Genomic DNA, 55,178 nt, shown 5'->3' on the forward strand with positions numbered 1-55,178 from the left:
CCCACCGGTCCTGGTGGGTGGCGCGCGAGGCCGTACAGTCGGCTGAACGCGGTGACGGGCGAGCGAAACTGGTCCTGGCCGGCGCGCTGACGGCACCGGTCAGCCGGACCTACGCGCCAAAGCTGCGCGACGCCGGCTGGTACTAGCGAAACGTCTCGCGGGATATCCGCCATTCGTCGGCACTTTGCCCCCAGACATCGACAATCATGCCAAAGCCTGGAACTTCCACATCCTGGCCCAGGTCGCGCGATCCGATTTTTCGCGCGACGCCTTGGCTCGGCGCGTTGTCGGCATCTATGAGATGGACCACATCGGGCCAGCCCAGCGTGTCGAAAACGTGGTCCATGCACGCCGCCGCCGCCTCGGTTGCGTAGCCTTTGCCCCAGGTCGAACGGTTGAGTGACCAACCGATTTCCGGTTGCGGCCACCCATGGGGGTACCAGGGCCCGACCCGTCCGAGCCAACGGCCGCTGTCCTTCTCGATCACAGAGAAAAACCCGTATCCGCGCAATGCCCAGTGCCCGACGATTCCACACAGCCCGCGCCAGACAAGGGCCGGCTCCTGGATACCGCCGATGAACCGGGTGGTTTCCTCGTCCGCCATCAACTCGCAGAGCGGTTCGAAGTCGGACAAGTCCGGTTGGCGCAAAATGAGACGGTCGGTTTCAAGCTTGATCTGGGTCATGCCCCAATGCACGGACTGGCGGTCGTCGGGTCAAGTGAATTCGCCGAGACAGTATTCACGCATTCCTTATGACTGCCTGCATATCCACGCCAGTTGGCGCGACCGATAAGCTCTCCATCCGACCAGGTGCCGGCCGCGACCCGCGACTGGATCAAATCTTGCACCGTGTGCGGTCGAAGTTGTTCAGAGTGAGTAGTTTAGTCCATGGCCGAGAAACGGCACGGTCCAGGCGTCATTACGCTGCTGGTTTACCTGATCGGCGCTGCCTCGCTGGCAGGCGGCCTGTCGGGCTGGCTGCACGCGACCGGAGCGGTGGACTGGGTGGAAACCCTGGACGCTCCGAACTGGGCGCCCAGCTTTGCCATGATGAACATCATCGGCTTGTTCATTCCCATATTCATCATGATCGCGTTGTGGATCGCCCAACGCAGTGGTCGCGACGGCATGCGCCTCCTGTGTACGCTGCTGGTCGCCTTGCTCCTCGCCGGCATGGCCATGCAGATCTGCGTGTTCTTCGGGACACGTGACCCGGCGCTCGGCTTCCTGGCGGCGATGGCGATGTGGGTTTATGCGCTGTTCGCGACCGGCATTGTCGGGCGCGCCTCGACGCCTGCCGGCGTCTTGTTGTGGGTGCCATTCGCTTGGCTCACGATGCTGCTCGTCCTCGGCTTCGAGCTGATGCGCCTCAACGCACCCGGCACGTTTGCGGGTGGCCTCTGAGTCACGCAGCGAAACAGATTGCTTTCGCACCATCGCAATACGGCCGACTGCCCGGCTCCGAACATGAAAACGCCGACCCGGTCGGGTCGGCGTTTCACGTCAGTGCGACCTGGACTGATCAACCCAATGACGGCTCGAGCCCTTTGCAGGCTGCGACAAGGCCCTTCACGGAATCGACCGAGTTGTCGAACATGGTCTGTTCATCGGCGTTGAGCTCGATCTCGACGATCTTCTCGACACCGCCAGCGCCGATCACGACCGGGACGCCGACATAGAGATCGTCCTGGCCGAACTGGCCGGAGAGATAGGCGGCGCAGGGCAGGATGCGCTTCTTGTCGCGCAGGTAGGACACGGCCATGTCGATGGCGCTTTCAGCCGGTGCATAGAAAGCCGACCCGGTTCCCAGCAGCGCAACGATCTCGCCCCCGCCCTTGCGGGTACGGTCAATGATGGCGTCCATCTTTTCGTCGGTGGACCAGCCCATCTTGACCATGTCAGGGACCGGAATTCCAGCAATCGTGGAATAGCGCAGCAGCGGAACCATGGTGTCACCATGGCCGCCCATCACGAAGGCCGTGACGTCTTCGACCGAGACTTCGAACTCGTCGGCGAGGAAGTGACGGAAACGCGCGCTGTCGAGCACGCCGGCCATGCCTACGACCTTGTTGTGCGGCAGGCCGGAGAATTCGCGCAGCGCCCAGACCATGGCGTCGAGCGGGTTGGTGATGCAGATCACGAAAGCGTCCGGCGCGTGCTTGGCAATGCCTTCGCCGACCGCCTTCATGACTTTCAGGTTGATGCCCAGCAGGTCATCGCGGCTCATGCCCGGCTTGCGCGGCACACCGGCGGTGACGATGCAGACATCGGCGCCGGCGATCGCAGCGTAGTCGTCGGCACCGGCGAGCTTGGAGTCCTTGCCGAAAACCGGACTGGCCTCGGCGATGTCCAGCGCCTTGCCCTTGGCGACACCTTCGGCAATGTCGAACAGGACGACGTCGCCCAGTTCTTCACGGGCTGCGATGTGGGCCAGGGTGCCACCGATCATTCCGGATCCGATGAGCGCAATCTTGTTACGGGCCATGGGGGAGCTCCTCTTGTGGGATATTCATGCTGTTGGCCAGCGGTCTAGCGCTGCGCGGCGGGTTCGGCAAGGCGGCGATATCAACGCAAGCGCGTCGGCCAAGCCTGTTCGCAAAGAATTCACGTCGCCGAACCACCGAAAAGGCCACTCAATGCGTATAAAAGACGTCAAACGCCGCCGAATTGCGTGCGGGAACCGGGGTGGTGCCGGCGTAGCGTCGGAAATCGCGGGTCATGTGAGCCTGGTCGGCATAGCCGGCGAGGTCGGCAACCTCACTCAGCGCCGTCCCCGCCTTGATGGCCTCCCGGGCCCGATGAAAACGGAAAATGCCGACCAGATCGCCGGCCGGTAGCCCGCATGCCCGCTCGAACCGCCTTCGGATGGTGCGTTCGCCGAGGCCGGAACGGGTCGCCAATTTCCGGATTGATCCGGGTTCAGCACCACGCAATGACGAGACGAGGGCCACAACACCCTCGGGAAGATCGCATGACCGGAAACAATCAAGCAGCAGCCCGTTGGAGACGGCCAGGAACTCGGCAGGGCTCCCCGCGCTGCGCGCCATCGTCAGCAATCTGTCGGACGGCTTTGCTCCCACTATGGTGTCGAGCAGGACGGACCGATTGCGCCAGGCGGAAGGGTCGCGACCCAGCCCGCCTACCGCCCATGGATGGAGGCGGATTCCCAGCACATCCATCGGCCCTGAAAGCTGCAATGCCAGCGCACGGTTGAGGGGCCCGTAGAGAAACGCTTCCGGCTGCCGCACCCAGACGTTACCGGAGCGCTCGAGCGGTGGCACACCTCGATGCAGGATTATCTCGCAACACCCATCCGGTGCAATCATCTGGGGGGTGTCGTCACCGCTATGGCGCAAGTGCCAGACCTCAGACACAAAATCGGCGAGATAGCCCGTCACCGCTTCACTGTTGTATTCAACACCGCCCATGCCGCCCCCTGTCCGGATCATTCAAGACGCCGCGTTCCGACCCTGTCAATAATGCCGGAGCCAACCTGGAGACCCGCCATGAAGACCAGACCGCAGCCCCGCCGAATACTATCCATCCGAGCCTTGGCCCTTGCCTGCTTCGCCGGCATGGCGGGATCAGCCTGTGTCGCGGCAGATGACGATTTCGACTGGCTGGCCGGTCACTGGCAAAGTGGGGATGATGACCCGGTGGTCGAGGAAGTCTGGACCGACGGTGCGGGCGGCCTCCTGCTGGGGGTCAACCGGACTCGCATCGGAGGCGAGGCGGTCGCTTTCGAATTCCTGCGGATCGAGAGCACCGAAACCGGAACCCGCTATTGCGCGCAGCCAAGCGGCCGACCGGCAACCTGTTTTGAGTTGACGGGCCAAACTGTGAACTCCGCCCGTTTCGAAAACGCCGATAACGACTTCCCTCAGGTGATTGAATACAGCCGCGACGGCCACACCCTGACCGCCACGATCTCGGATCTGTCGGGCGAACAATCGATGAGGTTCAGCTGGGAGCGCGTCGGCGACTAATCAGCGCTTGAGCGCCATCAGGATGCCATCTCCCAATGTCGTGAACGCCATCTCGACCCGATCATCACCCCGAACCTTCGCCGCCAACGCGGCCAGGGCTTCGGCATCCGGGTCTGCGGCACGTTTGGCCGCATCGGCCACACTGCCACTCCACAGGACATTGTCGAACAGGATCAGGCCGCCCGGTCGGACCAGCTTGAGACCAGCCTCGTAGTAGTCATCATATCCGGTCTTGTCGGCATCAATGAAGACCATGTCGACCGTGCCGCCGATCTCGGTCACGAGACTCGCGAGCGTCTCCCGTGCATCGCCCAGCCGCAGATCGACCTGATCGGCAACACCCGCCTCGACCCAGTATTCACGGGCCTTGGCCGTATAGGGTTCGGAGATATCGCAGCCGAACAAGCGGGCTTGCGGCCCATGCAGGTCGCGCATCGCCAGCAGGGTCGCGAGGGCGGAGTAGCCGGTGAACACACCGACCTCCACAGCCGTCCTAGCGGACACCAGACGGGCGCACATTTGCAGGAAAGCGCCTTGTTCGGGTGATATCTGCATGCGGGCGATATCGCCCATTGCGTCTGTCTCCAACCGGCAACGCTCCAGGACGGGCGGCTCTGCCCGGTTCGCGCCTCGCACATACGCCGTCACATTGGCATCGAGTCCGATTGATCGTGACATGGTCAGTCCTTCCTGGCTCAGGCCTGTTGGCTTGCCGGCTGCTCACGCCGCTCGGCGGCGAGATATTCATGCGTTCGCATTTCCATCAGGCGTGAGGCGGTGCGTTCGAATTCGAATGCACCATCACCGGCCGGGTACAGGTCGTCCGGGTGCGCATCCGCACTCATGACCAGCTTCGCCCGTGCCTCGTAAAGGGCGTCCACCAGGGTCACAAAGCGCTTCGCCTCATTGCGCTTGTCCGGGGACAGTTGCGGCACATAGTCCACCAGCACCGTGTGGAAGCGCTCGGCAATCGCCAGATAGTCCGCAGGCCCCAATGGACGCGCGCACAGTTCAGAGAATGTGAAGCGGGCCACGCCGGCTGCCTCGCGATAGATTTCCAATGTCCGCCCGTCGACATCGAGGGCGCAATGCTGGGGCACCGCACCCGAGGTCAGACGCTCCCAGGCATTGTCCATCGCCAGCTCGGCATCCGCCGAAAGGGGCGAATAGAAAACAGGAGCCGCCTCGAGCTGTCGGAGGCGAAAATCGGTGCCGCCGTCCAGTTCCATGACTTGCAGGCTTTGCTTGAGCAGCTCGATCACCGGCAGGAAGCGCTGGCGGTTCAGGCCATTCTTGTAAAGGTCGTCGGGATGGCGATTCGAGGTCGCCACGATGACCACGCCGCGTTTGAAAAACTGTTCAAACAAGCGCCCCAGTATCGACGCATCAGCGATGTCGGTGACCTGAAACTCGTCGAAGGCCAGCAAGCGGGCGCGGTCAGCGATCGATTTGGCAACCGGCGGGATCGGATCGTCACCTGCTCCGCGAACATATTCCGGTCTTTTGCGGCGTTCCGCGTCGGACATCTTGCGCCAGGCCGTCATGCGGCGATGAACGTCCTGCATGAATTCATGAAAGTGGACCCGACGCTTGGGAGAGACCGGCGCATGTTCGACGAACAGGTCCATCAGCATGGACTTTCCGCGCCCCACACCGCCCCACAGGTACAGTCCGGTTGGTGCCGGATCCGGTTTTCCGAACAGCTTCTTGCGGTCCGGCCGCCACGCCGCCAGCCGGTCCGCTAGGTCGGTCAGGGCAGCGGCAGCCCGCTCCTGTTCGACATCCGCATTCAGGATGCCGGCTTCAACGCGCTGGCGCAGGACTGAAAGTGGCGTCGTCATGTCACCAAGGCTTCGGCGTTGCGGGGGGTGAGGTCAATGGCAGAGAGGCTGGCAAACTGCAGTTTGGCAAGGGCGCTCCCGCGCAGCGGTCGCCTTGCAGCTGGTCGATCAGTCAGCTGCCCTCAATCCCCGCCAGCGCCTTTCGCATGGCATCCGGCAGCGGGACCGGCCGGCGGGTGTCGCGATCAACATAGACGTGGACGAAGCGGCCCTGAGCCGCCGGCTCGTCCTCGCCTTGTTTGAACAGGCCGATTTCATAGCTGACCGACGAATTGCCAAGCCGGGCCACACGCACGCCGGCCTCGACCGTCTCCGGGAAAGCCAGCGGCGCGAAATAATTGCAGCCGGTTTCGACCACCAGGCCGATCACGCTGCCCTCATGGATATTCAGGCCAGCCTCTTCGATCAGGAAACAGTTCACAGCGGTATCGAAAAAGCCGTAATAAGCGGCGTTGTTGATGTGGCCATAGATGTCATTGTCGGCCCAACGGGTGGGAAGGGCACGGAAGCGGGGGTAGACGCTGCGGTTGCGCTTATCGATCACAGCACCGACTCATAGCAGGCGTGGGCGGCCTCGAGCGTCATGGGTCGCGGATTGTTCTTCAGCAGGCGCTCGACCTTCATCGCGTCCTCGGCCATTTTCGGCAGGTCATTGTGGGAGACACCGACCTGGCTCAGCCGGGTTTCGATCCCGACTACCTCGGCAATGCGCTCCATTTCGTCCACCAGGGCTTCCGTCGAGGCTCCGGCGAGGTCGAGATGCGCCGCAAGTTGGGTGTAAAGCGCCTCGGCGGCGGGCGCGTGCAAGCCCACGAGCGGTGGCAGCTGCAGGGAGTGGGAGAGCCCGTGCGGCCCATGAAATATCCCGCCGAGCGGGTAGGCCAGCGCATGGACGGCCCCGACCGGAGCATTGGCAAAGGCCTGCCCGGCAAGCAAGGCCCCCAAAAGCATGTCTTCGCGCGCCGACATATCCGACCCGTCCAGACAGGCCCGCTCGATCGAACCATGCAGCTTTTTCAGGCCGGCGAGCGCGAGGGCGTCTGACACCGGATTCTTCTCGATCGCCGACGTATAGGCCTCGATGGCATGCACCATAGCGTCGATGCCGGTCGCCGCCGTGACATGCCGCGGCAGGCCGATTGTCAAAGCGGCATCCAGCACGGCCAGGTCTGCGTACAGGGTCGGATCATTGACCCCCATTTTCGTTGTCTCGCCCACAGTCACGACAGAGATCGGTGTCACTTCAGACCCGGTTCCGGCAGTCGTCGGGATCAGGATCAGGGGTAGTCGCTGCCCCCTGACCTTGTTGACGCCGTACATCTCGGACAGGGGCTGGTCGCTGCCCAACAGCAGGGCAACAAGCTTGGCCGTATCCAGTGACGAGCCTCCACCGATACCGATCACCAATTGGGCGCCGAATTCGCGCGCCCGGGCAGTCGCCGCCAACACCATGTCTTCAGGCGGATCGGCTATCACCTCATCCAGGACGAGCACCGACAGGCCCGCGGCCTTCAGCTCATCCAATGGCGCGTTGATCAGACCGGCCTTGCGGACGCCCTGGTCCGTGACGAGGGCGACGCGCTCGACACCGGCCAAAAGCGGCGCCGCTATTCCCGACAACTCGGTCGCGGAACCACTGCCGGCATGAATATGGGGAACGGTTCGGAACTGGAATGTGGCCATTTTGGGCTCTCAACACCGGTTTACAGTTAACGGTATGTTTTCCATGTCCTACCGGCTGATTTTTGGCAAGAGGAGGAATTATCGCAGTTCGTCGCTCATTTTGTACGCATTTGAATTGATTGAGAAGCGTTGGTTAAGATGCAAAAAACTGAGCCTACGCAAGCGTTTTCGACACACGCGCTCATTTTCGAATACTGGCGAACAGCGTTCGGAAAACCTATTTTCGGCCAGCAACAAAAACAAGCGTGTGTAGGTGTAGAGTATGACGGTCAGGGTGGACCTTATCGATGGCGGATCGGTCATCGAAATCCGCGCAAGCGGGCAGGCAACGCGCCGCGAGGCCGGTTGGGCAACAGAGCGGGCTCGCGAACTCAGCCAGGATCAGGCGGTCCGCGCCATTCTGGCCGATTGTCGCGACGCTGAACGCCAGAACTCACCGAAATTGTCCGCCGAGATCATCGAGAATTTCGTGTTCGCGCTGGAGCGCCCCCTCCCGACCGCCTACATCATTCCGCAGGTCTGGGATGAGGCCTATCAGGCATCGGTCCGACACGAGATCTCCGAACTTCCCGAACAAGCCCGCTTTTTTACGGATCGAAACGAAGCCCTGTCCTGGCTGGCCGTCCGGCAGTCCGCCTGACACCTGACAGGCTTTCACCCAACAAAAAGGCCTCCAGGGAGTTCCGGGAGGCCTTTTGCATGCGTGTCGGAGTGCGTCAGTTCATGGTCGGAATGACAAAGGCCTGATCGCCGATATCACCGGTAGGCCAGCGCTGGGTGACGGTCTTGATCTTGGTGAAGAAGCGGATGCCGTCCGTTCCGTACTGATTGGTGTCTGTAAAGGCCGAACGCTTCCAGCCGCCGAAGGAGTGATAGGCGACCGGCACCGGAATCGGCACATTGATCCCGACCATGCCGACCTGGACCTTCGACGCGAATTCCCGAGCGGCGAGACCGTTTCGGGTGAAGATGGCGACGCCATTGCCGTACTGGTGCTCGGACGGCAGGTGAGCCGCCTCGTCCAGGCTGTCGGCCCGTACCACCTGCAGAACCGGCCCGAAGATCTCTTCCTGATAGGCCGTCATCGACGGTTTGACGTTGTCGAACAGCGTTGGGCCAATAAAGAAGCCCTTCTCGTGGCCCTGCAGTTCAAATCCTCGGCCGTCCAGCAGGAGGTCGGCGCCCTCGTCGATACCTGTCTGGATCCACTTCTCGATCGACGCCCGATGGGCGGCAGATACGACCGGCCCATAGTGAGCATCAGCATCAGTCGAGATACCAACACGCAGCTTGGCGGCTTCTTCCTTGATGCGTCCGACAAACTCATCGGCCGTATCCTGACCGACCGGCACAGCGACCGGGAGCGCCATGCAGCGTTCCCCGGCAGACCCGTAGGCAGCGCCCAGGAAATCCGTCACGACCTGGTCCATGTCGGCATCCGGCATGATGATGCCATGGTTCTTGGCCCCGCCCATCGCCTGGAAACGCTTGCCCTGCTGGGCACAGGTCTGGGCGATATAGTGGGCGATGTTGGACGAGCCGACGAAGGACACTGCCTTGATATCATCATTGTGCAACAAGGCGTCGACCGCAGTCTTGTCGCCATGCACGACTTGCAGGACACCCTCCGGCAGCCCCGCCTCGACCATGAGTTCGGCCAGTCGCACCGGAACCGACGGGTCCTTCTCGGACGGTTTCAGGATCATCGCATTACCGGTTGCGAGGGCCATGCCCATGAACCACATCGGGATCATGGCGGGGAAGTTGAACGGCGTAATGCCGGCCACGACACCCAGCGGCTGCCGCATCGAGTAGACATCAATGCCGGTTCCGGCGCTTTCGGTATACTCCCCCTTCAACAGGTGCGGCGCGCCGCAGGCGAACTCGATCACTTCGAGGCCGCGGATCAGATCACCCTTTGAATCGGCGACGACCTTGCCATGCTCGGACGACAGCAACTCGGCCAAACTGTCCATTTCCGCTTCGACAAGCGACTTGTAGGTCATCAACACGCGCGCACGTCGCTGCGGGTTCATGGCTGCCCACTTCACCTGGGCGGCCTTGGCATCCTCGACCGCACGGGCAACTTCATCCGTCGTCGCAAACTGGACGCGCGCCTGAACCGCCCCGGTATTCGGATTGTAGACGTCTCCGAACTGGCCGGACGTTCCGACGGTCGTCTTGCCATTGAGGAAATGGTGGATATCGCGTGTCATGAAGGCGCTCCCGAAATCTCGTGTGGATCCGCTCCTCAACGGGACCGGTTTCTGGCCGCTGACTTAGTATGCCAAACCCGGCCTGTCGAGCTGAGAGGCTGTTCCGGCGAGGGTCGATCGAACCTTCACACGAAATGCAAGGTTCCACGATTTCCAATTGAATTATCCTTGCTAAGTCGTATCGAACACGAAAAACTCGCCCCAGCTTTGCAAGCTTTATCCAGCGACTGTTCAAGCCGCCGGGAGAGCCAAGTCTTTCGGGGAAATCCATGCCGCATTCATCATCGCAATTGACACTAAAATCTCTCCTGGCCGCCAGCACGGCGCTCGTCGGAATTGCCGCGGCCACACCGGCTTTCGCACAGGAAGAAGAGCCGGCCATTGTTCCGATCGACTCGGTCACGCCGGAAGACCTGGTTGATTCCGCAACGGACGTAACCGGCATTGGCATGTTCTTCCGCAGCGACGGGTTCGTGTGTTCCGGTACGCTCATCAATCCTCGAACCGTTCTTTTTGCCGCCCATTGCGTCAATGACCGAGCCGCCACCGACTACGGGGACTCCATTGCCGCAGCATGGTCCTTCGGCAGCAACTCGCTGCCGGGTTTCGTCGACTGGATCAATAACAGCTTCGGCACCAATCCGGACCTTGCGGTCTTCAACGTTGCCCAGGTTCTCTACAATGCTGAATCCTTGGCGCGCCCGGATGGCTTCGGTTTCCTGGAAGGCGATGTGGCACTTTCCGTGCTCGATACACCCGCTGGCAACATCCCGACCTGGGCACTCCTTTTCTCGGCCCTGCCCGCGCCGACCAGCTACACCCAGGCGACCGGCTCGGGCTACCACGTCAACCTGGTTGGCTATGGCCGCACGGGTGACGGGACAACCGGCGCCTCGATCGGTATCGACTGGCGACGCCGCGCCGCCGAAAACTATATCGGCGCACTCGCCTCGATCGATGACCGAAACATCTTCCTGTTCGGCAACGCCTTCGGCGACCTGCCGCAAAACCTCTATCATATCGATTTTGACGACCCGACCCGGACCAACCCGTTCGATTTCGACCTGTTCCGCGGCGATGCAGCCCCCAATGAAGGGGCGACAGCCGGCGGCGATTCCGGAGGGCCGCTCATTCTTGATGCGGCCGGCAATGCCGGCGTTGACGAAGATCTCGTGATTGGCGTCCTGTCCGGCGGGTCCCGGTTTTTCGGACCACAAGTGTTCAGCAGTTATGGAACAAACGGCTTTTACCAGCCGCTCTACCTGTTTTGGGACTGGATCGTCGAAAACAATCCCTATCGCTATGTGTCCACATCGGGCGCCGACGGCGACTGGGAGGATCCCGATCATTGGGTCACGATGCTCGACCCCGCCTTCCGCGTGATCGACTCCAATGGCGATATCGTCAATGGATTACCAACCGATCCGGGCGAAGGCATCAATGACACCTCAGATCCATGGGGCGAGATCTGTTTTGCGCCAACCGAGTGCCTGACGCTCGAAACCGGAGTGCTCGCCCCCTATACCGGCGAAGGTGCAGCGCCCGGCGCGACGGTTGCCGCAGACGGCACCTCGAATTCATTGGGCACCATAACACTGGATGGCGGGCCCCTGCCGACACGCCTGCCGGTTTCGGAAGACAATCCTGAATACGCCGTGGCCGGCGGATCCGGCTCTGACGCCGAGCCTGGACCCGCATCGGCCCTCCCGCCGGCCACCCTGGACAACGGTCTGCCGGGTGCGACCGGGTTTGTCGCTGACAACATCAACGCGACGTCCACTTCGATCGGCCGGTATTTTGACGTGACGCTGTCAGACGGCACGACCCGTCTGTCCAGCGATGTCGAGATCGACCGCCTGACTTTGGCAGGCTCCCAAGCCGGTCTGAATATCGCCGCCAGCGGCAATCTGACCAGCCTGATCGAGATCATGCACCAGTCCGGCACCATGAATGTTGATGGAACGCTTTCCACCTGGGGTGACTATCTTCTGATGTCCGGACTGCTGAGCGGATCGGGAACAATCAACACCCCCTATCTGACAAACATCATGGGCCTGATCGCCCCGGGTGGAATCGGCGAAGTAGGCAATCTCACCGTCAATGGCAATGTGATCCTGGCTTCGGCAAGTGGTCTCGCAATTGACGTCTCGCCGACCACAAACGACGAGCTCACCGTTTCAGGCAATATTTCGCTGGGCGGCATGCTGCTGATCAACCCGATCGATGGCTATACGCCGCGTTTCGGTGACACACGCGACTTCATCAATGCGGGCGGAATCGCCGACGGCTTCACCAATATTCACGACCTGCCTGGAGCACTGCGTCCGACGCTCAGCCAGGCCAATGGCGTGGTGACTTTTGCAATTGAAGCCGACGACATCACCGATCAGGCCGTGTTCAACAACTTCTTCCAGTACAATCTTGCCGACGCGCTCGATGGCGGTCGCGCGTCGTCCTATAGCGACCTGGCGGACATTTATGGCTTGGTCGACCTGCTTGAGGGCGGCAACCTGACGGCTGCGCTCGACAGCTTCTCACCCTATGAGGCGGTGATGTTCGATCGCTCCGCCCGCGCCCAGGCCAACGCGCTAAGCGCGGCCTTGCGCGGTGAAATCGGAGGCCGGTTCACACAGGCCGGTGCGATGGCAGACGTTCTCGCCAGCGCCGAACTCCATGCGAACGGAATGGCCAGCTCGGTCAATCTGAGCGGCGCGAAGTCACTGTTTCGCCAACCGTCCTCTGAATCGGTATCACGGCCAGAAGCCGGCTGGCGCGCTTTTGGTCAGATTGGCCTGATCCAGGGCGATGCAGGCCTGGTCGCTGGCGCCGGACGGTTTGATATTGACGGTGGCTTCACGCTCATGGGCATTGAAGCCTTCAGCGATAGTGGTTGGTCTGGCGGTGCAGCAATCGGGCTGGCCCAGTCGGATGGCGATGCGCCGTCCAGCGTGGGCTATGTCACGACCGACGTGTCGACGACGCAGTTCAGTGCCTTCGCGGGGTATCAGACCGAGACATGGGCCCTGGCGGGTTATATCAGTCACTCCTCTCTGGAAAGCGACGGTCAACGTCGCCTCGCAATTGGCAGCACATCACGCATGCAACAGGATGGTGATGCGACAGGCGGCGGCCTGGAAGTCACCTACCGGGGATGGACCGATCAACCACTGCGGATCGAGCCAACCGCCAGTCTTGAATATTCCGACTTCAGCTTCGACGCAGCCACCAGCACGGGCGGCGCAGCCAGCCTTACCGTCAACAACCGTTCGGTCAGCAGCCTGCTGGCCCGCGTTGGCGCAACGGGTAGCTGGAACGCCTTCGGTGTCGAGCCTCACGTCTATCTCGGCGCGGCCCAGGATCTGGGCGACGCGGACGGTGTGTTCTCGGCGAGCTTTGCTGCCGCGCCGACGGTTGCCTTCGCAGCGCCGGGCGGCCTGACGCTTGATCACATGTGGTTCGAGACGGCTGTCGGATTTGAAAAAACACTCTCGAACGGTGCGGTCTTCTCATTCAACCATCAACGCGAGGTCAGCCGGAATTACATCAACCAGGCGGTCACGAGCATCGCCTTTTCCTTCCCCTTCTGATCCGGAAGGGTTTGCCGAACAGGAAGCACCCGGTCCTTCGAGGCCGGGTGTTTTTTGTTGGCGTCCATGCGACGGATAGCAACGCTACACACGTTGAACACTGAATCACCGATCCAAGGAGACCGTCATGTTGCGAACGCTAACCGGCCTGAGTGCCCTGGTTTTCCTGGCCGGCTGCGCAGGCGGGCCGCGCGGACAGGACGAGCGTCCGGCCGCGGGTTTCGACAGCGCGGCCCGACTGGTGGACCAAGGCCGGTACGCTGAAGCCCTGCCAATCCTGCGCTGCGTCGCGGAACAAGGTGAAGGCTTCGAGATCGCGCAATTTCTCGCCGGGCACAGTGCGATGGAGATGTCCGAAGCGACAACCACGCCCGAAATACTGCGCGACGAAATGAGAGTCGAAGGCTTCGAACGGCTCACCGCCGCTGGCAATGCCGGATGGCCGGCCGCCCAGGCCGCGCTCGCGGTCGCCTATTCCGGGATCGATACCGAGCAAGCCCTGCACGAAGCCGCCTATTGGGCCGCTGTCTATCGCCGCAACACACGCGAACGTGCATATGGACTCGACCGCCTGGACAATCGCGTCGAGGCAGAAATCGAGGCGCGGCTGGACGATGCGGACCTCCAGGCTGCTGCCGACCGAGCCGATGCCTTTGCACCGGCTCCGCTTGAGAGGGGTGAGGTCACCCCCGAATGCGCACCCTTTATCCGTAGCGCACGCAGCGGTGCCCGTGGCGATCGCGCGCAACGCGGTCGACGCGGTGGCGGTGGCGGTGGCCGGCGAGGCGGCGGCCAAGGTGGCGGACGCGGGCCGGGCGGAGACTGATCGCAAGCTGCGTCAGGACGCCTTCTCAAGCGCTTCATCATCCGCGCCGATCAAATCGGGACGGTTGTGGCAACATTCATCGACCAGGAAGCTGACCAGTTCACGCGTACCGGCCGGGTTCAGCGAGTACAGCATGAAGCGGGAGCGACGCTCGGCCCGGATCAAGCCGGCCCGCTCGAGTGCTTGCAGATGGCCGGTCATTGTCGAGGGCGGAATATCGAAACCTTGGGCCAATTCACCGGCCGATGCCCGCTCCGGAGCCTGGTCGCAAAGGGCGCGAAACAGGGCAAGCCGCACAGGGTGGGCGAGCGCGGCGAAACCGGCGAGAGCGTTGCGAGCTTTCATGCATTCCCGGTTACGGGTGAAGCATGACTGCTCCATACAAGTTCAGTGAAAGTTTTGCGACATCACGCTCGCAGCGTGAAGAACGTCCCCTCGTCAACCGATCTGTCGACGCTTCGTCAGAAGCCGGTCCACAAGCCGCCTGACCAGGCCGTAGCGGACGCCCCGTGGACGTCGCGACGGATCACCGACCTTCGCAAGACCGGCCAGAGCCGTTTCATCACTTACCTGTCCGGTCTTCCGGAACACTGCGGCTTCACCGCCGATACGGTCCTCCAAACGCCAACTCGGGTCCTGGCCCAGCGCATCAGCTAACCGGGCGCAGGCTCCATGGTCGGCGCCAAGCAGCACCAGCAACCCGTTTTCCCGCAGATGACCTGAAACATGTCGCCAATTGGCAGCCATCGCCGGAAAGCCTGTCTCCGATCCAATGATCGCAAGGTCCAACGCCGGAGTCCCGGGGACCATGCGCGCTGCCAGGCCACCGCTGAGCGCGTCTGTTGGTATGCCACGGCGGTCGCACGCCGCCTGCAATGCCTCGATCGCACCCATGGTAGCGACGATCTGATGGTGGGCGCCGCGCTTCAGGCAGATCGCGCCAAGATCGCCCGCACCAATCTGAATGGTTCGCTGCCCGGCTTTGACCACAGTCGATAGATAGTCCGCGACCAGATCATCCTGAATTCGTGTCCGTTTGACGGGCAGTCGGCGGACTTCACCAGCGGGAAGGACATCGGTCATCGTCATGGCGTGTTCCATTCGTGAACAAGGCGTTAACGTCTGACTGCGCCGTCGCAAGCCGCGGGCCAATCCGTCAATCTTCCGGTAACCCTGTTGACCGTCAGGATGGAAATTCATTGCGCCCATGCGATAGCGGGAGTTTCTTGCGGTCATGACCGACCCCTCATCATTGCCCGAGCCGGCAAAGCCCCACATTGTCGATGAACTGATCGAGGATCGCGCCCCGCGCCTGATCGACACTCCCCTTTGGCCGCTGGTGAAGACTGTCGGATACCCCATGCTCGGATATCGACGGGCGGTCGCGATGGCCGACGCTATCGCCGACCTCACGGGCACCGGCTGCTTCGAGTGGGCATCGGACTATCTGCGCCTGGATACCCACTGTGAAGGCCTGGACAATGTCCCAGCCAAGGGCGCCTGCGTGATTGTCGCCAACCACCCGGGCGGCATCGCCGACGGCATCGCGCTGTGGGACAGCCTCAAGGCCAAGCGGCCGGACCTGCTTTACTTTGCCAACCGGGACGCTTTGAAGGTCTGCCCCGGACTGGAAGAACGGGTCATTCCCGTCGAGTGGCGCGACCAGCACCGCAATCGCAATCAGAGCCGCGAAGTCCTGCGCCGCGCCATCGATGCCTTCAAGGCAGATCAATGTATCGTCCTGTTTCCGTCAGGTCGGATGTCGGAGTGGAGCTGGAAGCACTGGGGCCTGCGCGAAAAGCCGTGGCAGCCAACCGCGATAAGCCTGGCACGCAAGTTCAACGCCCCGGTCATCCCGCTGGCCGTGCGCCAGCGCATGCCCTTGCTCTACTACGCCCTCGCGCAGATCAATGAAGAGCTCAAGGACATGACCATCTTCCACGGCCTGATGGGCAAGGCCGGAGCGCGATATCACCTCACCTACGGGCGACCGATGACCATCGGCAAGGATGATGGCTCAGACGCCCACGTCACCGACATGTTCCGCGATATCTGCGAGCGCATGGCCTGGCGGCGCTAGTCCGCTTCCATCCGGTTGATTAGCGAGTAGTTCGAACCTTCCGATACCGCGTAGACGATGTCGGGGCGGCCATCCTCGTTCAGATCGCCAACACTGAGGTTATAGGTGCTCGAAGCCTCATCGCCGACCTCCAGCGCGAGGAACCCGTCGGGCGAACCGAGATACACACGATTTCTGACGCCGGAATTTGCGATCGCGATGTCGGTCCGACCGTCCTGGTTGAAGTCTGCCAATGCCAGCCCGAACACCACATCCGTGTCTGCCCCGAATGGTTCGATCCGATCAAAACCGCCCGCTCCATCATTCACGAAGATTAGGCTTTGGGCCTCCATCCCGCCGGCGATGATGTCGGGAAAGCCATCCCCCGTGACATCGCCGACTTCGACCGCCCGTATTTCCATCGCCAACTCACCACCCAGCAGCTCGGGAGCATCAAACCCGCCCTCGACCCGACCAAGGTAAAGCACCACGCCTTCACCGCCCCGATTTGAGAAAACAAGGTCGGGCCGGTTGTTGCCGTCCAGGTCACCGATCGCGACCTGGATGGTTTGCCAGGCGCCAGGCAATTCAATGTCAGCACCGAAATTGCCCTGGCCATCATTGAGAAAATATCGATTTGTCTCGCCACGCTGGACCAGGACAAGGTCCTGGTCGCCATCGCCATCAAGGTCCGCTGCCGCTATGCTCCGGGCCTGGGCGACCGGGCCAAGTTCGCGGGTGGCAATGAAGTTGGCCTCGCCATCATTGAACATGAGCAGGACCGGTAACAAGTCGCGTGCAACAGCGGCATCGAGGTCGCCATCGCCATCATAATCGGCCAGCGCCGCCTCATAGCCTGTGGCACGATCCGGTCCTGCGTCACGCGCCGACCGGAAGAAGCCCATGTCGTTATTGAGGAAAACTTCATCCTGCTGGATCCAGTGGCGACCATTGACGGCAAACCCATCGAGGTCGCCGTCCCCGTCGAGATCACCGAGATTGACCGAGGCCGTCAGCGCGGTTTCCTCGCCGAAGAAGTTGTAGGGGTGGAGCCAGAACGGGTCCTGGGCCACCGCCGAGCCAAACGAAACAACGAGTGCGCAAGTCATCCCGACATACGGGCTGAATACCATTCGATCCATGACGCTTTCCCCTTTCGATACCAAACGCTAGCGATTGATACGGGGCGGGGCCAGTTACGTTTTGGTCGGGGAGAGGGCCGCCGCAACAATCAAGCCCCGCCAGACCGGGCGGGGCTTGATTGTTTTGCGACACAGGCGCCTGACCTAACCCTCGCGTTCGACCATCATCTGCTTGATCTCACCAATGGCCTCCGCCGGGTTCAGGCCTTTCGGGCAGACCTGGGCGCAGTTCATGATTGTGTGGCAGCGGTAGAGCTTGAACGGGTCATTGAGCTCGTCCAGTCGCTCGCCCGTGGCTTCGTCGCGGCTGTCGGCCAGCCAGCGATAGGCCTGCAGCAGGGCGGCCGGCCCCATGTATTTGTCGCCATTCCACCAATAGGACGGGCAGGCGGTCGAGCAGGAAGCGCACATGATGCACTCATAGAGGCCATCCAGCTTTTCGCGCTGCTCAGGGCTCTGCTTCCACTCTTTCTCTGGCGCCGGTGTGTCGGTCTTCAGGTAGGGCTTCACCGCCGCGTGCTGGGCGTAGAATTGCGTCAGGTCCGGGATCAGGTCGCGGACCACCGGCTGGTGCGGCAGCGGCGAGATGGTGATCTCGCCCTTGTACTCATCGATACCCGACGTACAGGCGATCGTGTTGCGGCCACCGATATTCATCGAGCAGGAGCCGCACACGCCCTCGCGGCAGGAGCGCCGGAAAGCCAGCGAGGCATCGACATTATTCTTGATCCACAACAGGGCATCGAGAACCATCGGTCCGCAATCATCCATGTCCACCTTATAGGTGTCCCAGCTCGGATTCTCGTCGGTTTCCGGATTATAGCGATAGACCTTGAAGGTGCGCGTATTCTTCGCCCCGTCCGGTGTCGGATGGGTTGTACCCTTTTTCGGTGCGGAACCTTTGGGGAGTGTCAGCTGAACCATTTGGGTCCTCGTTCAATTCACGACGCGCTTGGCGCGCGGGATCATCAGTTTCAGGCCGGACCAGATTTCATCAACGGCGCAAACCTTCACATCGACCAGGTCGATGGGCAGGGCGACGTCGCGGATCACGTCCTCGGTCATGTCGGTTTCGACTTTCGACGCCTTCTTGGGCCAGGAGACCCAGATCATGCCGTCTTGCCGGATGGAAGAGCGCAGGCGCGGCAGATCGGTTTCAAACTCGGTCCGCACCTTGGTGAAATAGTGCACATAGTCGAGCTCATCGCCGGCCTCGGCCGTCGCCTGTTCACGGGCATAGACCGCCGCCGCGCGCAGATCGTCATGCGCTTCGGGCAAATTCAGGAATGCCACTGCCTGCCCGTCCTTGAGGCCGAGCTTCTTTGGCAGGGGCGTGCCCGAATATCCGGCGGTTTGCGCCATGCCTAGTAAACCCGTGCCTTCGGCTTGATGTACTCGATATCGTTGGACATCGTGTAGGTGTGGACCGGGCGGTAGTCGATCTTCACATTGCCGGCCTCGTCGCACCAGGCGAGCGTGTGCTTCATCCATTTCTCATCGTCGCGATCCGAGAAGTCCTCACGGGCGTGGGCGCCGCGGCTTTCCTCGCGATTGGCAGCACCGTTCACGGTGACAGCGGCCTGGCTCAGCAGGTTGTCCAGTTCCAGCGTTTCCATGAGGTCGGTATTCCAGACCATGGTGCGGTCGGTGACACCGATATCCGGCATGCCGGTATAGACCTGCTTGATCGCCTCAACACCCTCGGCAAGGACCTCGCCGGTCCGGAAGACAGCGCAATTATTCTGCATGGAGCGCTGCATTTCCAAGCGTAGCTTGGCGGTTGGCGTGCCGCCAGCGGCGTTGCGATACTTGTCCAGCCGATCAAGCGAGATCTGGCCGTCGGTCGCCTTGATCTCGGGCTGGCTGGCGCCGGCCTTGGTCGTCTCACCGAGGCGCAAGCCTGCAGCGCGGCCGAAGACAACAAGGTCGATCAGCGAGTTCGAGCCGAGACGATTGGCGCCGTGCACCGAGACGCAGGCCGCTTCACCGACAGCCATCAGGCCCGGAACGACCGTATCGGCATCACCGCCGACCTTGGTCAGGACTTCGCCGTGATAATTGGTCGGGATGCCGCCCATATTGTAGTGGACCGTCGGCAAGACCGGGATCGGTTCCTTGGTCACATCAACACCGGCGAAGACGCGCGCACTCTCGGAAATGCCCGGCAGGCGCTCGCCAAGAATGTCCGGATCAAGATGGTCGAGATGAAGGTGAATATGATCGCCATTGGCGCCGACACCGCGACCCTCGCGAATTTCCATGGTCATCGACCGCGAAACGACATCGCGAGACGCAAGATCCTTGGCCGACGGGGCATAGCGCTCCATGAAGCGTTCGCCGTTGGAATTGGTCAGATAACCGCCTTCACCGCGGGCGCCCTCGGTGATCAGGCAGCCAGCACCGTAGATGCCGGTCGGGTGGAATTGCACGAATTCCATGTCCTGCAGCGGCAGGCCGGCGCGCAGCACCATGGCATTGCCGTCACCGGTACAGGTGTGGGCCGAAGTGGCGGAGAAATAGGCCCGGCCATAGCCGCCGGTTGCCAGCACCACGGTCTGGGCGCGGAAACGGTGCAGCGTGCCGTCATCCAGCTTCCAGGCGGTGATGCCACGGCAGACACCGTCATCATCCATGATCAGATCGAGCGCGAAATACTCGATGAAGAATTCGGTCTCATTGCGGACCGACTGACCGTAGAGCGTGTGCAGGATGGCGTGACCGGTACGGTCGGCAGCGGCACAGGTTCGCTGGACCGGGCCTTCGCCGTAATTCTTCGTCATGCCGCCAAAGGCGCGCTGATAGATCTTTCCGTCTTCGGTGCGCGAGAAGGGCACGCCCCAATGCTCGAGCTCGTAAACGGCAGCCGGTGCTTCACGGCAGAGATATTCGATGGCGTCCTGATCGCCCAGCCAGTCCGACCCCTTGACGGTGTCATACATGTGCCAGCGCCAGTCATCCTCGCCCATATTGCCGAGCGAGGCAGAAATCCCGCCCTGGGCCGCAACCGTGTGCGAACGGGTCGGGAAGACCTTGGTGATGCAGGCGGTCTTCAGACCGGCTTGGGAAGCTCCGAGCGCTGCACGAAGGCCCGAGCCCCCGGCGCCCACGACGACCACGTCATAGGTGTGATCGATCCATTTGTATTCGGCCATGTCGTGCGTCCGTTAAAGCGCGAGTTTGAGCAGGGCGAAGGCAGTGACAAGCCACAGCCCCAGCGTCAGGAAAGTGTTTGCCAGCATCAAAAGCGTCTTGGTGCTGTGCTTGTGGACATAGTCCTCGATGATCACCTGCATACCCAGACGCATGTGCGACAAACCCGCCGTCAGGGTAAGCAGGGTGATGATGGCGCCGGCCGGGCTGGAGAAAAACTCGGCCGCGTTCGCGGGCGCGCCGGATTTCGCCAGCATCCAGACAAAGACCGGAGCGAGGAAGAAGAGGGCGATCGAGGTCACTCGGTGCGTGATCCAGTGGCTGGCGCCATGACCGGAGGCTCCGAGACCGCGAACCTTGGCAGTGGGGGTGCGATAATCACTCATCTCAAATCCCCAGGTCGAGCCAGATCAGCGCCGTCGGGATGACCGCACCGAAAATGATCAGGATGGAGCGCAGGTTCGAGCCCTTGGGATCATAGCCCTTGCCGGCGTCCCACAGAAGGTGGCGCAGGCCATTGAGCCAGTGATAGCTGACCGAATAGGTCAGGGCGATCAGGCCAAAGCGGGTGACCCAGGCCATCCAGCCCTCGAACAGGAAACCGATCGAGCCCTCGGCACTGAAGGCGAGAAGAACGACCCAGACGCTGATCGCGACAGCGCCAATATAGTTCGCCACCCCGGTGGCACGATGAAGGATGGATGACGCCATCGTCGCGTGCCAGCGCCACACCTGCAGGTGTGGCGACATCGGACGCGGATCAGACCAGTCGGAAGCCATGCGGCAGCCTTTCGCTCTTTTGTCCGGAACCTGCGCGGCAGCCCCGCCGGCGCAGAAAGTCAGTGTCGACGCAGCACAATAGGCCTGAAGCTGTCAGGGTCAACGCGCCGCGAAGCGTACCGCTGACAACATCCGGACATTTTTTCCGGGATTCGGTACGCAGACGCGTTGCGAAACCCCGTCCGCGCCCTAGATTGACTTCAAGCCCTCGAGGAACCCGACATGAGCCAGACCCAGCCCTCCACCGTCGTGACCGGCGCGTCCACCGGCATCGGCGCCGCCTGCGCAAAGCGCCTCGTTGACGAGGGCTGGCGGGTGTTTGCCGGTGTCCGCAAGAACGAAGATGGCGAACGTCTGAAAGCCGAGCTCGGTGCCAACCTCGTCCCGGTGATCATGGACGTGACCGACACGGACAGTGTCAATCGCGCCGCAACCACCGTCCGCGAGGCGCTGGACGGCCAGACGCTGAAAGGCCTGGTCAACAATGCGGGGATTGCGGTCGCGGGGCCGATGCTGGAACTGCCGATCGAGGAATTCCAGAACCAGATGGACGTCAATGTGACCGGGATTGTCCGGGTCACCCAGGCGTTCGGACCGCTTCTGGGCGTTGATGAAAGCCTGACCGGCGAGCCGGGCCGAATTGTGATGATGTCGTCGGTGGCCGGCGAAATGGGTGCGCCCTTCCTCGGGCCCTACGCCGCGTCCAAACATGCCGTTGAGGGGATCAGTAAATCTCTGCGACGTGAACTCATGCTCTATGGCATCGAGGTGATCGTCATCGGACCGGGTGCGGTGGCGACCCCGATCTGGTCAAAGGCCGAGGAAATCGACACGACGCCCTACAAGGACAGCCCCTTCTTCGAGGCGATGCAGCGGATCCAGGGCTGGATGGCCAAGAATGGTCCGGCGGGCTTCCCGCCCTCCAAGATCGCCGACCGTGTCTTTCGCGCCTTCACCGACGCCAAACCCCGGTTCCGCTACGCCATCGTGCCGGATCGGATGACCAATTGGTCGCTACCGAAAATCCTGCCCGAGCGACTGGTCAACAACATGGTCGCCAAACGCGTCGGATTGCAGCGCAAACACCGCTGACCGCCCATCACCGCGGTGACCGCCCGGCTTGCGGGCCGTCTCGCGCCGGGCCATCCTCTGGCAAACAGGGGAGAGATCCATGCTTTTTCATCGTTCTGCCGGCCTGCTTGCCGGTGCTTCACTGCTCTCGCTGAGCCTTGCTGTTGCACCGGCTTCGATCGCGGAATCGCACCCGTCGCCAGCCAAGATCACGGCTCAGGCCGACGACATGTCAGCCAGCGCCGCCTTCAACACCTTGATCGAAGAGTTCGAAGCCTTCGAACATGAAAACAGCCCCGGCGCCCGTGCACGCGACGGCGATCTGGAAGCGGCCGGACAATGGTATGATGTCAGCGAAGCGTCGCTGGACGCGCAGGCACAGGCGGAAGCGAACTTCCTGCAACGCCTTGAGGCCATCGATGCGGAGGCCCTCGACGACAATGAACGGATTTCCCACGCCGTTCTTGATTACATCCTGCGCTTCCGTGTCGAACTGGCGCCGTTCGACGAAGCCCGTCGCCCCTTCAACAATGATAGCGGATTTTTCTCCGCCCCATCCTATGCATCGGCTTCAACCCGGCTGCGCACCATTGAGCGCGCCGATGCCTGGGTAACGCGCATCAACGCCATCCCCGGCTTCTTCGATGCCAATATCGAATGGATGCGCCGGGGCCTTGCAGACGGATTCACCCAACCCCGCCTTATCGCCGAACTGGCGGCGTCCCAAGTGGAGGCATTGAGCGATCCCGATACGCTGCACGGTCTGCTGATCGCCCCGATCGAGGGCATGCCCGAAAACCTCCCCGCCAACGAGCTAGCCCGTGTGCGCGCAGACGCCGAAACCGCTATCCGGGGCTCCGCCATCCCGGCCTATGAGAACCTGCTCGCCTTCCTGCGCGACGAGTATATCCCGCAGACGCGCGAAAGCCTCGGGATCTCCGAGGTGCCCGAGGGTCGTCAGTACTACCAGACCCTGGTGCGCTACCACACAACCCTGGACACCTCACCTGAGGAGGTCCATCAGCGCGGCCTCAACGAAGTCGCCCGCATCCGCAACGAGATGGATGAAGTGATCGAGCGGTCCGGCTTTGAGGGGACGTTCGCGGAATTTCTCAACTTCCTGCGTACAGATCCGCAATTCTATGCCGAGACACCGGAAGAGCTGCTGATGCACGCGGCCTGGATCTCCAAGCGCGCCGATGACGCGATGCCGCGCTTCTTCGGCCATCTGCCGCGCCTGCCCTACGGCGTCCGGCCCGTTCCCGATACCATGGCGCCGACCTACACCACGGGTCGCTACTGGCCAGGCGATATCGAGAACGGTGTGGCCGGCGGCTATATGGTCAACACCTATGACCTGACCCAGCGCCCGCTCTACACACTGCCGGCCCTCACCGTGCACGAAGCAGTCCCGGGCCATCACCACCAGATTTCCATCGCCGCCGAACTCGAAGACGTCCCGGATTTTCGCCGCAATAGCTACATCACCGCCTTCGGCGAGGGCTGGGGCCTCTATACCGAGACTCTCGCGACCGACATGGGCCTGTACACCACGCCCTACGAGGAATTCGGTCGGCTGACCTACGAGATGTGGCGCGCCTGCCGCCTGGTCGTCGATACCGGTATCCACTACATGGGCTGGACCCAGGAACAGGCTGAAGCCTGCCTGTTGGAAAACTCGGCCCTGGCCCCGCACAATGTCCGAACCGAAGTTCAACGCTATATCTCCTGGCCCGGCCAGGCCCTGGCCTACAAGTCGGGCGAATTGTTGATGCGTGACCTTCGGGCCCGAGCGGAAGCCCGGCTGGGTACTGATTTCGATATCCGGGCCTTCCACGACCGCCTGCTTGAGGACGGCGCCATGCCGCTCTCGGCCCTGGAAGCCAAAATGGTCGCCTGGATCGAGGAACAGGCCGCAGCCGTGGCGGAGCAATCGGAATGATCGCCTTCGCCATTACCGACGCCCTCGTGGTGATCGGCGCCTTTCTCGGCATCTATCTGCTGTGGCCACATCGCCGCGACGGCAAGGTCCGGATGATCCGCTTCGGCCTGGGTTTCATGGCCTTCGCCGCATTGATCGGTGTGGTGCGTTTTGCCTCCGGCCAGATCGGCGAGCTGGCCGGCCTGCATAGCCTGGCGACCGATTTCGCTGGAGCTGCCGGACTCCTGCTGATCGCGACCGGTCTGATGCTCAAAACTCGGGCGGTCAAACTGGACAGCGGGATCACCCGCTATATCCGCTACGGCATTCCGGCTCTGGTTGCCTTTCTCATGTTCTTTCCCGGCACCGAAGCCCTGATCAGCCTGTTGCCAATGCTGGCACTCGTTCTTGGTCTGGCCGCCAGCGTCATGCTGGTCATGCACGGTCAACGCCCTGCCGGACTGGTTTGGCTTGGCAGCTTCGTCTTGATCGGGGCTGTATCGCTACTGATCGGTGGCAGCCGGACAGAGAGCACGCTGGGGATCACCAACTGGCACATCTATCATGCGACCCTCGGCATCTGGGCGGTGATGGTCGGCGAGGCGACAAACCGGTTGATGAAGCGCTGATTGCCCGCGCCGCTTGACGATAAGCCGCCACTCCACCACTTATCCGCTCTCAATGAGCACGCATGATGACAATCCGGCCGCTTCCGGTGCCGACACGCCGCCGACACGGCCTGTCGACGCCGAAGCCGGGCTCGAAATCCTGACCTTCGGCTGCCGGCTGAATGCCTGGGAAAGCGAGGTCATGCGCAAGCATGCCCGCGATCAGGGCCTGACCAATACCATTCTCGTGAACACCTGCGCGGTCACCAATGAGGCCGTCCGCCAGGCCCGTCAGAACATCCGTCGTGCCCGCCGCGACAATCCCGACGCGCAAATCATCGTCACCGGCTGCGCAGCCCAGGTCGATCCGGAGATGTTCGGCAAGATGCCGGAAGTGAACCGGGTCATCGGCAATGATGACAAGCTCAAGGCTGAAACCTTCAAACCCGCCGACCTGCTGGGTGGCACCGAGAAGGTGCGCGTCAACGACATCATGAGCGTGACCGAGACCGCCGGTCATCTAGTGGAGGGCATGGAGGGACGGGCCCGGGCCTATGTCCAGGTCCAGAATGGATGCGACCATCGCTGCACCTTCTGCATCATCCCCTATGGCCGCGGCAATTCGCGCTCGGTCGGCGCTGGCGAGGTGGTCGATCAGATCAAGACTCTGGTCGATAGTGGCCACAGCGAGGTCGTGCTGACCGGGGTCGACCTGACCTCATGGGGCGAGGACCTGCCGGGCAAGCCGCCACTGGGGCGCCTGGTCCAGTCCATCCTCAAACATGTGCCGGATCTGCCCCGACTGCGCCTGTCCTCGATCGACGCCATCGAGATCGATGAGGCCCTGTTCGAGGCGGTCACCGGCGAGGCCCGCATCGCGCCCTACCTGCACCTGTCGCTGCAGGCCGGGGACGACATGATCCTCAAGCGCATGAAGCGGCGCCATCTGCGCGATGATGCGATCGCGCTGTGTGACCGTTTGAAATCGGCCCGGCCGGAGATCGCCTTCGGCGCCGACATGATTGCCGGTTTCCCGACCGAAACCGAAGCGATGTTCGAGAATTCAATCCGCCTGGTCGACGAGTGCCAGCTCGCCTATCTGCATGTCTTCCCCTATTCGCCGCGCCCCGGCACCCCGGCCGCACGCATGCCACAGCTCGAGCGCGCGGTGATCAAGGATCGCGCCAACCGGCTCCGCGCCAAGGCTGACGAGGCCTTGAACCGTCATCTGGACGGGATGATCGGGTTGGAGAAGGCCGCATTGGTTGAGAAACCGGGCTTTGCGCGCGCCGGAAATTTTGCCGGCATCCGTATCGCGGAAGCCGAGTTCCCGCGGGCCGGTGTGCTTGTCGATATCGCCATATCGGGGCATGACGGGCGTGAATTGCAGGGGGTCATCACCGGATGAGCGAGAAGAAGCCCGGTTTCTTCTCCCGGCTGGCACAGGGGCTCAAACGCTCCTCGTCCAAGCTGGGAGACAGCGTCAGCGCGATTTTCACCAAGCGAAAGCTCGATCGCGAGGCGTTGGAAGAGCTTGAAGATGTCCTGATCGCTGCCGATCTCGGCGCGACCGCGGCCAGGCAGGTCACCGAACGCCTGGCAAAGGACCGGTTCGACAAGGAAGTCTCCGACGAGGAGGTCCGCGAAGCCCTGGCGGAGGTGGTCGCGGAAACGCTGACGCCGCTTGAGCAGAGACTCGATCTGAGCGGCGCACGGCCACAGGTCGTGTTGTTCGTTGGCGTGAACGGGTCCGGAAAGACCACCACGCTGGGCAAGATTGCTGTCAAGCTGAAGCGTGACGGCCGCAATCCGATCCTGGCCGCCGGCGACACCTTCCGCGCCGCTGCGATCGAGCAGGTCTCGGTCTGGGGTGAGCGGGCCAACTCGCCGGTGATCAAGCGCGAAATCGGAGCCGATGCTGCCGGTCTCGCCTTCGACGCCATCGACCAAGCCGATCGCGACGGTCATGACGTGGTCCTGATCGACACCGCCGGTCGCCTGCAGAACAAGGCCGAGCTGATGGACGAGCTGCGCAAGGTGGTGCGGGTCATCAAGAAGCGCATGCCGGACGCGCCGCATCATGTTGTCCTCGTGCTGGACGGCACGGTCGGATCCAATGCCGTGTCGCAGGCCCAGGCCTTCCTGGAAGCTTCCGAAGTAACCGGCGTGGTGATGACCAAGCTGGACGGGACCGCCAAGGGCGGCGCCCTGGTCCAGGTCGCCGAGAAGTTCCAGCTGCCGATCCACTATATCGGCATTGGCGAAGGGGAAGAGGACCTGCAGCCCTTCTCGGCCCGCGACTTCTCCCGGGCCCTCGCGGGACTGGGCAGCTAGAGCTTGGACAACACGCTCGCCCTCGCAACCGTCGCCATGCTCGGCTCGGCGCTGGCGCACGCGATCATGACCCTGCTGACCAAGAAGGCGAGCGACAAGCTGGTTTTTCGTGGCCTGACCCAGGGCTATCTGGCGATTCTCATTCTGCCCTGGCTTTTGTTCCAGCCCCTCCCGCCCTGGGAAGTCTGGCGCTTCCTCCTGGCCGGCGCGGTGGTGATCTGGGCCTTCAACATGCTGTTGGTCGCGGCCTTCAACGAGGGCGAGATGAATCTCGCCTATCCGGTCATGCGCGGTGCGGCTCCTGCTCTGGCGGCACTGGCTGCATTCGTGTTTCTCGGCGAGACGGTTACGCTCGGACAGCTGGCCGGGCTAGGCGTTGCGACAGCGGCGCTGATCGGCTTTGCCTGGCCCGAACGTGACGGCAAACCCAAGCTGAAACTCATCCTGCTCGCCCTTGCCGCCGCCAGCATGACGGCCAGCTATACCGTTATCGACGCGGCCGGCGTGCGCACGTCCGGCCAGCTTTTCATCTATCTGGGCTGGTTCTTCGTCCTGTCCGGCGTGACCATCCTGCCCACCGCCATCCTCCGCCGTGGATCGGCCTTCCTGGCCATCGCCCGGCAGGAAACCCGCCCGGCCTTGATGTGCATGGGCTTCAACCTCGCCACCTATGGCCTGGCCCTCTACGCCTATGCCAACGCCCCGGTGGCGCCGATGGCGGCGCTGCGCGAATTGTCGATCGTCCTGGGGGCCCTGCTGGCGGCGCTGGTGCTGAAGGAACCCTTCGGTGCACGGCGCACAATGCTTGCAATCTGTCTCGCCACGGGGCTCGTATTGCTACAGGTCATGTAACCCGCAACCGAGGAGCCGCCCGTGGCCCAGACCCAGAAAACGTCCGAGCAAAGCTCGCGCCTCCTCATCGACGCTGGTCCGATCGGCGTCTGGATCGTGGTGTACAATCTGGCGCGCATGTTTGCCGGCGACCAGGCCATCTACATTGGCACAGGCGCCTACATGGTTGCTGCAACCATCGCCCTGGTGATGTCGATCCGGATCGAAAAACGCATTCCACCGATGCTGGTCTTCACCACGGTCATCGTGTTGTTCTTCGGGGCGCTGGGCATTTTCCTGCAGGATCCGATCTTCATCTACGCAAAGCCCACCATCATCAATCTCTTCCTGTCCTATCTGGTCCTGGTCAGCCTCGCGCTGGGTCACAATATCTGGAAGGTCTTCTTCGGGCATATCTTCGAACTGACCGACCGCGCCTGGACCCTTCTCGCCATCCGCTGGGCGCTCTGGTTCCAATTCCTCGCCGGCCTCAATGAAGTTATGTGGCGCCACATCACGGACAGTGTCGTGCCGCAAAGCGCGCGCTGGTTCGCCGGACTGGAACTGAGCGAGGCCTTCTGGTCGAATGCCAAGCTTGGCGTGATGGTATTGTCGGTCCTGTTCGCGGCATCACAGATGCCGCTGATCCTCAAGAATCAGCCGAAAACCCCTGCAGAACCCGAGGCCTGAAACCGACACTCCGTGTTCGGACATTTGTCATTCCCGCGTTATAAATCCGACCTAGGATGAATTCCCGAACAGCCGGGGGCGGTCATGGCGCAAGACAAACAAGACACCAAGGGTTTCCATCTTTCGGAGTCGCCCGGGCACCTGCTGCACCGGGCCCAGCAGTTTGCGGCCGAGCGCTTTGCCAAAGCCATGGCCGGAGCCAAGCTCACCCAGCGCCAATTTGCCGTCCTCCACGCGACCGCCGAGGAAGAAGGCCTGACCCAGACCCAGCTGGTCAAGTCGACCGGGATTGATCGCTCCACACTCGCCGAGCTGGTCGCCCGCATGGTCAAGAACGGCCTGCTCGAACGCGAAAAGCTGCCGGACGATGCCCGCGCGAATGCGGTCAAGCTGACCGACGACGGACGGGCGCTGCTCGAGGCGGCGACGCTCGGCGCAATGGAGGCTGACAAGGCGATCCTGTCGGCTCTGCCGAAAAACAAGCGCGCGAGTTTCCTGGAGACCCTGCGCCGGATAGCGGAGACGCTTGAGAAGGGCGAGGAGGCAGCCAAGCAGGCCAAGATCAAGGTCAAAGAGAAAAAGAAGAAGGCCAAAAAGAAGGCCAAGGAAAAAGCCAAGGCCAAGGCCAAGAAAGCCGCCCGAAAGTCGAAGAAGGTTTCGGCTGACGCGACGCCGAAAACCGGCACCTAGTCCCGCAGCGCACGATCCAGAGCCGGATAGATGACCTGCCGCAGGGCATCCGGGGTCAGCGGGCCGGGCCAGCGTGCCAGAATCTCGCCATTTGCGATGACAAGGGTCTCAGGCGCGCCTCCTATGCCGAGGGCTCGCACAGACTGGTTGTTGTCATCCTGCATGACGCCCACAAACGGGTCTCCCAGCACATCAAGAAACTGGTTGGCAGCTTCCGGCGTATCCCGCCAGTTCAGCCCGTAGATCGTGATACCCTCGCTTCGCAAGGCCATCAGCACCGGGTGCTCGGCATGGCAAGGCGCGCACCAGCTGCCCCAGACATTGAGCAACCAGACACCGTCCACCAAAGCGGCATCGAAGCTTTCGCGCCCCTCCAGCGGGGTCGTGGTGAGCGCCGGCATCGGGATTGGCACCGGAGCGCTGCGATTATCCCACAGCCGCCAACCAAGCGCCGCGACCAGTCCGATCAACGCCAACCATGCGGCAATCCGGACCGACTGCATCAAGCTTCATCCCGTTCCAGCCGACGCAAGGCTTCACGGGCCTGCCGCCGCTCGATGAGAGCGTGAGCGACCAGTCCGGCCAGGGCCAGGACAGACGCGGCCCAAGTCGGCCAGACGAAGGCAGCATAGCCGCCCATTTCCAGAAACTCGCTCATGACACAGCCTCTTCTCGCGCCCGGGCCGCTTGCTCACGCTGGCGCTGCAAGGTGCGCACGCGCCGCCGGATCGCCTGGCTGCGCAGACGGTAGAGCACCAGCCAGCCGGCAAAGCAGGTATAGGCCAGGATCATGATCAGGAGCGGCCAGAGCTGGCTGGCATGAATGGTTGGTCCATCAAGGCGGATGATCGAGGCGGGCTGGTGAAGGCTCGACCACCAGTCGACCGAAAATTTCACGATGACCAGATTAACGATCCCCGCCATTGCCAGGACAGCACCGGTGCGCGCGGCCTGCTGGGTATCCTCGAGCGCCGCCCGCAGCGCCATATAGCCAAGATAGACCAGCAACAGCACGAGCACCGAGGTCATCCGTGCATCCCATTCCCACCAGGTGCCCCACATCGGCTTGCCCCAAAGCGAGCCGGTGAACAGGGCGAGCACCGTGAACACCGCGCCGATCGGCGCGATGATCTCGGCTGCCGTGTCGGCCAACGCGTGGCGCCAGACGAAATAGACAAAACTGGCCACCGCCAGCGCCGCATAGAGCGCCATTGCCATATAGGCCGCCGGCACATGCACATACATGATCCGGATCGTCTCGCCCTGCTGGTAGTCCGGCGGTGAGCCGAACAAGGCCAGCCAGACACCAACGGCCAGCAACAGCACAGACAGGAACCCGAGCACCGGGATCAGGGCCCGGGCGAGCTGGTCGAAGCGTTGCGGGTTGGAGAAGTAGGACAGCATGTCAGCTCACTTACTGTGCCGCTGCCTTGCGGGCAACTGCGACCGATTTTCCGTCAGCCCAACCGGCTCCGCAAGGCCGCAACAATCCCGAATGGTGCCAGCGCAGTTGTTCCGAGCGAGACGGCAATCGTCAGCAGCAGGTTGGCGAGCGCCCGCTCATCGCCTGCAAGGGCCGACCGACCCGCGCCGGCGGCGAAAATCAGGACCGGTACCATCATTGGCGTCGCGATCAGTGCGATTAACAAGCCGCTGCGCCGGACACCCGCCGCCAGAGCACCGGCGAAGCCGGCGATCAGGGACAGGGCCGGAATGGCGGCCAGCAAGGCCAGGGCTCCCACGCAGGCAGGAAGCACCGGAACGCCATACATCATGGCGCCCAGCAGACCGATCACAGGCAGGGGCCACAGCGTGGCCAGGGCATGCCCGAGGACCTTGGCCAGCACAAGCCATGGCAGCGACAGGCCACTCAACAGATAGAGCTCGGCGGTGCCGTCAGCATGGTCGTCGCCAAACAGGCGGTCGGCTGATTGCAGGACTGACAGCAATGCGGCGAAACCCATAATGCCCGGTCCCACTGCAACCAGCAGGTCAGCGGCCGGACCGATGGCCAGCGGTGCCAGCGTGATCGCGCCGAGGAAAAAAGCAGCCGGTCCGGCCGGACCGCCGCCGCCCGCCCAGGCCAGTCCGGCTTCGCGCGAGAAAATGGCTCCAAAAGCGCTCATCGGTGCGCCCCGAGGTCGATTCGTTTGGCGTCCGGCCAATCCAGGGACTGATGCGTCGCTGCGATCAAACTTCCGCCGCGTGAACGATGCCAGTCCACAAGCGCTGCCAGACGCGCACGTCCACCGCCATCGAGCGGACCGGCGGGCTCGTCGAGCAACCAGATCGGCCGGTTGGCCAGCGCAACCCTGACCAGCGCACAACGGCGCTGTTGGCCCCGCGACAGGCGGCTGGCCGGTCGGTCGATCAGGCTCTCAATGGCCATCGCGCGCATCAAGGGCAGGATAGGATCGCGGCCCTGATCATTCATCTTCGCCCAGAAGCGCAAACTCTGTCTCGGCGTCTCGACAGGTTTGAGGCCGTCCGCATGACCCAACCACGCAACAAGCTCGGCAGCATTGTCAGCCTTTGGGCCCTCACCGAAGACAACACGCCCCGCATCAGGGCGGACGAATCCGGCGATCGCGCGCAGCAGGGTTGTCTTGCCGGTCCCGTTGGGCCCGCTCATCAGCACCGCCTCGCCCGGGGCCAGATCGAGGCTGAAATCGCGGACCAGCGTGATGTCGCCGCGGCTCAGCGACAGACCGGAAACCTGGAGCCTCTCAGGCTGCAGATCGGGCAGATCGGGGAATTTCGCGGTCATGGTCGGCATCACTTTGCATGTCGCCTGACAGCACCCCATCCGTCAACGCGCGCAACGCCGCATTGCAGCAAACCGAATGTCCGGCTAAAACCCGCCAAAACATGTGGCCGTAAACTGCGGCCGACCTCCCCACCGGGTATTTCACCCCTGACCCCATGAGGACGACCCATATGGCCTCTCTCGACAGTTTTTCCTGTAAACGCACCCTCACCGCAGCCGGTGAGACCTATGCCTATTTTGACCTGAAGGTCGCCGAGGCGAACGGGTTGGCCGGGGTGTCCCGCCTGCCGGGCTCGCTGAAAGTGCTTCTGGAAAACCTGTTGCGCTTTGAAGACGGCAAGACCGTCACCAAGGCCGATATCGAGGCGATGGCCGAATGGCTGACGACCCGCAAGTCGACCCATGAGATCGCCTACCGCCCGGCCCGCGTGGTCATGCAGGACTTCACCGGCGTGCCCGCCGTGGTCGACCTCGCCGCCATGCGCGACGCCGCGACCAAGCTTGGCGCCGACCCGGACCGCATCAACCCGCAAGTCCCCGTCGACCTCGTGATCGACCATTCGGTCATGGTCGACAATTTCGGTCAGGCCAACAGCTTCGCCAAGAATGTCGAGCGCGAGTATGAGCGCAATGGCGAGCGCTACAAATTCCTCAAATGGGGCGCCAAGGCGTTTGACAATTTCCGCGTCGTCCCGCCGGGCACCGGCATCATCCACCAGGTCAATCTGGAAAACCTCGCCCAGGCCGTCTGGACCAAGGACGAAAACGGCGAAACCATCGCCTATCCGGACACCTGCGTCGGCACCGACAGCCACACCACCATGATCAACGGCCTCGCCGTTCTCGGTTGGGGTGTTGGTGGGATCGAGGCCGAAGCCGCCATGCTCGGCCAGCCTGTCTCCATGCTGATCCCGGAAGTCATCGGCTTTGAACTGACCGGCAAGCTGCCGGAAGGCGCCACCGCCACCGACCTGGTGCTGAAAGTCGTCGAAATGCTCCGCCAGAAAGGCGTGGTCGGCAAATTCGTCGAATTCTACGGCACCGGCCTTGATCACCTGTCGCTGGAAGATGAAGCCACAATCGCCAACATGGCGCCGGAATACGGCGCGACCTGCGGCTTCTTCCCGGTCGACAACGAGACGCTCGCCTATCTCAAGGCCACTGGCCGCGATGACAAGCGCGTCGCGCTCGTGGAAGCCTACTCCAAGGCACAAGGCATGTTCCGCCCGGAATACGACGCTGACCCGGTCTTCACCGACACGCTGCGCCTGGACATGTCGGAAGTCGTGCCAGCCGTCTCCGGCCCGAAACGCCCGCAGGACTGGATCGAGCTGTCCAATGCCTCCGCCGGCTTTGCCCGCATCATGGAAAGCGAGTACGGCAAGGGCGACGAGCTGGACAAGTCGGCCCCGGTCGAGGGCGAGGACTATGCCTTCACCAACGGCAATGTGGCGATCGCGGCGATTACCTCATGCACCAATACGTCGAACCCGTCGGTCATGCTCGGCGCAGGTCTCCTCGCCCGCAACGCCGTGGCCAAGGGGCTGAAGACCAAGCCGTGGGTCAAGACCTCGCTGGCCCCGGGTTCGCAGGTCGTCACCGACTACCTGCTGCGCGCCGGCCTCAATGACGACCTTGACGCGCTCGGCTTCGATCTCGTCGGCTATGGCTGCACCACCTGTATCGGCAATTCCGGCCCGCTGCCGCCAGCGATCTCCAAGACCATCAACGAGAATGATCTCGTGGCGACGTCCGTTCTCTCGGGCAACCGCAATTTCGAAGGCCGGATCTCGCCGGACGTGCGCGCCAACTATCTGGCCTCACCGCCGCTGGTTGTCGCCTACGCCCTGGCCGGATCGATGAAGGTCAATCTGGTCACCGACCCGCTGGGCCAGGACCAGGACGGCAATGACGTCTATCTCAAGGACATCTGGCCGACCTCCGCCGAGATCGCCGAAGTCGTTCGCACCTCGGTGACCCCGGACATGTTCGCCAAACGCTATGCCAACGTGTTCAAGGGCGATGACGCCTGGGGCGGCATCGAAGTTTCCGGCGGGCTGACCTACGCCTGGGACCACACCTCGACCTATGTGCAGAACCCGCCTTACTTCGAAGGCATGACGATGGATCCGGAAAGCCCGGGCGATGTCGTCAATGCCAAGATCATGGGCCTGTTTGGCGACTCGATCACCACCGACCACATCTCGCCGGCCGGTTCGATCAAGGCCGACAGCCCGGCCGGTCGTTACCTGCAGGAACGCCAAGTGCCGGTGCTGGAGTTCAACTCCTACGGCTCGCGCCGCGGCAATCACGAAGTGATGATGCGCGGGACGTTCGCCAATATCCGCATCAAGAACAAGATGCTGGATGGCGTCGAGGGCGGTTACACGCTGAAGGACGGCAAGCAGGTCGACATCTTTGACGCCTGCATGGAACACCAGGCCAACGGTACGCCGCTGGTCGTGTTCGGCGGCAAGGAATATGGCACCGGGTCGTCGCGTGACTGGGCTGCCAAGGGCACCCGCCTGCTGGGCGTCAAAGCCGTGATCGCCGAGAGCTTCGAGCGTATCCACCGCTCCAATCTGATCGGAATGGGCGTGCTGCCGCTGCAGTTCGAAGACGGTGCCAGCTGGGAAGCGCTGGGTATGACCGGCGACGAAACCGTGACCATTCTGGGGATCGAGGCCCTTGAGCCGCGAGCCGTGATGACGGTGTCGATCACCTTCCCGGACGGTACCGTGAAAACGGCCCCGGCCCGCGCCCGGATCGATACCGAGAACGAGCTGGAATACTTCCGCCACGGCGGCATCCTGCACTACGTGCTGCGCAATCTCGCAGCGTCGTAAGACTGCGGCCATCAAGCTCCCGTCCGCGTCACGTCCATTTGATTGGATGATGCGGGCGGGCATGCTTATCTAAGCGCATGAAATGGCTGTCCGCCCTCTTCCTGTCCGTCCTCGGATGGGCCTGCCTCCCGGCTGCGCACGCGATTGACGAGCCCGGCACGGAGGACGAGCGCCCTGTCCTGGTCGAGCTTTTCACGAGCCAAGGATGTGGACTGTGCCCAGAAGCGAACCGCTATCTCGGTGAGCTCGACCAGCGCGACAATGTCTTCGTACTCGCCTACGCAGTGTCCTATTGGGACATGTATGGCTGGACCGACACCTATGCCCGTCCGGAATACGTCCAGCGCCAACGCACCTATCTGCCCCGACTGGACGTTCCCCGGCTCTACACACCCCATTTCGTGGTCGATGGTGTGACCGATGCCCCCGGTTGGGAGCAGGATGCGGTCGCCAATGCCGTCGAGGCCCGCCTGACCGCGATGCCCGGAAGTCCGGTGATCACTGTGGCAGACGGCCCTTTCGGATCATTTCGCGTCAGCCTCGACGGCGAAGCGCCCGAAGAGGAACTGGATGTCTGGCTCGTCGCCTACGCGCCCGGCTGGGCTTCCGTCTCAGTCCTGTCCGGCGAGAATGAGGGCCTAGACATGCTTCACTATAACATGGTGAAGAGTCTGACTTATTTAGGAAATTGGTCGGGCGGCCCGACCACCTTCACAGGTGAGAGCTTTCGGCGGTATGGCACCGTCGCCATCGTGCAAGGCGCCAATGGCGGCCCCGTATACGGGTATGCGCGTGTCGCGCCCAGCAATGGTTCTGACCGCTAACGCGGTGCGCGCTTGGCGAGAATGCGTTGCAAGGTGCGACGGTGCATGTTCAGGCGGCGGGCTGTTTCGGAGACATTGTGATCACACAGCTCAAACACACGCTGAATGTGCTCCCAGCGCACCCGATCAGCTGACATCGGATTCTCCGGCGGTTCCGGCTTGTCTTCCGGATGGGCCAGGAGAGCTTTGATGATGTCATCGGCGTCAGCCGGCTTGGACAGATAGTCGACGGCGCCCGCCTTCACGGCCGCAACCGCGGTGGCGATATTGCCATACCCTGTAAGCATCACAACGCGGCAATCCGCTCGCGAAGCATGCAGTGCCTTCACGACATCCAGGCCGTCACCATCCTGCAGGCGCAGGTCCAGCACCGCGAAAGCCGGCGGATTGGATCGCGCCACTTCCTTGGCTTCATCAACGCTTGCCACGGCAGACACAATGAAGCCGCGACCGGTCATGGCCCGGCCGAGCCGGGTGCGGAAAGGCGCGTCATCGTCCAGGATGAGAAGAGACTTGTCGTCGGGAAGTTCGTATTCGATCTCGCTCACGCGTCGGTCCTCGCAAAATCCGATGGTGATTCACTGTCTAGCCCACCGCGTGCTGCGCCTCCACCCGTTTACGCGGCCAGCGGATCGAGACGATGGCGCCGCCCGGTGCGGGCGCATTGTCGAAACGCACCACACCGCCGCTCTTCTCGATCATTGTCTTGGCGATGAAGACCCCGAGACCAAGCCCCCCCTGGCCGGGAGTTCCTGACCGGGTCGTGACATAGGGTTCGCCAATTTTTGACAGGATGTCGGACGAAAAACCCGGTCCGTCATCCATAACCCGCACATAGATGTTGGTCCGGTCCCACCGGCCTTCGACGACAACGCGGGAGACGGCGAAATCGACCGAGTTTTCAATGAAATTGCCGATCCCGTAGAGGAGTTCCGGGATCCGCCTCAAGACCGGTGGCTCGTCGTCGGTGCCCGCGCCCAGCTGGACACTCACGACAGGCCCGAGGCCCTGAAGTGGTGCGCTCGCCTCTTCCAGTGCGGCGAGCAGTTCGATGCGGTCATGGCGGGCATCGGAAGCTTCCTGCACTTCACCGAGGCGCTTCAGGATGTCGCGGCAACGACGGGCCTGGGTGACCAGAAGCTCCGCATCTTCTCCAAGCGGCGTGCCCGCCTCGATCTCGCGAAGCATTTCCTTGGCCGTCAACTGGATTGTGGCCAGTGGCGTGCCGAGCTCATGGGCCGCGGCCGCCGCCAGGGCACCGAGCGCTGACAACCTCTGTTCCCTGGACAATACGCTCTGGGTTGCTGCGAGCGCCGTCGCCATCCGCTTGCCCTCATGGCTGACCCGCCACGAGTAGACCGCGGTGAAAGCCACAGCGATGAAGATCGCCGCCCACAGGCCAAAGACGTACATGCCGGGAAGATCCAGCGTCTCTCCGTCATACCAGGGGAGCGGCATGCTCCACACCCACATGGCGCCAGTGCCTGTGAAAGCGATGGCCGCCACACCGCTGGACCACCTTGGCGGCAGGGCGGCAACGGCAATGATGATCGGCGCGGCCAGCATCACGACAAAGGGGTTTTGCAACCCACCTGTCAGCATCAGCAAGGCGCACATCTGCAGGACATCATAACCAAGCTGCCCGAACGCCTCCCAGTCACGGGCAAATTTCTGTGGCGGAACAGCCAGTGTGAGCCAGGTATTGACCAGGGCACTGAGCAGGATGATGCCCAGGCACAGGCCGACAGGCAGCTCGAAGCCGGCAAGAAAATGGACCGTCAGGATGGTTATTGTCTGACCACCGACCGCGAGCCAGCGCAGCATGACCAGCGTTCTCAGACGCAACCTGCCAAAAACGGGCGTCAGATGAGCGTTGGCGCCATACGGGTCCCAATCATTCTCAATCGTCATGGCAAACCTCCCGCAAGCGTGACCGCGTGCCGCGATGGACAGGCGACAGGCTTGGCCCTACCTTCGCAGCCGCAGCAAACCCATGTGTTTGGACTAACATGCTTCGTCCGCGCGCGGATAGATCGCGCCGGAGTTCCCAGGAGTGACAATGCCGCGCCCATTGCTCTGGCTTCTCATCGCCGCACCAACCGTGCTGCTGATCGCCTTTTTCTCGCAGTTCCTGATGAATGACGACTCGCAACAGGTGCGACGTGGAGCTGTCCGCACGAGTGGCGAAGCACAGATTGGCGGGCCGTTTGAACTGGTTGACCAGACCGGCGCCACCGTCACCCAAGAGACCTATTCGGGCAAGCTCATGCTGATCTATTTCGGCTATACTTATTGCCCCGATGCCTGCCCGTTCTCGCTGCAGATCATGGCCGCCGCAATGGACCGGCTGACCGCCAGTGAACGCGCCCGCATCCAGCCGATCCTGATCAGTTTCGACCCCGAGCGCGACACCGTCGAGCAAATGGCCCGCTATGTCAGCTCCCCTGCCTTTCCGGAGGGCCTTGTCGGCCTGACCGGCACGGAAGAACAGATTTCAGCCGCCGCCCGGGCGTACCGCGTCGTCTATCAACGCGCCGAGGACGCTGGCAGCGGCGATTATCTGATGGACCATTCCTCCTTCATCTACCTGATGGATGCGGACGGCGTATTCGTGGACGTCTTCCCGCCGGGGGTTGATCCGGTAGATGTCGCGGCCCGCCTGCAAGACTTCCTTGAGGAAAACCCCGGATAGTCATCCGGAACAGCGGTTGCGTCTGGCGCCATCGCGAGGAGAGCACATGCTTTACAGCGTTTATGAGTTCAACCGGATGGCGATGACTCCATGGCGAGCCGCTGCCAACGCCACGCGCCAGATGATGCGCTCGCCGATGAATCCGATGGGAGACACCATGGCCGGCCGCACGATGGCGGCGGCTGCAGAATTGTTCGAGTCCGTCACCCGGCGTTACGCCAAACCGGAGTGGATGATTGACCAGATCGAGATCAATGGCGCGCAGGTCGGCGTCAGCGAACAGACCATCTGGACCAAACCCTGGTGCTCGCTTCTCCATTTCGAGCGCGACCAGGACGCGCTGATCGCAGCACGCGGCGAAACTTCTGACAGGAAAGTCCTGTTTGTCGCGCCTATGTCCGGTCACTACGCGACGCTGCTGCGCGGCACTGTCGAGGCGTTTCTGCCGGACAGTGAAGTCTATATCACCGACTGGCATGACGCGCGCTCGGTGCCCGTCACCGAAGGCCGGTTCAATCTCGACGACTTCACGAGCTATATCCGCGAGATGATCACCCTTCTCGGGCCCGATCTGCATGTGGTGGCCGTATGTCAGCCCGGCCCGCCAACCCTCGCTGCGATTGCAATGATGGCCGAGGATGACGACCCGAACAGACCGGCCTCGATGACGTTCATGGGATCTCCGATCGACACCCGGCTGTCGCCGACTGTTCCCAACAAGCTGGCCGAAGAAAAGCCGTTCGACTGGTTTGCCAGCAATCTGATCCATACGGTCCCGGCTCCAAATCCGGGTGCTTTCCGCCGCGTCTACCCGGGCTTCCTTCAATTGGCCGGTTTCATGAACATGAATCTGGACCGGCATGTCGATGCGCACTGGAATTTCTATACCCATCTGGTCGACGGCGATGGCGACAGTGCCGAGAAGCACCGAACCTTCTACGATGAATATCTCGCCGTCATGGATCTGTCCGAAGAGTTTTACCTGCAAACGATCACCGACGTGTTCCAGGAGCACAAGCTGGCACGCGGGCAACAGACTCATGGTGACCGGATTGTCGACCCGTCAGCCATCAAGGACATCGCCCTTCTGACCGTCGAGGGTGAGAATGACGACATTTCAGGGATTGGTCAGACCCAGGCCGCCCACACCCTGTGTGGCAATCTGCCCGAAGCGCTCCAACAGGACTGGGTCCAGCCCTCGGTCGGCCATTACGGCGTCTTCAACGGACGCCGTTTCCGCGAGGAGATCGCGCCCCGGATGAAAACGTTCATGGATGAGACCGGCAAGGCAGCACTCGAAATCCGCTAGCTTCCCTTACCCACCCTGACAACAAAAAAGGCGCCGCCCGGGATGGGCGGCGCCTTTCTGTTTGTGCTGCGCGCCGGATCAGGGCGCTTCGGAAGTGATGGTCAATCCGAGTGAGTTGTAGTCGAACGCACCAGCTTCGATATCGACCAGCATGTCACCAATGCTCAGTGGTGCAGGCGGGGTCATGTCGACCGTCAGGCTGCCACCCTGGTTGATGAAGTTGGTCAGGGCTGTCGACAGTTGAGCCAGAACAGGGCGAGGAACTTCCGGCGGGGCTGCCATCAAGCTCATACCGAGCATCGCGCCGGCCTGGACACGCAGCTCTTCCTTGCTCACGCCCTGGGTCGCAGCCCCGGCTTCCAGTGCCCGGTCGAGGATCGACAGGTCAACCAGTCGCATCGAGATATTGTTGATGAGCAACGGAGCCATCATCTGCGCCATCGCGTCCAGCTGCGCATCCTCATCGGATTCGTCGAGGGCTCCCAGCGTTGCCATAGTATCCGGCAAGCTCTCCAAGTATGCATCATAGCCGGAGACATCCTGGCCCATTTCGATGCGCAGGCCGTCCGTCAACTCGATATAATTGTCGCCGGTCGTGTAAGCGCGGCCGGTGTCCTCGTCATAAATCGAGTTCGCCGCCATGCGCAGTTCGAGCTGCTCATAGCCGAGCATGCCAAGACCCATCGCCAGCTGTGCGCCAGCCGGCTTCGACGGATCGGGAATCAACATCGCCGATCCAAGCTCCGCCGTGCTGGTGATGCGCGAACCATAACGCTCCATCGCCGCCGTGAAGTGGTCCATCGAGAAGTGAACACCCGACGCTTCGACAAGAATGTCCCGAATGGCAAAACTGTCATAGACGTCAAGCGGCGACAGGAATGCACTCTGGTAATAGGCCTGCGCGATGGAACTGTCATCGGCTCCGGCCGCGGCGGCGTCCATCATGTCGGCATAGGCCTCTGTCTGGAAACCAACCAGAGAAACCTCGCCCATGTTCACCGTAATTTCGTCGCCACTTTCATCGACGCCGGAGAACCCGAAGCCCAGCATGGCCATGCGGCCAAGTTCGACGCGGGTGTAGTTCTCGATCACCAGGCGGGCTAGGCCGAATTCGAACGGGCCCGATTCATCGGCGCCGGCTCCTGTCAGCCCATCGATGCTGAAGCCCTCGAACTCATAGGTATTCCACGCCGGCTCATAGTCTTCATCGGTCTCACCGGCGACAGCCCGGCCAAAGTCTGTTGTCAGCGCGTCATTGGGGCCCTCCAGACTGATCCGGTCCAGGCGCACGACGGTCCCGTCCTCGTCATCGGTTCCTGAAATGCCTTCCAGAGCCAAGGCGTCAAACAGGACTTCACCATTGGAATCGAGGCGAAGCGACTCGAAGACCATGCGGTCAGCATGAACTTCATCGCTTGAGTCGAGATCATCGTCGTTGAAGTCGGAGAACGTCACATCATTGAGCGTGTAGCGGCCATTGCGGTAGTCGGCGCTCTCGAAACTGATGGACTCATGTGAGCCATCGAGGCCCATCCGGGCCATGGCGGCTTCCGCTGCGGCACGGCTTTGCGCCTCCACGCTGCCAGCCGGCAACATGTAGACAGCGACACTCGCAGCAGCTGCGGCGGTAAGCAGATTGTATCTCATTATGACCCCCTTTTGGATCGGTGTTTTCAATTCCCTCAACGGAGAGTTTAACACCGCAATTGCGACACGTCGCTGAAACCTGCCGCTGTTTTGGGGGGATTCCGTGTCAGTCGCGTCCCCCCAGACCCGACAGGAACGCGCCGATCGGGTCCTCTGGCTCGCTTTCCGGTTCCGGTGCGACGGGGATTGAAGTGGTCGCGCCGTCGGATCCGTCGCGGGGGAGTTGCGCGATCCGGGCTGCGACCGGGTCGACCCTAGCCTGAAGTCCGCTTCGGGGCGCAGTGGACAGATAGGCCTGGAACACCCGGGCCGGTGGTCCGCCACCGGTCGCCCGATCAGTTGGCGAGTTATCGTCGTTTCCGGTCCAGACAACGGTCACCAATTGTCCATCGAACCCGGCGAACCAGGCATCTCGAAAATCGTTCGTGGTGCCGGTCTTGCCTCCGACTGTCAGGCCGGAGACCGCCGCGCGGCGCCCTGTGCCCTGCCGCACATTGCTGACCAACAGCTCGCGCATCCGTGCGCCGGTCCGTGCGTCCAGCACAAGATCCGCTTGGCCGGCAGGCGCCGCGAACACCAGCTCGCCCGAGGACGTTTCAATCCGATCGATGCCGTAGGCTTGAGCCCGGACACCACCATTGGCGAACGGCGTATAAGCCGAGGCAAGCTCGATGGGCGTGACCTCAAACACCCCCAAGGCCAATGACCGGTCAACACGCATCGGGCTTTCGATCCCCAGTCGGCGCGCCAGGCGGGCAACATGGCCACGACCGGTCTCTTCGGCGATCTGTACGGCGATAGAGTTGGAAGACCGGGTGAAGCCCTCACGCAGGCTCATTTCCCCGCGATATTCGTCATTATAGTTCTGCGGCGCCCAGTCCCCGATACGTACTGGCGCGTCATTGCGTCGGTCGTCCGGAGACAGGCCGGCTTCAAATGCCGAGGCATAGACGAAGGGCTTGAACGCCGAGCCAGGTTGGCGCTGAGCCAGAACCGCACGATTGAACTGCGAGCGCGAGTAGGACCGTCCACCAACCATGGCCCGTACCGCGCCGTCATACGCAAGCGACACGAGAGCCCCTTCACCGGCCCCGGAGGCAAGTTCGGGATTATCGAGAATTTGGCTGATGGCAGCTTCCGCGGCGCGCTGGGCGTCGACATCAAGGGTCGTGTGAACCACGAGGTCGCCGTGATCCAGACCGGCGATCCCGCGAACCTGTTCGGCGGCCCAATCGATGAAATACTGCGCGCCCTGGCTGGAAGCACCGCGCGACACGCGAATTGGTGTACGGGCGGCCTCGATCCGCTCGGCCTCGGTAATTCGGCCGGTTTGCGCCATCAGGTCCAGAACCACCGTCGCTCGGGCTGCGGCACGCTGGGCATCATTGACCGGACTATAGCGGGACGGGGCCTTCAGCAATCCGGCCAGCAGCGCCGCCTCTCCCAGTCCCAGATCGCTCGCCGACCGTGAGAAATACCGCAACGATGCCGCTTCAACCCCGTAGGCACCTCCACCAAAATAGACCCGGTTTAGATAGAGTTCGAGGATCTCATCCTTGCTGAACCGGCTCTCCAGCCAGAAGGCCAGCATCATCTCCTGCACTTTTCGGCGCAAGGTTCGCTCCGGTGACAGGAACAGGTTCTTGGCGAGCTGCTGGGTCAGCGTGGACCCGCCCTGGACCACCCGGCCGGCGCGCAGATTGGCCACCATGGCACGCCCGAGACCGATCACGTCGATACCCGGATGACTGTAGAATCGTCGATCCTCGACTGCGAGCACAGCATCAACCAGATAGGACGGCAGATTGTCGATTGTGACCTCATGGCCATGCGCTGAACCCCGGCGGGCGATCAGGGCGCCATCCTGGTCCAGGAAGGTGATTGTCGCGGTGCGCTCGATCGCCTGGAGCCCGCTGGTATCAGGCAGGTCGCGGGCGATCGACACAAGCCAACCGGCAACGACCAGAGAGCCAATGATGAACAGGCAAGCAAGCGTCCGAAACCAGGGGAAGCCGCTGGCAGCCGGCTTGCGCCGCTTGGCTCGCCGCCCTCGGTGCGACGGTGCCGCCGAACGGGCGCGCTGCGCCGCCTGTGATTTTTCGGGCCGGCGGGCCATGCTCGATCCTTGTCGCAAAATCGGGGAGTCCATCTGCGCCTGGCAGGGTTAATTCCCCATGAAGGCACGCCCCTAAAGGCTTGCGCTTGGACAAGCCTGACTGCACGATATGGCCGAAGAGGGGCCCCATCATGTCAGTCAAGCGTTCACTTCTTGTCCTTGCCGTGCTTCTGGGCGCGGCCAGTCTTTCAGGCTGCATCGCGATCTATGAAGGCACCGACTCAGTCTGCCCGCACGGCGACCCCAATGCCGACAACTGGCCCTATTGCGGAGGCGCGCCTCCCGGCGGTGCGCAGCCCTACGAGGACTGATCCTCGCCGGAACCTGTCGAGGTCTTCGCATCCGGCGGGGCAAATCCGATAAGGATTGTCCCGGGTTGAGCAGGAGGCTCGCGCCCGGTCCCCAACAAATGGAATGTCCCATTTGGCAATCGGGCGATCACGAGATCAGGTCCATCCCCGACTTCTTCCAGATAGGTTGCGAGCGGATAGGTCTCCGACAATTTGGTATTGCGGAAGCGCCAGCCCTGCCACCAGTCACGCGCGAGACTGTCATAGCCGCGCCCTCGCCGGATCAATGTCCGGCCTCGCGCGGTATAGGCAATGGCGCGGGGATCGTCCTCGACCTTATCGGCATCGACAGGGCCATCAAAACCGGACAACTGGAAGACCCGGCTTCGACCCAGCTCCGGTCCGTACTCGATACAGACCAGCGCATTGTAGGCATCATTGGGCGACGCAGCGAGCAGCGCCGAAAACCGGGCGATTTCCAACTGCCAGTCGGCGGCCTCGGACAAGACTTCGCCGTAATGGATTTCGTGGCCCGCCAGACGCGCAGCCCGAAGGCGGCGCCAGCTGGTGTCGGCGATTGTAACGGGTATTTCGGCTTTTTTCAGGGCATCCGCAAACCCGAGACTCCACGGGTTCGCGCCAACAATCAGCAACCGCTCCGGCCCGCTCTGCGACAGCCCCAGCAATCGCGCCAGCGGGGCGACAGCAAAACCACAGCCAAACACGCTGATGAAAATTGTGGCGAAGACCAACGGCGCAAGGATCGCGGCATCGTCGCGCCCGACCTCGATCAGGCTTGCCGCAAGATGCCCGGCGGCAGCCGCCGCAACGACCCCGCGCGGTCCGACGATGCCGACAAATGCCGTCTCCTTCAGGTTTAACCCTGAACCCATTGTCGCCAGGGCTACGGTGACTGGCCTGACCAGCAGGATGAACACACCCACGAACGCCAGATGCCATCCGTTCAGGGCAAGCAGGTCAGACGGAGCAAGATCAGCTGCCAGGACCACGAAGACGCTGGCCACGAGGATCGATGCGATCCCTTCCTTGAACCGGCGCATTTCCTCGATCGACGCGAGGCGGGAATTGGCAACAACGAGACCAAACAGGGTGACCGCAACCAGGCCTGTTTCGTTGGCGAGGGCGTCTGCGACGGAAAAACATACGAGAACCGCCGCCAATACCAATGGCGCCTTCATTGGCTCGGGTACCCAGCCTCTCCGGAACGCACGCGAAAGGCCAGCTCCGAACCCGAATCCCAGAACGCCGCCGATTACCGCACCCAGCGCCAGAGCCATGCCGGCCTGCACCCAGTCCTGGCCAAGGGCCGTCTGACGGATCGCTTCGAACACCAGGACAGCCGAGAGCGCTCCGATCGGGTCGTTGACGATGCCTTCCCATTTGAGCACCGAAGCGATGCGGGACGGCAGCTTGGCCTGACGCAGGAGCGGCAGGACCACCGTGGGACCGGTCGTGGTCAGCAGGGCGCCAATCATGGCGGACAGGTCCCAGGCAAGGCCGGCCACATAATGCAGTGCCAGGACGGCGCCGGCCCAACCGAGAGGAAAACCGAGCAGGACCATCCGCCGGACCGGGCCTGACGCGTCACGCAGTTCGCGGAAATTGAGGGTGATGCCACCCTCGAACAGGATGACGGCCACGGCCAATGCGATCATCGGGCGAAGATAGTCCCCGAAGGCCGCTGTCGGATGCACGAGGGGAGCGCCAGCAACAACGGACCATATCGGACCGAGAATGAGGCCCGCCCCCATCATGAGAACAATCGACGGCCAGCGCAGGCGCCAAGCCAACCACTGGGCGGCAACACCTGAACCGGCGATGAGTGCGATGGTCAGGGTGAGGTCAGGTCCGGTGTCTATCATGGGGTGGTGTTAGCGCGTTTCGTTCTGCTCGTCGCCCCGCAGGCGACATGGCCTGGGAGGCTCCAATGGACGCATATCCGCCCGAAGCCCAACTAATCATCGTTTCCTTTTTGACCGCGGTCGGCATAGCCGGTCCACTTGCCCTTTTGGGCCCACCCAATTTCTTCGCGGCGGCGCGCTGGGTGGCCGCGTTGGTCGTTCGGCGAAGACTCACCACATTGACGATCGGCAGCCTGATCGGCGGTAGCGGCTTTTTGGGAAGCAGCGCATTCGGACAGCTCGCGGGAACCGGTATCTGATTTGCCGCGAGGCCGCAGATCGGAATCAACCAAAACGTGCGGTAATAATTTATTCACGACGAATTATGGTTTCCACAGATTCAGGTAACTATTCCTGCGGATTGTTTAGACAGGCACAACACTGTCTGCAGGATTGGATACCTCAATGGCGGAATGCGCGCTTGACCACCAGGCCTCCACACCGGAGCGGCGTTCGACTCACCGGATTGCCTTGCGTCTGCCCGGCACCTTTGGAACGCATTCAACTTCGGCTACCGCTTGCCTGATCCTGGACATCGCGCCGGGCGGAATGCGGGCTGCAGCCTCACACCCGCCCGAGTCCGGCGCCCTGGTTTCGCTCAGCGTACCGGCGCTCGGCACCTTCCAGGGCACCACGGTCTGGTCGAATGACGGCCAGTTCGCGGTTCAGTTTGTCGGACGCAGCCAGCCTCGCGAACTGGCCAAGACGCTCGCAATGCGGAGTGCGCGGGCCCGACTTGCAGTAGCAGGCGGCGTCACCGCAGACGAAGCCGAGGCCGTCGTCCGCTGCGAGGACGGAACAGTCATCGCCGCCCGTCTGATCCGGATGTCGGTGGACGGAGCCTGTTTCGAGACCGAACGGGCACCTCTCGACGGTGAATCGATCGAAATCGGCGACATGCCCTGTACGGTTATCAAGTCAAAAGGCGGCCAGTTCGCCGTTCGATTCCTGTTACAGGGCCCGTCCGAAGGTACGGCCTAGTCCTGTTCGGCGTGAATAAGTTCAAAGCCGATCGACCGCCCGCCATAATCACCGTTTTCATACAGGTCGGCCTGATCGTTGAACCAGGCCACCAAATGGGCATGTAGCCGGTCATAGACATCCCGCAAGGGCGCTTCTCCGAGGGGCAGATCCAGGTCGAACACCGGACCATTGGCAATTGCCATTTCGACATGCTGGCCCTTTTTTGCGCAGGTCAGCACAAGTCGCGTCCAGTCGCCGGTGCGGGACACCTTCACCGCCAGGCCGAACGCGATTGCGCCGAGCGGCAGGAAGCCTGTTCCGGACACCGAGAATGCACCTGACCTGTACGGCCGGGGAGACCATGCGCCCTGCGGCGGGACGAGATGAACGCAAACCTCGCCCTTGGCACCGAGAAAACGACAGAAGCCCGTCGAAATATTCTCGGCAACCGAACGGATCACCGCATAATTGTCGAGCGAGCAACCACCATACCGCTCGGCCGCATCAGCCAGATCATCAAATCGGGTCCTGTCGCTCATTTGTCACTCCCGTGTGCCATCGGCTCAGGCTAGTGTGCTTGCACTGGAAACGGGAGAGGGCTTTGCGACAAATCTTTATGAGCATTGGAGTTCTGGTAGGGCTGGCGGCCTGTTCGGCGACCGACGATGCTGCCACGCCGTATGCCTGGACAACGCTCGACGGTGAAGCCCCACTTGTGATCGCCCACCGGGGCGCCAGTGGTGACCGTCCGGAACACACGATCGAAGCCTATACGCTCGCCCTCGAACAGGGGGCCAATGTTATAGAGCCCGACTTGGTGATGACGTCGGATGGTGTCCTTGTGGTGCGGCATGACCACTACCTGTCGACCACCACCAATGTCGCCGATCACCCGGAGTTTGCCGATCGCCGGCGTCGTCAGGGCGAACGGACCGATTGGTGGGTCGAGGACTTCACCCTGGCCGAGATCCGCACGCTGAGAGCCCGCCAGCCCTGGCCCCAGCGCGACCAGACCCATAATGACCGTTATCTGGTTCCGACCTTCGAGGAAGTCCTCGACCTGGCGGCCGAGCACGGTTCTAGGACCGAGCCCGAGATCAAGGCACCGGGCCACTTCACCTCCATCGGCCTGGACCCCTTGCCCGAGCTTGTCAGAATTCTGCGCGAGCGTGACCTCGACACGGTTGATGCAACCACAGCCATCCAATGTTTCGAGCCGGATTTTCTCGCCCGACTGAACACCGAGGTTGAGACGCCGTTATTGATGCTGGTTTTCCCGATGGTCGAGCTTGATCCGGATGCCGATCCGCTGACGCCGACCGTTTCCTTGGCGGATGCTGCAACCTTCGCGGACGGTGTCGGCCCAGCCAAGTCGCTCGTCATTACCAAAGACGGGCTGGACACCGGTTTTGTCGCCGCCGCCCACGCCCTGGGCCTGACCGTCCACCCGTGGACGTTCCGGGACGACGTCCCGCTGGCCGAGAATGTCGATATCGAAACCGAATTGCGCCGCGTCTACGAACTGGGCGTCGACGGTGTGTTCACCGATTTCCCGGCGACCGCCGTGCGTGTCCGCTCTGAGCTTGGTGACAGATAGGATCGGGCAAAGAAAACGGCGCGGGGCTGGTGCCCTGCGCCGCTTTCCAGATCTTGCGATCCCTGAACTGCCTTAGTCGGCGAGCTGCAGATCCACCGCCTTCGGACCCTTGCCGCGGCGATCCGGCTCGGTTTCGAAGGAGACTTTCTGACCATCGCTCAGACCCGGCAGGCCAGAAGCCTGGACGGCGGAAATGTGCACGAAGACGTCATCGCCGCCCTCGTCTGGTGTGATGAAGCCAAAGCCCTTGCTCTGGTTGAAAAATTTAACGACACCTGTAGACATTGGGAACCTTCCCGGTATGCATGCCCCGCGTCCGGGCATAAATTAAGTGCAGTGCCAGCGTCCTGACACCAGATATTACGGACGTAGAAAGTCGGGGAAGGCTGAAGTCTATGGGCCCGGTCACCGTTCGCCATGATGATCATGGCTTGAGCACCGGGTAGGCGATCAGTATTCCGTCCGGCCAGTTCGGCCGCCCGTCCGAGCCGTTATGCGCACGAAATCGCGCTCAAGGCAACTGAAACTCCTATGGCCCTGCGTGCTCTTGGCGCCATAATCCGCGGATGGAACGGGCGTCATGATCGGTGACTGCCTCGCCCCGGAAACCGGCCGGACCCCGCCACTCGCAGGGCCCCGTTATGGAGATCGAAAATGACCCGACGTGGATTTCTGGAACGCTCCCGACGCAATCGACGCAAGCAAGCCGAGTCCGGCCGGTCCTTTGACCCGGCCGCCATGATCCGGCTGGCTTTCTTTGGCGTCGCCATCCTGGTCGCCGGGGCCGTTTATGTCGGCTTCTGGCGACAGGGCGAAACGATCTATGACGGCCCCTGGGGGCTGATGCAGCGGCTAATCACCCCGGTCTTTCTGGGTGCGAACGCGCTCGAGATCATCGTGCTTTTATTGGTCAGCCTGGTCGCCTGGCGGATTTGGCGCCGGCTGTAGCCGGTCGCCGTTCGTTCGCCCGCCGAAAGCCTGCGTCCGTAGGCAGGCGCCGCGGCCATCAGCAAACGAGACGCCCGCATCAATCGCCGGCCCCCTCGGGCCGCATTATTTCACCAGCATGACCTGTCGATCCGGTTGAACAATCCAATTGAGTTAAGCCAGAATCATTTTTTGAACACTTTGATGCCAAATCGAAATGACGCCATGACATCCTCACTAGCCACGGCGCGGTCGCAGGTTTAAGGCCTCCTTCTTCGGCACGGACTCCAGCAAACGGCAAACTGAAAGGTCGAGAATTATGGGCGTTAAGATCGCGGTATTCGGTGCTACGGGCGCCGTCGGCAAAGAGATGCTCACAATTTTGGCCGAGCGCCTGTTTCCGGCCGATGAAGTTCACGCACTGGCGAGCCGGAAATCCATGGGCGTCGAGCTCTCCTATGGCGACAGGACTCTGCGCTGCAAGAATGCCGAGACCTTCGATTTTTCCAGCGTTGACCTGGTGCTGATGTCGGCCGGTGGTGATGTGTCCAAGGAGTGGGCGCCGAAAATCACCAAAGCTGGCGCTATTGTTATCGACAACTCATCGGCCTGGCGCATGGATCCCGACGTTCCGCTGGTCGTGCCTGAAGTCAATCTGGATGCGCTCGACGGCGTAAAAGCCAAGGGCATCATCGCCAACCCGAACTGTTCGACAATCCAGCTCGTGGTCGCACTCAAGCCGATTCACGAGCGCGCCGGGATCAAGCGGGTCAACTGCGCCACCTACCAGTCCGTGTCTGGCGGTGGCCAGGCCGCGATGGATGAATTGTGGACCCAGACCAAGGGCATCTACGTTAACGATCCGATCGAGCCCCAGACATTCACCAAGCAGATCGCTTTCAACGTCATCCCCCATATCGACGTCTTCATGGAAGACGGCTCCACCAAGGAAGAGTGGAAGATGATGGTGGAGACCAAGAAGATTCTCGACGCCAAGATCAAGCTGTTCGCGACATGCGCGCGGGTGCCGGTTTTTGTCGGCCATTCGATCGCCGCCCACCTCGAACTTGAAGCGCCGATGTCGTCGGGCGAGGCGCGCGACCTGCTGCGCGAAAGCCCGGGCCTGATGGTCATCGACAAGCGTGAGGACGAGGGATACATCACGCCGGTCGAATGTGTGGGCGAATTCGCCACATTCGTCTCCCGCGTCCGCGAAGACCCAACGGTCGAGAATGGTCTCGCGCTGTGGATCGTCTCTGACAATTTGCGCAAGGGAGCCGCCCTGAACGCCGTACAGATCGCGGAAGGCCTGCTCAACAAAGGCCTGCTGGGCAAGACTGCCTGACCTGACGGACGCCGCAAGACTGCCATGCACAAGAAGCGGGTCGCCATCGACAGGGGGACTCCCTATGTGCGATGCAAGTCAGCGCAGCAGGAGTCCGCATGTCCACCGATACCTCGACTGATATGCGGCGCGCTCTTGCGGCCGGGCTGTCCGGCTATCTGATCTGGGGCGTTGCCCCGCTTTTCTTCCAGACTCTCGATTTCGCCGGGGCGGTTGAGATCATCCTTCACCGCATTGTCTGGGCGGTGCCCTTGCTGGCGGGCTCGCTCGCCTTGTCCGGGCGGTTGCGCGCCTCGCTTGGCGTTCTGGCCGACCGCCGAACCCTGCTGACCCTGCTGGCGACATCGGCCCTGATCTCGGTCAACTGGTGGGGGTTCATTTTCGCGGTCAATACCGGGCACGTCCTGCAGGCCTCACTGGGCTATTACATCAATCCGCTCATGAGCGTTGCGGTCGGCGTCATCATCCTGCGCGAACCGCTTGGCCCCTGGCGCATAGCTGCCATAGCCTTGGCGGCATTAGGGGTCGCCAACCAGATCATCACGGTGGGCGAAGTCCCCTGGCTGTCGCTGATGCTGGCCACGACATTCACGGCCTATGGGTATCTGCGGAAAGTCGCGGCTGTCGACGGTCGGGCGGGATTGTTGTGGGAAACGCTTTTCCTGCTGCCCTTCGCGGTGATCGGACTCGTCTGGTTGCAGGTCAGCGGCGCGGGACACTTCACCGAAAACACTGCCCAAGCAGGGCTGCTCATGGCAGCGGGTCTGGTCACGGTCGTGCCCCTGCTGCTGTACACAATCGGTGTCCGGGGCCTGCACCTTTCGACAATGGGACTGTTGCAGTTCACCGCGCCGACCATCCAGTTCACAATCGGCATCCTGACCGGTGAGACCTTTGAAACGGGCCACCTGATCACTTTCGCGTTCATTTGGGCCGGGGTCGCCTGTTTTACCTGGAGCCAGCTACGTCGCGAACGCAAGCTGGCGGCGCCGGTCGACTAACCTGGCCTTGCCGATGACCACCCTTGACCGAATTGGTTGACTGGCCTTTGCTGGGAACCGACAAGCGATTGATCTCCAATGGTTTCCAGACCGGTGCCGAGGGTTTTCCATGACTGATTTTCCAGCGCCCTGTCGAATTGCGACGAATGGCATCGAGCTGTCCGTTCACCTCGCCGGCCCCGAGGGCGGGCGACCGCTGCTGCTGGTCCATGGCTGGCCTGAACTGGCCTACTCGTGGAAGAACCAGATCAATGTCCTGGCGGAGGCCGGATACCGGGTGATCGCGCCCGATCTGCGCGGCTTTGGCGGTTCGGACTGCCCGGAAGGCCCCGACGCCTACAATATCGACACACTGATTGCCGACCTGACAGGCCTGCTGGATGCACTGGGCCACGAGAAAGCGGTCTGGATCGGTCACGACTGGGGCGGCATCATCACCTGGCACGCGGCAATGCTGGCCGCGGATCGCTTTGACGGCGTTATCGGCGTCAACACTCCGCACCTGCCCCGCGGAGCCCAACCTCCAACCGAAGCCTTTCATGATATCGGCGGTGACAACCACTACATCCTGCAATTCCAGGAACCGGGCCGGGCGGAAAAGTGCTTTGATGGCAAGGAGGACGCTTTCTTTGCATTCATCTTCGGAGCGCCACCAAAAGTCGGAAAGCTGGAAGATTACTATCCCGAAATCACGCACATTCCAGCGCAGTTCGAAGCCTTTCAGGGCCGGGCGGAGAAGCGGATTGTCGTCGGGCCGGATGACCGGGCCGTCTACGCTGATGCCTACCGCAAGACCGGCTTTGGCCCTGGCATAAATCTCTATCGGAATTTCGACGCCAACTGGCGACGCATGGGTGGCGTCGATCATCGCATCGCGCTGCCATGCCTGATGATATCGGCTGAGCTGGACTTCATGCTTCCGCCCAAGCTGGCGGGCTGGATGCCAGCCCTGTGCAAGGATGTCGAGTTTGCCGTCCTCGACGCGTGCGGCCACTGGACCATGTGGGAACAGCCCGAGGCCTTGAACGGCTACATGCTGGATTGGCTGGAAAGGCGCTTTCCGGCCTGACACTCGCCAGACACGATTTCGCTGGTGCGCTGTCGGCTGCCTCGGCTAGGATTCGGCGGGGCGTCTGAGGGGGGCGGAATGGGCAATTCGGGCTGGGTGATCCACAGTTCGCTGAAAATGGCTGAACTCGATTTCGGCTCCGATACCACCATGCTGAACCTGCGACACGCCATTGCGGAGTTGCCAGGCATGCCGGGCTGGGGCCGCGATTTCGACATATTGCTGGTCATCAGCGACGAGGCCTCGCTGGACACCTTCACCATGGATTCCATGAAGACGCACCAGGCCTTCATGCGCGCCTGGAATGAGCGCTATCGACAAGGGCATTCGCCAAAAACCGCGCTGGTCTGCGCCAGTGACCTCAAACGCATCATTCCTGAATTATGGTCAGCCATGACACGTGAAAACTGGAAGACCCAGATCGGTGTATTCACAAACAGGACCGAGGCATTGGACTGGCTGGACCGATCGGGCGAGTGAGGCAGCTGGTCGATCGGCGTCGTCAGAGACAGCCATAAACCGCATCGATGATCCGCACGGGTCGCGGATCACCCGCAAGGTGGTGATGCTGGCGGTTCATGACATAGGCGCCCGTGAGACCACGCACCGGATCAGCAAAGGCACACGACCCACCCCATCCGGAATGCCCGACCGTCTCGGGGGCCGGGCCATAGAAGCCCGGTTTGACATTGCGCATGATGCCGGCTCCCCAGGACAGGTCGAAAGGCAGGACCTTGTCCGGCCCGCTGACGCGCTCCTTGACCAGCGCAGCCAGAGTATCCTCCGAGAAAAAGCGCTTGCCTTCCAGTCGACCAGCGTCGGCATAGGGCGTCATCAAACGCGCCAGTGCAGGCGCTGTCGCGTGGGCATTGGCGGCGGGGAACTCGGCCTTGCGCCATTCCGTGGCGCCCCTTCGGCCCGGCGAGGACCAGGGCTTCAGGAAGGCCAGCTCACGCGGCAGGGTCCGCTCACCCAGATCCGGGACCTGACGCGGCATGGCGTGTTCCGCGGTCCGGCCATGCTCGCTCTCGGGCAAGCCGACGTGGAAATCGATCTTGCGGGGGCCGCAGACCTCCTCGCGCAGGATAGCGCCGATTGACCGGCCATCGGTGCGGCGAGCGAGGGCATCGGCGATGAATCCGAAAGTCACCGGATGGTAGCCTGACCCGGTCCCCAGCGGCCACAAGGGCGCCTGCCGGGCCAGACGTTCCTCGATCAACCCGGCATCGAACCAGTCACCGGCATCCATTTCCTCGGCAATGCCTGACAGACCAGCCTGGTGCGACAAGGCCTCCGCCACCGTCACGGAAGATTTGCCGCCGGCGGCAAATTCCGGCCAGAAATCAGCGACCGGCGCGTCATAGGACAGGAGTCCGCGATCAACGAGACGCGCGAGTACCAAGGCTGCGATTGCTTTTCCGGTGGAATAGACGGGAACCAGCGTATCGGTCTGCCACTCGCGTGATTTCTTGCGGTCTGCCCAACCGGCATGAATATCAACGACCGTCTCACCATCCAGGGTCAGCGCGAACCCCGCGCCGATCTCGTCATGATCGGTCCAATTGGCGAGAAAGGCTTCAGCAACCGGTTCGAAACCGGTTGCGACATGGCCGTGAAGGGCTGGCAGTGTGTCGGTGTTCATGTCGCACTGGCTAACGCGTGCCGCGATAGCGATCAAGCGAACTGGACGGCCTCGGCCTGCAAAGTCAGGAGCGGCGTCGAAAGAACCTCCAAGGCCGCCACCAGGGGCAGTTCCGGAGCGCGCCACTCATTGGCCCGCATCACGAGGCTTACCGTCGCCGCGACCGCGTGCTCCAGCGCCTGCCGGGCGCTGTCTCCCGCCATCAGCCGACCTGCGAAGGCCGCGGTTAGCACGTCGCCCGTGCCGTTGGGTGCTTTCGGGACTCTCTCGTGTGTAACCAGCCAGGCTTCAGAACTGTCGACATACAGGACACCAATCTGCCCGTGCCGGGGCAGGGACGAGACCAGGACCGGCCTGTCCATGGCGCGCGCCGCACGGACGATCGACGCCAGGTCAGTCAACGGTCGACCGGTGATATGGCCGAGTTCGAACAGGTTGGGTGTGACCAGATCGGCGCGACTGACCAGCTGGTCCTTGATCGCCGCGGCGATGGCCGGGGCTACATACAGGCCGCCCGGCGCGTCTCCCATGATCGGGTCGACTATGATGGTCGGCGTCGGGGCAAAGGCTTTGACGCCCTTGTTGGTTCGGCGCCCCTTGCGAACCACGTCAATCACAGCGGCGGTATCGAAGACCTGCCCGACATCGGCAAAATAGCCCGTCAGAACAATATCGGTGATGTCGAGAAGTCCCTGGTCGGCGATTCCTGACAGGACACCCTCGAACTGATCCTGCTCGACCGCGCTGCCGCCCGGGACACCCCAGCCGGGATGCCGGCCGAACAACACTGTCGGGACCAGCATGG

General features: G+C 62.3%; 59 protein-coding genes (1 of these 59 running past the window's edge). 29 read left to right on the forward strand and 30 right to left on the reverse strand.

Annotation, left to right across the window (positions count from 1 at the left end):
* The coding region (locus ACN0X9_RS07695; protein WP_417487125.1) for a LytTR family DNA-binding domain-containing protein at positions 1-146 on the forward strand (146 nt) is incomplete at its 5' end.
* On the opposite strand, the gene ACN0X9_RS07700 is transcribed toward ACN0X9_RS07695, so the two are convergent.
* A complete protein-coding gene (locus ACN0X9_RS07700) occupies positions 143-685 on the reverse strand; it encodes a GNAT family N-acetyltransferase (RefSeq protein WP_417487031.1) in 543 nt (180 codons plus the stop codon). The two genes, ACN0X9_RS07695 and ACN0X9_RS07700, sit on opposite strands and share 4 nt — an antisense overlap.
* 204 nt (positions 686-889) lie before the next feature.
* Between ACN0X9_RS07700 and ACN0X9_RS07705 the strand changes: the two genes are divergently transcribed.
* Positions 890-1,405 (forward strand): TspO/MBR family protein, encoded by a 516-nt coding sequence (locus ACN0X9_RS07705; protein WP_417487032.1) that lies wholly within the window; start codon positions 890-892, stop codon positions 1,403-1,405.
* Positions 1,406-1,523: 118 nt separating this feature from the next.
* On the opposite strand, the gene mdh is transcribed toward ACN0X9_RS07705, so the two are convergent.
* Positions 1,524-2,486: a malate dehydrogenase gene (gene mdh, locus ACN0X9_RS07710; protein WP_417487033.1), complete on the reverse strand. Its 963-nt coding sequence runs from the start codon at positions 2,484-2,486 to the stop codon at positions 1,524-1,526.
* A gap of 148 nt (positions 2,487-2,634) precedes the next feature.
* Complete coding sequence (locus ACN0X9_RS07715; protein ID WP_417487034.1) at positions 2,635-3,450, reverse strand: helix-turn-helix domain-containing protein; 816 nt, start codon at positions 3,448-3,450, stop codon at positions 2,635-2,637.
* 57 nt (positions 3,451-3,507) lie between these two features.
* Here ACN0X9_RS07715 and ACN0X9_RS07720 point away from each other — a divergent pair, with 57 nt between their 5' ends.
* Positions 3,508-3,987 (forward strand): DUF6265 family protein, encoded by a 480-nt coding sequence (locus ACN0X9_RS07720; protein WP_417487035.1) that lies wholly within the window; start codon positions 3,508-3,510, stop codon positions 3,985-3,987.
* On the opposite strand, the gene ACN0X9_RS07725 is transcribed toward ACN0X9_RS07720, so the two are convergent.
* The 4 genes from ACN0X9_RS07725 to ACN0X9_RS07740 form a co-directional block, all read right to left on the reverse strand.
* On the reverse strand, positions 3,988-4,665 hold the full coding sequence (locus tag ACN0X9_RS07725) for an O-methyltransferase (RefSeq protein WP_417487036.1): 678 nt from the start codon (positions 4,663-4,665) through the stop codon (positions 3,988-3,990).
* Positions 4,666-4,682: 17 nt separating this feature from the next.
* A complete protein-coding gene (gene zapE, locus ACN0X9_RS07730) occupies positions 4,683-5,828 on the reverse strand; it encodes a cell division protein ZapE (RefSeq protein ID WP_417487037.1) in 1,146 nt (381 codons plus the stop codon).
* 112 nt (positions 5,829-5,940) lie between these two features.
* Positions 5,941-6,372: an acyl-CoA thioesterase gene (locus tag ACN0X9_RS07735; RefSeq protein ID WP_417487038.1), complete on the reverse strand. Its 432-nt coding sequence runs from the start codon at positions 6,370-6,372 to the stop codon at positions 5,941-5,943.
* Positions 6,369-7,511: an iron-containing alcohol dehydrogenase gene (locus tag ACN0X9_RS07740; RefSeq protein ID WP_417487039.1), complete on the reverse strand. Its 1,143-nt coding sequence runs from the start codon at positions 7,509-7,511 to the stop codon at positions 6,369-6,371. The genes ACN0X9_RS07735 and ACN0X9_RS07740 overlap by 4 nt, the downstream gene beginning before the upstream one ends.
* Positions 7,512-7,773: 262 nt before the next feature.
* Here ACN0X9_RS07740 and ACN0X9_RS07745 point away from each other — a divergent pair, with 262 nt between their 5' ends.
* Entirely contained in the window at positions 7,774-8,151 is a 378-nt protein-coding gene (locus ACN0X9_RS07745) for a hypothetical protein (protein WP_417487040.1), read from the forward strand.
* Positions 8,152-8,227: 76 nt separating this feature from the next.
* Here ACN0X9_RS07745 and ACN0X9_RS07750 read toward each other — a convergent pair whose 3' ends face one another.
* Positions 8,228-9,727, reverse strand: coding sequence for a CoA-acylating methylmalonate-semialdehyde dehydrogenase (locus ACN0X9_RS07750; RefSeq protein ID WP_417487041.1), 1,500 nt, complete (start codon positions 9,725-9,727; stop codon positions 8,228-8,230).
* Positions 9,728-9,996: 269 nt separating this feature from the next.
* Here ACN0X9_RS07750 and ACN0X9_RS07755 point away from each other — a divergent pair, with 269 nt between their 5' ends.
* Together ACN0X9_RS07755 and ACN0X9_RS07760 are read left to right on the forward strand one after the other, a co-directional pair.
* On the forward strand, positions 9,997-13,314 hold the full coding sequence (locus tag ACN0X9_RS07755) for an autotransporter domain-containing protein (protein ID WP_417487042.1): 3,318 nt from the start codon (positions 9,997-9,999) through the stop codon (positions 13,312-13,314).
* Positions 13,315-13,441: 127 nt separating this feature from the next.
* Positions 13,442-14,140, forward strand: coding sequence for a hypothetical protein (locus tag ACN0X9_RS07760; RefSeq protein ID WP_417487043.1), 699 nt, complete (start codon positions 13,442-13,444; stop codon positions 14,138-14,140).
* 12 nt (positions 14,141-14,152) lie between these two features.
* On the opposite strand, the gene ACN0X9_RS07765 is transcribed toward ACN0X9_RS07760, so the two are convergent.
* Positions 14,153-14,485: an ArsR/SmtB family transcription factor gene (locus ACN0X9_RS07765; RefSeq protein ID WP_417487044.1), complete on the reverse strand. Its 333-nt coding sequence runs from the start codon at positions 14,483-14,485 to the stop codon at positions 14,153-14,155.
* Between the two features lie 93 nt (positions 14,486-14,578).
* The gene (locus ACN0X9_RS07770) at positions 14,579-15,229 is read right to left on the reverse strand and encodes a hypothetical protein (protein ID WP_417487045.1); all 651 of its coding nucleotides are present in this window, start codon (positions 15,227-15,229) and stop codon (positions 14,579-14,581) included.
* A gap of 145 nt (positions 15,230-15,374) precedes the next feature.
* Between ACN0X9_RS07770 and ACN0X9_RS07775 the strand changes: the two genes are divergently transcribed.
* Complete coding sequence (locus ACN0X9_RS07775) at positions 15,375-16,220, forward strand: 1-acyl-sn-glycerol-3-phosphate acyltransferase (RefSeq protein ID WP_417487046.1); 846 nt, start codon at positions 15,375-15,377, stop codon at positions 16,218-16,220.
* Here ACN0X9_RS07775 and ACN0X9_RS07780 read toward each other — a convergent pair.
* The 6 genes from ACN0X9_RS07780 to sdhC form a co-directional block, all read right to left on the reverse strand.
* Positions 16,217-17,341 (reverse strand): FG-GAP repeat domain-containing protein, encoded by a 1,125-nt coding sequence (locus tag ACN0X9_RS07780; RefSeq protein WP_417487047.1) that lies wholly within the window; start codon positions 17,339-17,341, stop codon positions 16,217-16,219. The two genes, ACN0X9_RS07775 and ACN0X9_RS07780, sit on opposite strands and share 4 nt — an antisense overlap.
* Positions 17,342-17,485: 144 nt before the next feature.
* Positions 17,486-18,265, reverse strand: a complete 780-nt coding sequence (locus ACN0X9_RS07785; RefSeq protein WP_417487048.1) for a succinate dehydrogenase iron-sulfur subunit — start codon at positions 18,263-18,265, stop codon at positions 17,486-17,488.
* Between the two features lie 12 nt (positions 18,266-18,277).
* Complete coding sequence (locus ACN0X9_RS07790; RefSeq protein WP_417487049.1) at positions 18,278-18,703, reverse strand: DUF3052 domain-containing protein; 426 nt, start codon at positions 18,701-18,703, stop codon at positions 18,278-18,280.
* A 2-nt stretch (positions 18,704-18,705) separates the two neighbouring features.
* Positions 18,706-20,493, reverse strand: a complete 1,788-nt coding sequence (gene sdhA / locus ACN0X9_RS07795; RefSeq protein WP_417487050.1) for a succinate dehydrogenase flavoprotein subunit — start codon at positions 20,491-20,493, stop codon at positions 18,706-18,708.
* Between the two features lie 12 nt (positions 20,494-20,505).
* Positions 20,506-20,877 carry a succinate dehydrogenase, hydrophobic membrane anchor protein gene (sdhD, locus tag ACN0X9_RS07800; protein WP_417487051.1) on the reverse strand — a complete coding sequence of 124 codons (372 nt, stop codon included), beginning with the start codon at positions 20,875-20,877 and terminating at the stop codon, positions 20,506-20,508.
* 1 nt (position 20,878) lies between these two features.
* A complete protein-coding gene (gene sdhC, locus ACN0X9_RS07805) occupies positions 20,879-21,271 on the reverse strand; it encodes a succinate dehydrogenase, cytochrome b556 subunit (RefSeq protein ID WP_417487052.1) in 393 nt (130 codons plus the stop codon).
* 222 nt (positions 21,272-21,493) lie between these two features.
* Here sdhC and ACN0X9_RS07810 point away from each other — a divergent pair, with 222 nt between their 5' ends.
* The 8 genes from ACN0X9_RS07810 (at position 21,494) to ACN0X9_RS07845 (ending at position 29,416) form a co-directional block, all read left to right on the forward strand.
* A complete protein-coding gene (locus ACN0X9_RS07810) occupies positions 21,494-22,363 on the forward strand; it encodes an SDR family oxidoreductase (RefSeq protein WP_417487053.1) in 870 nt (289 codons plus the stop codon).
* A gap of 79 nt (positions 22,364-22,442) precedes the next feature.
* Positions 22,443-24,284 (forward strand): DUF885 domain-containing protein, encoded by a 1,842-nt coding sequence (locus tag ACN0X9_RS07815; RefSeq protein ID WP_417487054.1) that lies wholly within the window; start codon positions 22,443-22,445, stop codon positions 24,282-24,284.
* Positions 24,281-24,892, forward strand: a complete 612-nt coding sequence (locus ACN0X9_RS07820) for a hypothetical protein (protein WP_417487055.1) — start codon at positions 24,281-24,283, stop codon at positions 24,890-24,892. The genes ACN0X9_RS07815 and ACN0X9_RS07820 overlap by 4 nt, the downstream gene beginning before the upstream one ends.
* A 52-nt stretch (positions 24,893-24,944) precedes the next feature.
* Entirely contained in the window at positions 24,945-26,279 is a 1,335-nt protein-coding gene (gene mtaB / locus ACN0X9_RS07825) for a tRNA (N(6)-L-threonylcarbamoyladenosine(37)-C(2))-methylthiotransferase MtaB (RefSeq protein ID WP_417487056.1), read from the forward strand.
* Complete coding sequence (gene ftsY, locus ACN0X9_RS07830; RefSeq protein ID WP_417487057.1) at positions 26,276-27,205, forward strand: signal recognition particle-docking protein FtsY; 930 nt, start codon at positions 26,276-26,278, stop codon at positions 27,203-27,205. Before mtaB ends, ftsY begins: the two co-directional genes overlap by 4 nt.
* Positions 27,206-27,208: 3 nt before the next feature.
* Positions 27,209-28,057, forward strand: coding sequence for an EamA family transporter (locus ACN0X9_RS07835; protein ID WP_417487058.1), 849 nt, complete (start codon positions 27,209-27,211; stop codon positions 28,055-28,057).
* Positions 28,058-28,078: 21 nt separating this feature from the next.
* On the forward strand, positions 28,079-28,726 hold the full coding sequence (locus tag ACN0X9_RS07840; protein ID WP_417487059.1) for an inner membrane-spanning protein YciB: 648 nt from the start codon (positions 28,079-28,081) through the stop codon (positions 28,724-28,726).
* Positions 28,727-28,810: 84 nt separating this feature from the next.
* On the forward strand, positions 28,811-29,416 hold the full coding sequence (locus ACN0X9_RS07845) for a MarR family winged helix-turn-helix transcriptional regulator (RefSeq protein WP_417487060.1): 606 nt from the start codon (positions 28,811-28,813) through the stop codon (positions 29,414-29,416).
* Here ACN0X9_RS07845 and ACN0X9_RS07850 read toward each other — a convergent pair.
* Genes ACN0X9_RS07850 through ccmA form a run of 5 tightly spaced genes read right to left on the reverse strand, consistent with a single transcriptional unit; the run spans position 29,413 to position 32,183 of the window.
* Entirely contained in the window at positions 29,413-29,919 is a 507-nt protein-coding gene (locus ACN0X9_RS07850; protein ID WP_417487126.1) for a redoxin family protein, read from the reverse strand. The genes ACN0X9_RS07845 and ACN0X9_RS07850 overlap by 4 nt on opposite strands.
* Positions 29,919-30,074, reverse strand: a complete 156-nt coding sequence (gene ccmD, locus ACN0X9_RS07855) for a heme exporter protein CcmD (RefSeq protein WP_083759596.1) — start codon at positions 30,072-30,074, stop codon at positions 29,919-29,921. Before ccmD ends, ACN0X9_RS07850 begins: the two co-directional genes overlap by 1 nt.
* Complete coding sequence (gene ccmC / locus ACN0X9_RS07860; RefSeq protein WP_417487061.1) at positions 30,071-30,820, reverse strand: heme ABC transporter permease CcmC; 750 nt, start codon at positions 30,818-30,820, stop codon at positions 30,071-30,073. The genes ccmD and ccmC overlap by 4 nt, the downstream gene beginning before the upstream one ends.
* 53 nt (positions 30,821-30,873) lie before the next feature.
* Positions 30,874-31,542, reverse strand: a complete 669-nt coding sequence (locus ACN0X9_RS07865; protein WP_417487062.1) for a heme exporter protein CcmB — start codon at positions 31,540-31,542, stop codon at positions 30,874-30,876.
* Entirely contained in the window at positions 31,539-32,183 is a 645-nt protein-coding gene (ccmA, locus tag ACN0X9_RS07870) for a heme ABC exporter ATP-binding protein CcmA (RefSeq protein WP_417487063.1), read from the reverse strand. The genes ACN0X9_RS07865 and ccmA overlap by 4 nt, the downstream gene beginning before the upstream one ends.
* A gap of 170 nt (positions 32,184-32,353) precedes the next feature.
* On the opposite strand from ccmA, the gene acnA reads away from it, so the two are divergent.
* Positions 32,354-35,029: an aconitate hydratase AcnA gene (gene acnA / locus ACN0X9_RS07875; protein ID WP_417487064.1), complete on the forward strand. Its 2,676-nt coding sequence runs from the start codon at positions 32,354-32,356 to the stop codon at positions 35,027-35,029.
* Positions 35,030-35,106: 77 nt separating this feature from the next.
* Positions 35,107-35,853 (forward strand): DUF1223 domain-containing protein, encoded by a 747-nt coding sequence (locus ACN0X9_RS07880; RefSeq protein WP_417487065.1) that lies wholly within the window; start codon positions 35,107-35,109, stop codon positions 35,851-35,853.
* Here ACN0X9_RS07880 and ACN0X9_RS07885 read toward each other — a convergent pair.
* Both ACN0X9_RS07885 and ACN0X9_RS07890 read right to left on the reverse strand, forming a co-directional pair.
* Positions 35,850-36,401 (reverse strand): ActR/PrrA/RegA family redox response regulator transcription factor, encoded by a 552-nt coding sequence (locus tag ACN0X9_RS07885; protein WP_417487066.1) that lies wholly within the window; start codon positions 36,399-36,401, stop codon positions 35,850-35,852. The genes ACN0X9_RS07880 and ACN0X9_RS07885 overlap by 4 nt on opposite strands.
* Positions 36,402-36,438: 37 nt before the next feature.
* On the reverse strand, positions 36,439-37,764 hold the full coding sequence (locus ACN0X9_RS07890) for an ActS/PrrB/RegB family redox-sensitive histidine kinase (protein ID WP_417487067.1): 1,326 nt from the start codon (positions 37,762-37,764) through the stop codon (positions 36,439-36,441).
* A gap of 148 nt (positions 37,765-37,912) precedes the next feature.
* Between ACN0X9_RS07890 and ACN0X9_RS07895 the strand changes: the two genes are divergently transcribed.
* Positions 37,913-38,545 carry an SCO family protein gene (locus ACN0X9_RS07895; RefSeq protein ID WP_417487068.1) on the forward strand — a complete coding sequence of 211 codons (633 nt, stop codon included), beginning with the start codon at positions 37,913-37,915 and terminating at the stop codon, positions 38,543-38,545.
* 46 nt (positions 38,546-38,591) lie between these two features.
* The gene (locus tag ACN0X9_RS07900) at positions 38,592-39,854 is read left to right on the forward strand and encodes a polyhydroxyalkanoate depolymerase (protein ID WP_417487069.1); all 1,263 of its coding nucleotides are present in this window, start codon (positions 38,592-38,594) and stop codon (positions 39,852-39,854) included.
* A 78-nt stretch (positions 39,855-39,932) separates the two neighbouring features.
* Here ACN0X9_RS07900 and ACN0X9_RS07905 read toward each other — a convergent pair whose 3' ends face one another.
* Positions 39,933-41,501, reverse strand: a complete 1,569-nt coding sequence (locus tag ACN0X9_RS07905) for a hypothetical protein (protein ID WP_417487070.1) — start codon at positions 41,499-41,501, stop codon at positions 39,933-39,935.
* A 106-nt stretch (positions 41,502-41,607) separates the two neighbouring features.
* Positions 41,608-43,617 carry a transglycosylase domain-containing protein gene (locus tag ACN0X9_RS07910; RefSeq protein ID WP_417487071.1) on the reverse strand — a complete coding sequence of 670 codons (2,010 nt, stop codon included), beginning with the start codon at positions 43,615-43,617 and terminating at the stop codon, positions 41,608-41,610.
* A gap of 131 nt (positions 43,618-43,748) precedes the next feature.
* On the opposite strand from ACN0X9_RS07910, the gene ACN0X9_RS07915 reads away from it, so the two are divergent.
* Positions 43,749-43,928, forward strand: a complete 180-nt coding sequence (locus ACN0X9_RS07915; protein WP_417487072.1) for a hypothetical protein — start codon at positions 43,749-43,751, stop codon at positions 43,926-43,928.
* Here ACN0X9_RS07915 and ACN0X9_RS07920 read toward each other — a convergent pair.
* On the reverse strand, positions 43,916-45,790 hold the full coding sequence (locus tag ACN0X9_RS07920; protein ID WP_417487073.1) for a cation:proton antiporter: 1,875 nt from the start codon (positions 45,788-45,790) through the stop codon (positions 43,916-43,918). The two genes, ACN0X9_RS07915 and ACN0X9_RS07920, sit on opposite strands and share 13 nt — an antisense overlap.
* A gap of 65 nt (positions 45,791-45,855) precedes the next feature.
* Here ACN0X9_RS07920 and ACN0X9_RS07925 point away from each other — a divergent pair, with 65 nt between their 5' ends.
* Together ACN0X9_RS07925 and ACN0X9_RS07930 are read left to right on the forward strand one after the other, a co-directional pair.
* Positions 45,856-46,089 carry a hypothetical protein gene (locus tag ACN0X9_RS07925; protein WP_417487074.1) on the forward strand — a complete coding sequence of 78 codons (234 nt, stop codon included), beginning with the start codon at positions 45,856-45,858 and terminating at the stop codon, positions 46,087-46,089.
* A gap of 145 nt (positions 46,090-46,234) precedes the next feature.
* Positions 46,235-46,810, forward strand: a complete 576-nt coding sequence (locus ACN0X9_RS07930) for a PilZ domain-containing protein (protein ID WP_417487075.1) — start codon at positions 46,235-46,237, stop codon at positions 46,808-46,810.
* On the opposite strand, the gene ACN0X9_RS07935 is transcribed toward ACN0X9_RS07930, so the two are convergent.
* Positions 46,807-47,331: a hypothetical protein gene (locus ACN0X9_RS07935; RefSeq protein ID WP_417487076.1), complete on the reverse strand. Its 525-nt coding sequence runs from the start codon at positions 47,329-47,331 to the stop codon at positions 46,807-46,809. The two genes, ACN0X9_RS07930 and ACN0X9_RS07935, sit on opposite strands and share 4 nt — an antisense overlap.
* 62 nt (positions 47,332-47,393) lie before the next feature.
* On the opposite strand from ACN0X9_RS07935, the gene ACN0X9_RS07940 reads away from it, so the two are divergent.
* Positions 47,394-48,389 (forward strand): glycerophosphodiester phosphodiesterase family protein, encoded by a 996-nt coding sequence (locus ACN0X9_RS07940; RefSeq protein WP_417487077.1) that lies wholly within the window; start codon positions 47,394-47,396, stop codon positions 48,387-48,389.
* A 72-nt stretch (positions 48,390-48,461) separates the two neighbouring features.
* Here ACN0X9_RS07940 and ACN0X9_RS07945 read toward each other — a convergent pair whose 3' ends face one another.
* Complete coding sequence (locus tag ACN0X9_RS07945; protein WP_011644798.1) at positions 48,462-48,674, reverse strand: cold-shock protein; 213 nt, start codon at positions 48,672-48,674, stop codon at positions 48,462-48,464.
* 369 nt (positions 48,675-49,043) lie between these two features.
* Between ACN0X9_RS07945 and ACN0X9_RS07950 the strand changes: the two genes are divergently transcribed.
* The 5 genes from ACN0X9_RS07950 to ACN0X9_RS07970 all read left to right on the forward strand — a co-directional run bounded on the left by ACN0X9_RS07950 (position 49,044) and on the right by ACN0X9_RS07970 (position 53,211).
* Positions 49,044-49,337: a hypothetical protein gene (locus ACN0X9_RS07950; RefSeq protein WP_417487078.1), complete on the forward strand. Its 294-nt coding sequence runs from the start codon at positions 49,044-49,046 to the stop codon at positions 49,335-49,337.
* A 298-nt stretch (positions 49,338-49,635) separates the two neighbouring features.
* Positions 49,636-50,661: an aspartate-semialdehyde dehydrogenase gene (locus ACN0X9_RS07955; RefSeq protein WP_417487079.1), complete on the forward strand. Its 1,026-nt coding sequence runs from the start codon at positions 49,636-49,638 to the stop codon at positions 50,659-50,661.
* Between the two features lie 98 nt (positions 50,662-50,759).
* The gene (rarD, locus tag ACN0X9_RS07960; RefSeq protein ID WP_417487080.1) at positions 50,760-51,662 is read left to right on the forward strand and encodes an EamA family transporter RarD; all 903 of its coding nucleotides are present in this window, start codon (positions 50,760-50,762) and stop codon (positions 51,660-51,662) included.
* 109 nt (positions 51,663-51,771) lie between these two features.
* Positions 51,772-52,731: an alpha/beta fold hydrolase gene (locus ACN0X9_RS07965; RefSeq protein ID WP_417487081.1), complete on the forward strand. Its 960-nt coding sequence runs from the start codon at positions 51,772-51,774 to the stop codon at positions 52,729-52,731.
* A gap of 78 nt (positions 52,732-52,809) precedes the next feature.
* Positions 52,810-53,211 carry a hypothetical protein gene (locus tag ACN0X9_RS07970; protein WP_417487082.1) on the forward strand — a complete coding sequence of 134 codons (402 nt, stop codon included), beginning with the start codon at positions 52,810-52,812 and terminating at the stop codon, positions 53,209-53,211.
* 22 nt (positions 53,212-53,233) lie between these two features.
* Here ACN0X9_RS07970 and ACN0X9_RS07975 read toward each other — a convergent pair whose 3' ends face one another.
* Together ACN0X9_RS07975 and ACN0X9_RS07980 are read right to left on the reverse strand one after the other, a co-directional pair.
* Complete coding sequence (locus ACN0X9_RS07975) at positions 53,234-54,373, reverse strand: serine hydrolase domain-containing protein (protein WP_417487083.1); 1,140 nt, start codon at positions 54,371-54,373, stop codon at positions 53,234-53,236.
* A gap of 32 nt (positions 54,374-54,405) precedes the next feature.
* Entirely contained in the window at positions 54,406-55,176 is a 771-nt protein-coding gene (locus ACN0X9_RS07980; RefSeq protein ID WP_417487084.1) for a PfkB family carbohydrate kinase, read from the reverse strand.
* On the opposite strand from ACN0X9_RS07980, the gene ACN0X9_RS07985 reads away from it, so the two are divergent.
* A protein-coding gene (locus ACN0X9_RS07985) for an HpcH/HpaI aldolase/citrate lyase family protein (protein ID WP_417487085.1) crosses the window boundary here: on the forward strand, positions 55,144-55,178 show its beginning. 997 nt of this gene lie beyond the right edge of the window; the window shows 35 of its 1,032 coding nt (coding positions 1-35); its start codon is at positions 55,144-55,146; its stop codon lies off the right edge, out of view. The two genes, ACN0X9_RS07980 and ACN0X9_RS07985, sit on opposite strands and share 33 nt — an antisense overlap.

Origin of the sequence: Maricaulis sp., assembly GCF_048268525.1 — a bacterium.
Classification (GTDB): domain Bacteria; phylum Pseudomonadota; class Alphaproteobacteria; order Caulobacterales; family Maricaulaceae; genus Maricaulis.

Coding starts and splice junctions, on each gene's coding strand:
- ACN0X9_RS07700 (WP_417487031.1), bottom strand. CDS start 685: ATGACCCAGATCAAGCTTGAAACCGACCGTCTCATTTTGCGCCAACCG.
- ACN0X9_RS07705 (WP_417487032.1), top strand. CDS start 890: ATGGCCGAGAAACGGCACGGTCCAGGCGTCATTACGCTGCTGGTTTAC.
- mdh (WP_417487033.1), bottom strand. CDS start 2,486: ATGGCCCGTAACAAGATTGCGCTCATCGGATCCGGAATGATCGGTGGC.
- ACN0X9_RS07715 (WP_417487034.1), bottom strand. CDS start 3,450: ATGATCCGGACAGGGGGCGGCATGGGCGGTGTTGAATACAACAGTGAA.
- ACN0X9_RS07720 (WP_417487035.1), top strand. CDS start 3,508: ATGAAGACCAGACCGCAGCCCCGCCGAATACTATCCATCCGAGCCTTG.
- ACN0X9_RS07725 (WP_417487036.1), bottom strand. CDS start 4,665: ATGTCACGATCAATCGGACTCGATGCCAATGTGACGGCGTATGTGCGA.
- zapE (WP_417487037.1), bottom strand. CDS start 5,828: ATGACGACGCCACTTTCAGTCCTGCGCCAGCGCGTTGAAGCCGGCATC.
- ACN0X9_RS07740 (WP_417487039.1), bottom strand. CDS start 7,511: ATGGCCACATTCCAGTTCCGAACCGTTCCCCATATTCATGCCGGCAGT.
- ACN0X9_RS07745 (WP_417487040.1), top strand. CDS start 7,774: ATGACGGTCAGGGTGGACCTTATCGATGGCGGATCGGTCATCGAAATC.
- ACN0X9_RS07750 (WP_417487041.1), bottom strand. CDS start 9,727: ATGACACGCGATATCCACCATTTCCTCAATGGCAAGACGACCGTCGGA.
- ACN0X9_RS07755 (WP_417487042.1), top strand. CDS start 9,997: ATGCCGCATTCATCATCGCAATTGACACTAAAATCTCTCCTGGCCGCC.
- ACN0X9_RS07760 (WP_417487043.1), top strand. CDS start 13,442: ATGTTGCGAACGCTAACCGGCCTGAGTGCCCTGGTTTTCCTGGCCGGC.
- ACN0X9_RS07765 (WP_417487044.1), bottom strand. CDS start 14,485: ATGAAAGCTCGCAACGCTCTCGCCGGTTTCGCCGCGCTCGCCCACCCT.
- ACN0X9_RS07770 (WP_417487045.1), bottom strand. CDS start 15,229: ATGACGATGACCGATGTCCTTCCCGCTGGTGAAGTCCGCCGACTGCCC.
- ACN0X9_RS07775 (WP_417487046.1), top strand. CDS start 15,375: ATGACCGACCCCTCATCATTGCCCGAGCCGGCAAAGCCCCACATTGTC.
- ACN0X9_RS07780 (WP_417487047.1), bottom strand. CDS start 17,341: ATGGATCGAATGGTATTCAGCCCGTATGTCGGGATGACTTGCGCACTC.
- ACN0X9_RS07785 (WP_417487048.1), bottom strand. CDS start 18,265: ATGGTTCAGCTGACACTCCCCAAAGGTTCCGCACCGAAAAAGGGTACA.
- ACN0X9_RS07790 (WP_417487049.1), bottom strand. CDS start 18,703: ATGGCGCAAACCGCCGGATATTCGGGCACGCCCCTGCCAAAGAAGCTC.
- sdhA (WP_417487050.1), bottom strand. CDS start 20,493: ATGGCCGAATACAAATGGATCGATCACACCTATGACGTGGTCGTCGTG.
- sdhD (WP_417487051.1), bottom strand. CDS start 20,877: ATGAGTGATTATCGCACCCCCACTGCCAAGGTTCGCGGTCTCGGAGCC.
- sdhC (WP_417487052.1), bottom strand. CDS start 21,271: ATGGCTTCCGACTGGTCTGATCCGCGTCCGATGTCGCCACACCTGCAG.
- ACN0X9_RS07810 (WP_417487053.1), top strand. CDS start 21,494: ATGAGCCAGACCCAGCCCTCCACCGTCGTGACCGGCGCGTCCACCGGC.
- ACN0X9_RS07815 (WP_417487054.1), top strand. CDS start 22,443: ATGCTTTTTCATCGTTCTGCCGGCCTGCTTGCCGGTGCTTCACTGCTC.
- ACN0X9_RS07820 (WP_417487055.1), top strand. CDS start 24,281: ATGATCGCCTTCGCCATTACCGACGCCCTCGTGGTGATCGGCGCCTTT.
- mtaB (WP_417487056.1), top strand. CDS start 24,945: ATGAGCACGCATGATGACAATCCGGCCGCTTCCGGTGCCGACACGCCG.
- ftsY (WP_417487057.1), top strand. CDS start 26,276: ATGAGCGAGAAGAAGCCCGGTTTCTTCTCCCGGCTGGCACAGGGGCTC.
- ACN0X9_RS07845 (WP_417487060.1), top strand. CDS start 28,811: ATGGCGCAAGACAAACAAGACACCAAGGGTTTCCATCTTTCGGAGTCG.
- ACN0X9_RS07850 (WP_417487126.1), bottom strand. CDS start 29,919: ATGCAGTCGGTCCGGATTGCCGCATGGTTGGCGTTGATCGGACTGGTC.
- ccmD (WP_083759596.1), bottom strand. CDS start 30,074: ATGAGCGAGTTTCTGGAAATGGGCGGCTATGCTGCCTTCGTCTGGCCG.
- ccmC (WP_417487061.1), bottom strand. CDS start 30,820: ATGCTGTCCTACTTCTCCAACCCGCAACGCTTCGACCAGCTCGCCCGG.
- ACN0X9_RS07865 (WP_417487062.1), bottom strand. CDS start 31,542: ATGAGCGCTTTTGGAGCCATTTTCTCGCGCGAAGCCGGACTGGCCTGG.
- ccmA (WP_417487063.1), bottom strand. CDS start 32,183: ATGACCGCGAAATTCCCCGATCTGCCCGATCTGCAGCCTGAGAGGCTC.
- acnA (WP_417487064.1), top strand. CDS start 32,354: ATGGCCTCTCTCGACAGTTTTTCCTGTAAACGCACCCTCACCGCAGCC.
- ACN0X9_RS07880 (WP_417487065.1), top strand. CDS start 35,107: ATGAAATGGCTGTCCGCCCTCTTCCTGTCCGTCCTCGGATGGGCCTGC.
- ACN0X9_RS07890 (WP_417487067.1), bottom strand. CDS start 37,764: ATGACGATTGAGAATGATTGGGACCCGTATGGCGCCAACGCTCATCTG.
- ACN0X9_RS07895 (WP_417487068.1), top strand. CDS start 37,913: ATGCCGCGCCCATTGCTCTGGCTTCTCATCGCCGCACCAACCGTGCTG.
- ACN0X9_RS07900 (WP_417487069.1), top strand. CDS start 38,592: ATGCTTTACAGCGTTTATGAGTTCAACCGGATGGCGATGACTCCATGG.
- ACN0X9_RS07905 (WP_417487070.1), bottom strand. CDS start 41,501: ATGAGATACAATCTGCTTACCGCCGCAGCTGCTGCGAGTGTCGCTGTC.
- ACN0X9_RS07910 (WP_417487071.1), bottom strand. CDS start 43,617: ATGGCCCGCCGGCCCGAAAAATCACAGGCGGCGCAGCGCGCCCGTTCG.
- ACN0X9_RS07915 (WP_417487072.1), top strand. CDS start 43,749: ATGTCAGTCAAGCGTTCACTTCTTGTCCTTGCCGTGCTTCTGGGCGCG.
- ACN0X9_RS07920 (WP_417487073.1), bottom strand. CDS start 45,790: ATGATAGACACCGGACCTGACCTCACCCTGACCATCGCACTCATCGCC.
- ACN0X9_RS07925 (WP_417487074.1), top strand. CDS start 45,856: ATGGACGCATATCCGCCCGAAGCCCAACTAATCATCGTTTCCTTTTTG.
- ACN0X9_RS07930 (WP_417487075.1), top strand. CDS start 46,235: ATGGCGGAATGCGCGCTTGACCACCAGGCCTCCACACCGGAGCGGCGT.
- ACN0X9_RS07935 (WP_417487076.1), bottom strand. CDS start 47,331: ATGAGCGACAGGACCCGATTTGATGATCTGGCTGATGCGGCCGAGCGG.
- ACN0X9_RS07945 (WP_011644798.1), bottom strand. CDS start 48,674: ATGTCTACAGGTGTCGTTAAATTTTTCAACCAGAGCAAGGGCTTTGGC.
- ACN0X9_RS07950 (WP_417487078.1), top strand. CDS start 49,044: ATGACCCGACGTGGATTTCTGGAACGCTCCCGACGCAATCGACGCAAG.
- ACN0X9_RS07955 (WP_417487079.1), top strand. CDS start 49,636: ATGGGCGTTAAGATCGCGGTATTCGGTGCTACGGGCGCCGTCGGCAAA.
- rarD (WP_417487080.1), top strand. CDS start 50,760: ATGTCCACCGATACCTCGACTGATATGCGGCGCGCTCTTGCGGCCGGG.
- ACN0X9_RS07965 (WP_417487081.1), top strand. CDS start 51,772: ATGACTGATTTTCCAGCGCCCTGTCGAATTGCGACGAATGGCATCGAG.
- ACN0X9_RS07970 (WP_417487082.1), top strand. CDS start 52,810: ATGGGCAATTCGGGCTGGGTGATCCACAGTTCGCTGAAAATGGCTGAA.
- ACN0X9_RS07975 (WP_417487083.1), bottom strand. CDS start 54,373: ATGAACACCGACACACTGCCAGCCCTTCACGGCCATGTCGCAACCGGT.
- ACN0X9_RS07980 (WP_417487084.1), bottom strand. CDS start 55,176: ATGCTGGTCCCGACAGTGTTGTTCGGCCGGCATCCCGGCTGGGGTGTC.